This is a genomic window from Novosphingobium decolorationis (assembly GCF_018417475.1).
Lineage (GTDB): Bacteria > Pseudomonadota > Alphaproteobacteria > Sphingomonadales > Sphingomonadaceae > Novosphingobium > Novosphingobium decolorationis.
This window is the reverse complement of sequence record NZ_CP054856.1, coordinates 623592-680674: the sequence shown is the minus strand read 5'-3', so window position 1 is coordinate 680674 and position 57083 is coordinate 623592. Positions and strand designations below refer to the sequence as shown.

General features: G+C 64.4%; 52 protein-coding genes (2 of these 52 cut by a window edge). 35 read left to right on the top strand and 17 right to left on the bottom strand.

From position 1 onward, the window contains the following. Positions 1 to 1663, bottom strand: the 5' portion of a protein-coding gene (gene ettA, locus HT578_RS03075) for an energy-dependent translational throttle protein EttA (RefSeq protein ID WP_039393215.1). The gene continues 17 nt to the left of window position 1, outside the view; the window shows 1663 of its 1680 coding nt (coding positions 1-1663); its start codon is at positions 1661 to 1663; its stop codon lies off the left edge, out of view. Between the two features lie 177 nt (positions 1664 to 1840). Between ettA and HT578_RS03070 the strand changes: the two genes are divergently transcribed. Continuing rightward, positions 1841 to 3214 (top strand): M28 family peptidase, encoded by a 1374-nt coding sequence (locus HT578_RS03070; RefSeq protein ID WP_213502137.1) that lies wholly within the window; start codon positions 1841 to 1843, stop codon positions 3212 to 3214. 56 nt (positions 3215 to 3270) lie between these two features. Here the strand turns inward: HT578_RS03070 and HT578_RS03065 are convergent, their stop codons facing one another. Then, on the bottom strand, positions 3271 to 4149 hold the full coding sequence (locus HT578_RS03065) for an HpcH/HpaI aldolase/citrate lyase family protein (RefSeq protein ID WP_213502136.1): 879 nt from the start codon (positions 4147 to 4149) through the stop codon (positions 3271 to 3273). A gap of 391 nt (positions 4150 to 4540) precedes the next feature. Here HT578_RS03065 and HT578_RS03060 point away from each other — a divergent pair, with 391 nt between their 5' ends. From HT578_RS03060 to HT578_RS22360, 6 genes are all read left to right on the top strand, one after another. After that, positions 4541 to 5080 carry a peroxiredoxin gene (locus HT578_RS03060; RefSeq protein ID WP_213502135.1) on the top strand — a complete coding sequence of 180 codons (540 nt, stop codon included), beginning with the start codon at positions 4541 to 4543 and terminating at the stop codon, positions 5078 to 5080. A 189-nt stretch (positions 5081 to 5269) separates the two neighbouring features. Further along, complete coding sequence (gene prfB / locus HT578_RS03055; protein ID WP_039393220.1) at positions 5270 to 6397, top strand: peptide chain release factor 2; 1128 nt, start codon at positions 5270 to 5272, stop codon at positions 6395 to 6397. A gap of 143 nt (positions 6398 to 6540) precedes the next feature. Beyond that, entirely contained in the window at positions 6541 to 7293 is a 753-nt protein-coding gene (locus tag HT578_RS03050; RefSeq protein ID WP_213503988.1) for a class I SAM-dependent methyltransferase, read from the top strand. A gap of 106 nt (positions 7294 to 7399) precedes the next feature. Further along, on the top strand, positions 7400 to 8806 hold the full coding sequence (locus tag HT578_RS03045) for an NAD(P)H-dependent flavin oxidoreductase (protein ID WP_213502134.1): 1407 nt from the start codon (positions 7400 to 7402) through the stop codon (positions 8804 to 8806). A gap of 473 nt (positions 8807 to 9279) precedes the next feature. Beyond that, the gene (locus HT578_RS22365; protein WP_213502133.1) at positions 9280 to 9852 is read left to right on the top strand and encodes a reverse transcriptase domain-containing protein; all 573 of its coding nucleotides are present in this window, start codon (positions 9280 to 9282) and stop codon (positions 9850 to 9852) included. After that, on the top strand, positions 9825 to 10742 hold the full coding sequence (locus tag HT578_RS22360; RefSeq protein WP_213502132.1) for a reverse transcriptase domain-containing protein: 918 nt from the start codon (positions 9825 to 9827) through the stop codon (positions 10740 to 10742). The genes HT578_RS22365 and HT578_RS22360 overlap by 28 nt, the downstream gene beginning before the upstream one ends. A 35-nt stretch (positions 10743 to 10777) precedes the next feature. Here HT578_RS22360 and HT578_RS03030 read toward each other — a convergent pair whose 3' ends face one another. Together HT578_RS03030 and HT578_RS03025 are read right to left on the bottom strand one after the other, a co-directional pair. Further along, the gene (locus HT578_RS03030) at positions 10778 to 12106 is read right to left on the bottom strand and encodes an ammonium transporter (protein WP_213502131.1); all 1329 of its coding nucleotides are present in this window, start codon (positions 12104 to 12106) and stop codon (positions 10778 to 10780) included. Between the two features lie 94 nt (positions 12107 to 12200). Continuing rightward, positions 12201 to 13217 (bottom strand): 2-hydroxyacid dehydrogenase, encoded by a 1017-nt coding sequence (locus tag HT578_RS03025; RefSeq protein WP_213502130.1) that lies wholly within the window; start codon positions 13215 to 13217, stop codon positions 12201 to 12203. A gap of 82 nt (positions 13218 to 13299) precedes the next feature. Here HT578_RS03025 and HT578_RS03020 point away from each other — a divergent pair, with 82 nt between their 5' ends. Next, entirely contained in the window at positions 13300 to 13776 is a 477-nt protein-coding gene (locus HT578_RS03020; protein WP_144400990.1) for an SH3 domain-containing protein, read from the top strand. A gap of 82 nt (positions 13777 to 13858) precedes the next feature. Here HT578_RS03020 and HT578_RS03015 read toward each other — a convergent pair whose 3' ends face one another. Next, complete coding sequence (locus HT578_RS03015; RefSeq protein ID WP_213502129.1) at positions 13859 to 15052, bottom strand: acetyl-CoA C-acyltransferase; 1194 nt, start codon at positions 15050 to 15052, stop codon at positions 13859 to 13861. Between the two features lie 504 nt (positions 15053 to 15556). On the opposite strand from HT578_RS03015, the gene ndhC reads away from it, so the two are divergent. From ndhC to HT578_RS02915, 20 genes are read left to right on the top strand one after another with little or no spacing between them, the layout of a single operon-like run. Next, complete coding sequence (ndhC, locus tag HT578_RS03010) at positions 15557 to 15931, top strand: NADH-quinone oxidoreductase subunit A (RefSeq protein WP_039393231.1); 375 nt, start codon at positions 15557 to 15559, stop codon at positions 15929 to 15931. Beyond that, complete coding sequence (locus tag HT578_RS03005) at positions 15928 to 16491, top strand: NuoB/complex I 20 kDa subunit family protein (RefSeq protein WP_039393232.1); 564 nt, start codon at positions 15928 to 15930, stop codon at positions 16489 to 16491. The genes ndhC and HT578_RS03005 overlap by 4 nt, the downstream gene beginning before the upstream one ends. A 13-nt stretch (positions 16492 to 16504) precedes the next feature. After that, complete coding sequence (locus HT578_RS03000; RefSeq protein WP_213502128.1) at positions 16505 to 17254, top strand: NADH-quinone oxidoreductase subunit C; 750 nt, start codon at positions 16505 to 16507, stop codon at positions 17252 to 17254. Continuing rightward, positions 17251 to 18462, top strand: a complete 1212-nt coding sequence (locus HT578_RS02995) for an NADH-quinone oxidoreductase subunit D (protein WP_213502127.1) — start codon at positions 17251 to 17253, stop codon at positions 18460 to 18462. Before HT578_RS03000 ends, HT578_RS02995 begins: the two co-directional genes overlap by 4 nt. Further along, positions 18459 to 18809 (top strand): nuclear transport factor 2 family protein, encoded by a 351-nt coding sequence (locus tag HT578_RS02990; RefSeq protein WP_239026461.1) that lies wholly within the window; start codon positions 18459 to 18461, stop codon positions 18807 to 18809. Before HT578_RS02995 ends, HT578_RS02990 begins: the two co-directional genes overlap by 4 nt. Continuing rightward, positions 18806 to 19006: a hypothetical protein gene (locus HT578_RS02985; protein ID WP_039393239.1), complete on the top strand. Its 201-nt coding sequence runs from the start codon at positions 18806 to 18808 to the stop codon at positions 19004 to 19006. Before HT578_RS02990 ends, HT578_RS02985 begins: the two co-directional genes overlap by 4 nt. Then, on the top strand, positions 18999 to 19667 hold the full coding sequence (gene nuoE / locus HT578_RS02980; RefSeq protein WP_213502126.1) for an NADH-quinone oxidoreductase subunit NuoE: 669 nt from the start codon (positions 18999 to 19001) through the stop codon (positions 19665 to 19667). The genes HT578_RS02985 and nuoE overlap by 8 nt, the downstream gene beginning before the upstream one ends. Positions 19668 to 19670: 3 nt before the next feature. Continuing rightward, entirely contained in the window at positions 19671 to 20972 is a 1302-nt protein-coding gene (gene nuoF, locus HT578_RS02975) for an NADH-quinone oxidoreductase subunit NuoF (RefSeq protein WP_213502125.1), read from the top strand. Then, positions 20972 to 22990, top strand: coding sequence for an NADH-quinone oxidoreductase subunit NuoG (gene nuoG, locus HT578_RS02970; RefSeq protein WP_213502124.1), 2019 nt, complete (start codon positions 20972 to 20974; stop codon positions 22988 to 22990). Before nuoF ends, nuoG begins: the two co-directional genes overlap by 1 nt. Beyond that, positions 22987 to 24030: an NADH-quinone oxidoreductase subunit NuoH gene (gene nuoH, locus HT578_RS02965; protein ID WP_039393247.1), complete on the top strand. Its 1044-nt coding sequence runs from the start codon at positions 22987 to 22989 to the stop codon at positions 24028 to 24030. Before nuoG ends, nuoH begins: the two co-directional genes overlap by 4 nt. Continuing rightward, complete coding sequence (gene nuoI, locus HT578_RS02960; protein WP_039393248.1) at positions 24030 to 24515, top strand: NADH-quinone oxidoreductase subunit NuoI; 486 nt, start codon at positions 24030 to 24032, stop codon at positions 24513 to 24515. Before nuoH ends, nuoI begins: the two co-directional genes overlap by 1 nt. A gap of 15 nt (positions 24516 to 24530) precedes the next feature. Further along, positions 24531 to 25148 (top strand): NADH-quinone oxidoreductase subunit J, encoded by a 618-nt coding sequence (locus HT578_RS02955; protein ID WP_213502123.1) that lies wholly within the window; start codon positions 24531 to 24533, stop codon positions 25146 to 25148. Then, positions 25145 to 25450, top strand: coding sequence for an NADH-quinone oxidoreductase subunit NuoK (nuoK, locus tag HT578_RS02950; protein ID WP_039393252.1), 306 nt, complete (start codon positions 25145 to 25147; stop codon positions 25448 to 25450). The genes HT578_RS02955 and nuoK overlap by 4 nt, the downstream gene beginning before the upstream one ends. A 4-nt stretch (positions 25451 to 25454) precedes the next feature. Next, positions 25455 to 27482, top strand: a complete 2028-nt coding sequence (gene nuoL / locus HT578_RS02945; RefSeq protein ID WP_213502122.1) for an NADH-quinone oxidoreductase subunit L — start codon at positions 25455 to 25457, stop codon at positions 27480 to 27482. A gap of 4 nt (positions 27483 to 27486) precedes the next feature. After that, positions 27487 to 29022 carry an NADH-quinone oxidoreductase subunit M gene (locus tag HT578_RS02940; RefSeq protein WP_039395335.1) on the top strand — a complete coding sequence of 512 codons (1536 nt, stop codon included), beginning with the start codon at positions 27487 to 27489 and terminating at the stop codon, positions 29020 to 29022. Continuing rightward, the gene (nuoN, locus tag HT578_RS02935; protein WP_213502121.1) at positions 29022 to 30485 is read left to right on the top strand and encodes an NADH-quinone oxidoreductase subunit NuoN; all 1464 of its coding nucleotides are present in this window, start codon (positions 29022 to 29024) and stop codon (positions 30483 to 30485) included. Before HT578_RS02940 ends, nuoN begins: the two co-directional genes overlap by 1 nt. A 12-nt stretch (positions 30486 to 30497) precedes the next feature. Then, complete coding sequence (locus HT578_RS02930; RefSeq protein ID WP_213502120.1) at positions 30498 to 31220, top strand: biotin--[acetyl-CoA-carboxylase] ligase; 723 nt, start codon at positions 30498 to 30500, stop codon at positions 31218 to 31220. 17 nt (positions 31221 to 31237) lie between these two features. Next, on the top strand, positions 31238 to 32017 hold the full coding sequence (locus HT578_RS02925) for a type III pantothenate kinase (protein WP_039393260.1): 780 nt from the start codon (positions 31238 to 31240) through the stop codon (positions 32015 to 32017). Next, positions 32014 to 33642, top strand: a complete 1629-nt coding sequence (locus HT578_RS02920; protein ID WP_213502119.1) for a ribonuclease J — start codon at positions 32014 to 32016, stop codon at positions 33640 to 33642. The genes HT578_RS02925 and HT578_RS02920 overlap by 4 nt, the downstream gene beginning before the upstream one ends. Positions 33643 to 33702: 60 nt before the next feature. After that, the gene (locus tag HT578_RS02915) at positions 33703 to 33993 is read left to right on the top strand and encodes a DUF1467 family protein (RefSeq protein ID WP_213503984.1); all 291 of its coding nucleotides are present in this window, start codon (positions 33703 to 33705) and stop codon (positions 33991 to 33993) included. A gap of 46 nt (positions 33994 to 34039) precedes the next feature. On the opposite strand, the gene HT578_RS02910 is transcribed toward HT578_RS02915, so the two are convergent. Then, on the bottom strand, positions 34040 to 36802 hold the full coding sequence (locus HT578_RS02910; protein ID WP_213502118.1) for an ATPase: 2763 nt from the start codon (positions 36800 to 36802) through the stop codon (positions 34040 to 34042). A gap of 69 nt (positions 36803 to 36871) precedes the next feature. On the opposite strand from HT578_RS02910, the gene HT578_RS02905 reads away from it, so the two are divergent. The 4 genes from HT578_RS02905 to HT578_RS02890 are packed head-to-tail and all read left to right on the top strand — an operon-like array spanning position 36872 to position 40822. After that, positions 36872 to 37174 (top strand): hypothetical protein, encoded by a 303-nt coding sequence (locus tag HT578_RS02905; RefSeq protein WP_039393264.1) that lies wholly within the window; start codon positions 36872 to 36874, stop codon positions 37172 to 37174. A 57-nt stretch (positions 37175 to 37231) separates the two neighbouring features. Next, the gene (locus tag HT578_RS02900) at positions 37232 to 38443 is read left to right on the top strand and encodes a hypothetical protein (RefSeq protein WP_239026460.1); all 1212 of its coding nucleotides are present in this window, start codon (positions 37232 to 37234) and stop codon (positions 38441 to 38443) included. A gap of 35 nt (positions 38444 to 38478) precedes the next feature. Continuing rightward, positions 38479 to 39450: a hypothetical protein gene (locus tag HT578_RS02895; RefSeq protein ID WP_213502117.1), complete on the top strand. Its 972-nt coding sequence runs from the start codon at positions 38479 to 38481 to the stop codon at positions 39448 to 39450. Next, on the top strand, positions 39440 to 40822 hold the full coding sequence (locus tag HT578_RS02890) for a sensor histidine kinase (protein ID WP_213502116.1): 1383 nt from the start codon (positions 39440 to 39442) through the stop codon (positions 40820 to 40822). Before HT578_RS02895 ends, HT578_RS02890 begins: the two co-directional genes overlap by 11 nt. Positions 40823 to 40951: 129 nt before the next feature. Here the strand turns inward: HT578_RS02890 and HT578_RS02885 are convergent, their stop codons facing one another. Both HT578_RS02885 and gltX read right to left on the bottom strand, forming a co-directional pair. Then, positions 40952 to 42235 carry a citrate synthase gene (locus HT578_RS02885; RefSeq protein WP_039393269.1) on the bottom strand — a complete coding sequence of 428 codons (1284 nt, stop codon included), beginning with the start codon at positions 42233 to 42235 and terminating at the stop codon, positions 40952 to 40954. Between the two features lie 13 nt (positions 42236 to 42248). Beyond that, positions 42249 to 43718 carry a glutamate--tRNA ligase gene (gltX, locus tag HT578_RS02880; RefSeq protein WP_213502115.1) on the bottom strand — a complete coding sequence of 490 codons (1470 nt, stop codon included), beginning with the start codon at positions 43716 to 43718 and terminating at the stop codon, positions 42249 to 42251. Here gltX and HT578_RS02875 point away from each other — a divergent pair. Next, positions 43681 to 46026: a ComEC/Rec2 family competence protein gene (locus HT578_RS02875; RefSeq protein WP_239026459.1), complete on the top strand. Its 2346-nt coding sequence runs from the start codon at positions 43681 to 43683 to the stop codon at positions 46024 to 46026. The genes gltX and HT578_RS02875 overlap by 38 nt on opposite strands. A 27-nt stretch (positions 46027 to 46053) precedes the next feature. Here the strand turns inward: HT578_RS02875 and lexA are convergent, their stop codons facing one another. From lexA to HT578_RS02830, 9 genes are all read right to left on the bottom strand, one after another. After that, positions 46054 to 46737 (bottom strand): transcriptional repressor LexA, encoded by a 684-nt coding sequence (gene lexA, locus HT578_RS02870; protein WP_213502114.1) that lies wholly within the window; start codon positions 46735 to 46737, stop codon positions 46054 to 46056. A 122-nt stretch (positions 46738 to 46859) separates the two neighbouring features. After that, positions 46860 to 48107 carry a molybdopterin molybdotransferase MoeA gene (locus HT578_RS02865; protein WP_239026458.1) on the bottom strand — a complete coding sequence of 416 codons (1248 nt, stop codon included), beginning with the start codon at positions 48105 to 48107 and terminating at the stop codon, positions 46860 to 46862. Beyond that, entirely contained in the window at positions 48104 to 48601 is a 498-nt protein-coding gene (moaC, locus tag HT578_RS02860; RefSeq protein ID WP_213502113.1) for a cyclic pyranopterin monophosphate synthase MoaC, read from the bottom strand. Before moaC ends, HT578_RS02865 begins: the two co-directional genes overlap by 4 nt. A gap of 197 nt (positions 48602 to 48798) precedes the next feature. Next, positions 48799 to 49590 carry an indole-3-glycerol phosphate synthase TrpC gene (gene trpC, locus HT578_RS02855; protein WP_213502112.1) on the bottom strand — a complete coding sequence of 264 codons (792 nt, stop codon included), beginning with the start codon at positions 49588 to 49590 and terminating at the stop codon, positions 48799 to 48801. A 14-nt stretch (positions 49591 to 49604) separates the two neighbouring features. Further along, on the bottom strand, positions 49605 to 50615 hold the full coding sequence (gene trpD / locus HT578_RS02850) for an anthranilate phosphoribosyltransferase (protein WP_213502110.1): 1011 nt from the start codon (positions 50613 to 50615) through the stop codon (positions 49605 to 49607). Then, positions 50612 to 51208, bottom strand: a complete 597-nt coding sequence (locus HT578_RS02845; RefSeq protein WP_213502108.1) for an anthranilate synthase component II — start codon at positions 51206 to 51208, stop codon at positions 50612 to 50614. Before HT578_RS02845 ends, trpD begins: the two co-directional genes overlap by 4 nt. Continuing rightward, positions 51205 to 52041 (bottom strand): phosphodiester glycosidase family protein, encoded by an 837-nt coding sequence (locus HT578_RS02840; RefSeq protein WP_213502106.1) that lies wholly within the window; start codon positions 52039 to 52041, stop codon positions 51205 to 51207. The genes HT578_RS02845 and HT578_RS02840 overlap by 4 nt, the downstream gene beginning before the upstream one ends. Continuing rightward, positions 52038 to 53585 carry an anthranilate synthase component I gene (trpE, locus tag HT578_RS02835; protein ID WP_213502104.1) on the bottom strand — a complete coding sequence of 516 codons (1548 nt, stop codon included), beginning with the start codon at positions 53583 to 53585 and terminating at the stop codon, positions 52038 to 52040. Before trpE ends, HT578_RS02840 begins: the two co-directional genes overlap by 4 nt. A gap of 51 nt (positions 53586 to 53636) precedes the next feature. Next, on the bottom strand, positions 53637 to 55607 hold the full coding sequence (locus HT578_RS02830; RefSeq protein WP_213502103.1) for a peptidylprolyl isomerase: 1971 nt from the start codon (positions 55605 to 55607) through the stop codon (positions 53637 to 53639). 444 nt (positions 55608 to 56051) lie between these two features. On the opposite strand from HT578_RS02830, the gene tpiA reads away from it, so the two are divergent. After that, positions 56052 to 56810, top strand: coding sequence for a triose-phosphate isomerase (gene tpiA / locus HT578_RS02825; RefSeq protein WP_039393293.1), 759 nt, complete (start codon positions 56052 to 56054; stop codon positions 56808 to 56810). A gap of 227 nt (positions 56811 to 57037) precedes the next feature. Continuing rightward, on the top strand, positions 57038 to 57083 hold the start of the coding sequence (gene secG / locus HT578_RS02820; protein ID WP_039393296.1) for a preprotein translocase subunit SecG. Its footprint extends 347 nt past the window's final position; the window shows 46 of its 393 coding nt (coding positions 1-46); its start codon is at positions 57038 to 57040; its stop codon lies beyond the right edge, outside the window.

Sequence of the window (57083 nt, the reverse complement as noted above, 5' to 3'; positions counted from 1 at the left end):
TGTAGGCCAGCGCGGTCGGACGGTCGGCCGCATCGCCGAGGCGACGGCGCTTGTCCTCTTCATAGGCCTCGAAGTTGCCTTCGAACCATTCGACGTGGCTGTTGCCCTCGAAAGCGAGGATGTGGGTGGCCAGGCGGTCGAGGAAGAAGCGGTCGTGCGAGATGACCACGGCGCAACCGGCGAAGTTCTCGATCGCCTCTTCGAGCGCGCCGAGGGTTTCGACGTCGAGGTCGTTGGTCGGTTCGTCGAGCAGGAGGACGTTGCCACCCTCCTTGAGCATCTTGGCCAGGTGGACGCGGTTGCGTTCACCGCCCGAGAGTTTGCCGACGTTCTTCTGCTGGTCCTGGCCCTTGAAGTTGAAGGCGCCGACATAGGCACGCGTCGAGACGTCGTGACCGTTGACCTTCATGTAGTCGAGGCCGTCGGAGATTTCCTCCCAGACGTTGTTCTTGCCATCGAGGTGGTCGCGGTTCTGGTCGACGTAGCCCAGGTGCACGGTCTGGCCGATCTCGATCTCGCCGGTGTCGGGCTTCTCTTGGCCGGTGAGCATCTTGAAGAGGGTCGACTTACCCGCACCGTTGGGGCCGATGACACCGACGATGCCGCCGGGCGGCAGGATGAACGAGAGGTCCTCGAACAGGAGCTTGTCGCCAAACGCCTTGGAGATGCCCTTGGCCTCGATGACCTTGCCGCCAAGACGCTCGGGCACCTGGATGACGATCTGGGCCTTGCCGGGGGTACGCTGGTCCTGCGCGTTCTGCAGTTCCTCGAACTTGCGGATACGGGCCTTGGACTTGGTCTGGCGTCCCTTGACGCCGGCGCGGATCCACTCGAGCTCGTCCTTGAGCGCCTTCTGGCGGCCCGTCGCCTCGCGGTCTTCCTGCTCGAGGCGCTTGGCCTTCTTCTCGAGGTAGGTCGAGTAGTTGCCTTCGTACGGGAAGTACTTTCCGCGGTCGAGCTCGAGGATCCAGCCCACCACGTTGTCGAGGAAGTAGCGGTCGTGGGTAATCATCAGCACGGCGCCGTGGTACTCGGCGAGGTGATTTTCCAGCCAGTTGACGCTTTCGGCGTCGAGGTGGTTGGTCGGTTCGTCGAGCAGCAGGATGTCGGGCTTCTGGATCAGCAGGCGGGTCAGCGCGATGCGGCGCTTCTCACCGCCCGAGAGGCTCTTCACGTCCCAGTCGCTGGGCGGGCAGCGCAGGGCTTCCATCGCCACTTCGAGCTGGTTGTCGAGCGTCCAGCCATCGACGGCATCGATCTTGTCCTGCAGCGTGCCCATTTCCTCCATGAGCGCGTCGAAGTCGGTGTCGTCCTGGGGATCGCCCATCTCCGCCGAAATCGCGTTGAAGCGGTCGACCATGTCGGCCACTTCGCGCGCGCCGTCCTTGACGTTTTCGAGCACGGTCTTGCTCTCGTCGAGCTGGGGTTCCTGCGGGAGGTAGCCCACGGTGATGTTCTCACCCGCCCAGGCCTCGCCCGAGAAATCGGTGTCGATACCGCCCATGATCTTCATGAGGGTCGACTTGCCTGCGCCGTTCGGGCCGACGATGCCGATCTTGGCGCCCTGGTAGAACTGCAGGTTGATGTTGGAGAGCACCGGCTTGGGTGCGCCCGGGAAGGTCTTGGTCATGTCCTTCATGACGAAGGCGTATTGCGCGGCCATGCGGTCCTCGGAAGCTGTGTTGATGGGATACTTGGCTTTGGCCCTTACAGAGCCCGCCCCCGGCCTGCAAGCGGCCCGATGCGTCGGAAGGGTTCGGCAAGGCATGGATGCGGACAGCTTGCGCGCCGGCGCGTTTCGTTGCTTGGCAGGCGCCTATCGCCACGATACCTTCGTGCGATGACACGCAAGATTCCTTCAACCGCGCTCGGCGCGGTGCTCACCGCCCTAGCCCTTTGCTCCGCGCCCGCCACCGCCAAGCCCGTCGAGGGCGAAGGGGTCGCCTGGGAAATCACCGAGGGACTGACCACCGAGGTCGGCCCGCGCATGGCAGGCTCCGAAGCCGAGGATCGCGCCCGCGACTGGGGCAAGGCCAAGCTTGAGGCGCTGGGCTTCCAGAACGTGCGGATCGAGGAATTTGCAACCACGACCTGGCAGCGCGGACCTGAAGAGGCGCGCCTGACCGCGCCCTATCGCCAGCCCCTGGCCATCACCGCGCTGGGCTTCTCGGTGCCCACGCCCGAGGGCGGCCTGACCGCGCCGATGGTCTACTTCCCGACGCTCGAGGCGCTGGAGGCAGCCTCCAAAGGGTCGCTCAAGGGCAAGATCGCCTTTGTCGACCACGCCATGCGCCGTGCGCAGGACGGTTCGGGCTACGGACCTTATGGCAACGTGCGCCGGGCCGGGCCCGCGATGGCGTCCGAGCGCGGGGCTCTTGCCATCGTCATCCGTTCGGCGGGCACCGACAGCCACCGCAATCCGCATACGGGCGTGACGGCCTTTGGCAAGGCAAGCCCGATCCCAGCGGGCGCGGTGTCGAACCCTGATGCCGACCTGATCGCGCGTATCGCAGGTGGCGGCAAGCCGATGGAGATCGCCTTGCGTCTCGAAGGCAGGCCGCAGGAAAAGGCAACCTCGGGGAACGTGATTGCGGATCTGCCGGGGCGCGATCCCAGCCTGCCGATGATCCTTGTGGGCTGCCACCTCGATTCCTGGGACCTGGGTACCGGGGCCATCGACGATGCCTCGGGTTGCGGGATCGTGGCGGCGGCGGCGCTCGCCGCGCAGGATGGCGGTCAGGCGCTGCGCACGATCCGCGTGCTGTGGGCGGGCGATGAAGAGCAGGGTATCTACTACAGTGGCGGCGATCACTACATGAAGCTGCACGCAAGCGAGCCCCATGCGCTGGCCATGGAAAGCGATTTTGGCGCCGACCGTGTCTGGCAGGTCAAGACCCGCTTTGCGGCGGCCAACAGCGATCTTGCCGACAAGGTCAACGGGGCCGTCCTGCCGCTGGGTATCGTCCCGCACGAGGGCGCCGCGCATGGCGGGACCGACATCGGTCCGATCATCGCCGAGCAGGAACTGGCCGTGGTTGATCTTGGCCAGGATGGCACGCACTACTTCGACCTGCACCACACCCCCGACGACACGCTCGACAAGGTCGATCCGGCGGCGCTCCAGCAGAATGTCGAGGCGTGGACCGCGGTTCTGAAGGTCGTTGCGAACGAGCCCGGCGCGATCGGCGCCGTCCCGGCGCACGACGAACCTTGAGATATTGAGATAAAGCCGGTCGCGGCGTCTCTGGATACGCTGCGACCGGCCCGCGATCAGCCCATCGCGGCGATCTGCTGCGCGACAGCCAGAAGCTGGCGGGCCTGTTCGAGGTGGAGCAGCTCGGTCATCTTGCCTTCGACGCGGATGGCACCCTTGCCCGCGTTTTCGGGAAGGTCGAACGCTGCGATCACCGCTTCGGCCCAGGCCAGTTCCTCGGCGCTCGGGCTGAACACGGTGTTGCAGGGCTCTACCTGAGCGGGGTGGATCAGGCTCTTGCCGTCGAAGCCGAAGTCCAGGCCCTGACGTGCCTCGGCCTCGAATACGTCGAGGTCGCGGAACTCGTTGCACACCCCGTCGAGGATGGTGAGGCCGTGGAGCCGTGCGGCCGCCACCGCCTGCGCCATGAAAGGCAGGAACGGTGTGCGCTCGGGCGTCAGGCGGGCGCGCATTTCCTTGGCAAGGTCATTGGTGCCCATGATCCAGAGCGAGAGGCGCGTGGTCGCGGCCATGGCCGCGAGGGGCTCCAGGTTGAGAACCGCGCCGCAGGTCTCGATCATCGCCCACAGCTGCATTGCCTCGGGCGCGGTCTCGAGAGCTTCCTCGTAGCGGCCGATGTCGAGCGGGGTGGAAACCTTGGGCACGAGCACCGCATTGGCTTTTGATCCGGCAAGCGCAGCAAGATCGTCCACACCCCACTCGGTGTCGATCCCGTTCACGCGCACGGCAACCTCGCGCGCGCCGAACCCACCTTCTTCCAGCGCGGCAAGCGCGGCCTTGCGGGCATCCGCCTTGGCTTCGGGCGCAACAGCGTCCTCAAGGTCGAGCACGACCACGTCGCAGGGCAGGGTGCGCGCCTTGGCAATGGCCCTGGCGTTCGAGGCCGGCAGGTAGAGGGCGCTGCGGCGCGGACGGATCGGGGCGTTTGCAGACATCGGTGGCTCTCCTTGTATTGGCCTCGTCCTTGGGGTGCGGGTGCGTTCGGGTCAAGCGGTCGCGCGTTCCATCTTTGCGCGCAGGGCAAAGGTCCTCGGCCCCCTGCGGCCCCAATCTCCACCCAAAGTGCTAGTGCAATCGTTTCCGCTCGCGGCTAGTAAGAATGGCAAGCGGGGTCGCATCCTCCAGGACCGCGCTGAGATTAAAAATACCCTCGTGCCGGGCCTCTCTCACTCTCTCTCCTGTTTGGCACGGGAAAACTCCAAGGGTCGCCCCACCGCCCCGTTCACCTCGCCTACGTGCGGGGGTGAACGGGGCGGTTTCTCTTTGTGCGGTCGGTGTGCGGCGAGCAGGCTGGACAGCGCGGCCCGCGCGAGCCAGAGTGTCGCCATGCGCAAGATCATCCTCCCGCTCGCCGCTCTCGGGCTTTCCGTCCTCTCCGTGTCGGCCCAGGCCGCTCTTCCTGTCGGGGCCAAGGCGCCGGCGTTCGTGACCAAGGGCGCGAAGGCGGGCAAGGAGACCCGCTTCGATCTGTCCGCAGCGCTGCGCAAAGGTCCGGTGGTCCTGTACTTCTACCCCAAGGCGTTCACGCAAGGGTGCACCCTGGAGGCGCACGCCTTTGCCGAAGCGACCCCCGAATTCGCCAAGCTGGGCGCGACGGTTGTGGGCATGTCGGGCGATGACTTGCCCACGCTCAAGAAATTCTCGACCGAGGAATGTCGCGACAAGTTTGCCGTCGCCATCGCTTCGCCCAAGGTCATCAAGGACTACGACGTGGCTCTCAAGGTCGACGGGCTTCCCGATGGCCTGACCCAGCGCGTCAGCTATGTGATTGGTCAGGACGGCAAGGTCGTCATGGTGCACTCGGACAGTGACTACCGCGACCATGTGAAGCTGACGATGGCGGCGGTGAAGAAGCTCGCCCGCTGATCGCAAACTGCGTACGCATGTCTTGCCGCGATGATTTGCCGGTGAGGGGATTTGCAGGCGAGGGGCTTGAACACCACGCCTGTCCGCGGATATGGGGCAGCCTTTCCGGCTCGTCTCGTCGCGGGCGGCTTTGCATTCCGCGTGGCGCCCGCTAGGGCGAGCGCGCAATCTGATTTGGAGTATCGCGCCATGCGTGCCGAGGGGCAGGCCCACATTGACCGTATCGAAAAAGCACTCGCTCTCGTGCGCAAGTCGCTCGACTGGGAGCGCGCGCTGCGGCGATTCGATGAGCTGAACGCGCGCGTCGAGGATCCTACGCTCTGGGACAACCCCAAGGAGGCCGAAGCCGTCATGCGCGAGCGTCGCCGCCTTGAGGCTTCGATCGGTGCGGTCAACGAGATCACCGCTGAGATGAACGACGCGGTCGAGTTCGTGGAACTGGGCGAGATGGAAGGCGATGACGAAACCATCGCGGAGGGTCTTTCGACCCTGTCCGAACTGGCCGCACGTGCCGATCGCGACAAGATCCAGGCGCTGCTCTCGGGCGAGGCCGATGCCAACGACACCTATCTTGAAGTCCATGCCGGTGCCGGTGGGACCGAGAGCCAGGACTGGGCGCAGATGCTCCAGCGCATGTACACCCGCTGGGGTGAGCGCAAGGGCTTCAAGGTCGAGCTCGTCGAATACCACGCGGGCGAAGCGGCGGGCATCAAGAGCTGCACGCTGATGCTCAAGGGTGAGAACGCGTACGGCTGGGCCAAGACCGAAAGCGGTGTCCACCGCCTCGTGCGCATCAGCCCCTACGACAGTTCGGCGCGCCGCCACACCAGCTTCTCCTCGGTCTGGGTCTATCCCGTGATCGACGACAGCTTCGAGATCGACATCAACCCGGCCGACCTCAAGATCGACACCTACCGCGCCTCGGGTGCGGGCGGGCAGCACGTCAACACGACGGACTCGGCCGTGCGCATCACCCACCAGCCCTCGGGCATCGTGGTGGCGAGCCAGATCGACCGTTCGCAGCACAAGAACCGCGAAATCGCGATGGGCATGCTCAAGTCGCGTCTGTTCGAGGAAGAAATGCGCAAGCGTGAGGAAGCCGCCAGCGCCGAGCATGCAAGCAAGAGCGATATCGGCTGGGGTCACCAGATCCGCTCCTACGTTCTGCAGCCCTACCAGCAGGTCAAGGACCTGCGCACGGGCGTCGTCTCGACGGCACCGGACGATGTTCTCGATGGCGAACTCGATCCCTTCATGGCCGCCGCGCTTTCGCAGCGCGTGACCGGCGAGAAGGTCGAGATCGAAGACGTCGACTGAGATCGACGCGCGAGAAGGGAATGTCAGCGCAAGGTGCGGGGTGGACCGGGAGGTCGGCCCCCTTTCAGGGCTTTGCCAAGCCGAAGGGAACGCGGTACACCACCGCGATGCTGCGTTTCTCGCGTAAGTTTCGGCCTGGCCTGATGCGGTCTTGGAAGACCAGCCTGATCTCTTCCGGACTGCTGCTGTGCGCGGCCTCGGCCTTGGCAGCTTGCACGCCGGGCGAGGCCGATGCGGATCGCCCGGCCTCCTCGCGCGACTTTCCGCTGCCTGACCGCCCGGTCTCTCCGGGCGGATCGACAGCCTTTTCCAACGAAATCCAGCGCGACAGCGTCAACGAAGCAAAGGTCGTGATGGACCTTGCCCGGATTTCCGAGGGCATGACGGTTGCCGACATCGGTGCGGGCGATGGCTATTACACGGTGCGTCTGGCGCAGCGGGTGGGTTCTTCCGGACGGGTGCTGGCCGGGGATATCGACCCCGAAGTCATCCAGAAGCTGGGCCTTCGCGTGGAGCGCGAAAGACTGGAAAATGTCTCCATCAAGCTGGGGACACCCGACGATCCACGCTTGCCGGAAAACAGTTTCGACCGCATCTTCCTGGTTCACATGTACCACGAGGTGAGCGAGCCCTATGCCTTCCTGTGGCGTCTGCGACCGGCGCTGCGCGAAGGAGGCAAGGTCATCGTCGTGGATGTCGATCGCTCGACAGGCGAACACGGCATGCCGCCGGAACTTCTCTTCTGCGAATTTGCAGCGGTAGGCTTCCGTTTGAGCCAATTTGTCCGTAAGCCTGAGCTCCAGGGCTACTACGCGCAGTTCGAAGCTTCCGGAGGACGACCGGGACCGGAAGCGATCGTGCCGTGCCGTATGTCCAGTGAGGCGGACACGGAATAGCTCTGTATCAGGGTTCAGGCAGGAAAATTCCATTCACGGGCGTTGAATGGTTACACCGACTTCCTAAGTCGGAGTTTGACGCCGAGGGGGAAAGATAAGAGTTACGATGGGTTTCAAGGGTTTAAAGCCGATTAACTATGGTGGACGTGAAGTCTGGCCGCTGATCGAAGGCGGTAAGGGCGTCTCGGCCACCAACCATATGAGTTCGGGTGCCTGGGCGGCAGCGGGCGGCATTGGGACGGTCAGCGCCGTCAACGCCGACAGCTACGACGCCGAGGGCAAGATCGTTCCGCAGGTCTACAATGCACTGACCCGCAAGGAGCGCCACGAGGAACTGATCCGCTACGCCATCGATGGCGGCGTCGAGCAGGTCCAGCGGGCTTACGAGATCTCCAACGGCCAGGGCGCGATCAATATCAACGTCCTTTGGGAAATGGGCGGTGCGCAGCAGGTGCTCGAGGGTATCCTCGAAAAGACGCCGGGTCTCGTGACCGGCGTGACGTGCGGGGCGGGCATGCCTTATCGCCTGTCCGAGATCGCGGCGCGCTACAACGTCAATTATCTTCCCATCGTCAGCTCGGGCCGTGCCTTCCGCGCGCTTTGGAAGCGTGCGTACCACAAGGTGGCGGACCTGCTGGCCGCCGTGGTCTACGAGGATCCCTGGCTCGCCGGCGGTCACAACGGCCTTTCCAACGCGGAAGATCCGCTGAAGCCCGAAGATCCTTATCCGCGCGTCAAGGCGCTGCGCGATGTGATGCGCAAGGAAGGTATCTCGGACGACGTGCCGATCGTGATGGCGGGCGGCGTATGGTACTTGCGCGATTGGGACAACTGGATCGACAACCCCGAGCTGGGCAGCATTGCTTTCCAGTATGGCACACGTCCGCTCCTGACCACGGAAAGCCCGATCCCGCAGGCCTGGAAGGATGCCTTGCGCGATCTCGATCCGGGTGATGTCCTGCTGCACCGTTTCTCGCCGACCGGCTTCTACTCTTCGGCTGTGCGCAATCCGTTCCTGCGCGCGCTCGAAGCGCGTTCGGAGCGCCAGATCCCCTACTCGAAGGTTGAGGCCGGTGAGCACACCGTGCGTCTCGACGTCGGTGTGAAGGGCAAGAACTTCTGGGTCGCTCCCAAGGATCTCGAGCGTGCCCGGGGTTGGGCGCAGGAAGGGTTCACCGATGGCCTGCGGACGCCCGACGACACCATCGTTTTCGTGGCTCCGGACGAGCGCGATGAAATCCGCAAGGATCAGGCCGATTGCATGGGCTGCCTCTCGCACTGCGGTTTCTCGTCGTGGAAGGATCACGACGATTATACCACGGGCCGTCTGGCTGATCCGCGCAGCTTCTGTATTCAGAAGACGCTACAGGACATCGCCCACGGCGGACCTGTGGAAGAGAACCTGATGTTCGCAGGCCATGCGGCCTACAACTTCAAGCGCGATCCCTTCTACTCGAACGGCTTCACGCCGACAGTCAAGGAACTGGTGGATCGCATTCTGACCGGCGACTGACCGGTTCGACAGATCTGTAAGAAGGCCCTGCAAGATATAGATCTTGCAGGGCTTTTTTTGTGTGCCGGGCACGGCGTTGATGCAGGAGGTGTAAGTCCTTTGCAGGCCTGCTGGTGGGAACTGCTAGCTGAAGGCAACTGCGTCGCCGCGAGGCGGGGTGGGGAGGAAGCCGGAGGCAAAGCTCGGAGCTGACGAACAGGAATCGGATAGAAGGCCGGTGCGGCGGGATAACCCAGCAATGGATGGGGATGTCCGATAGCCAGACAGACGCGCGCATTGGTAAATCCGGCAGCGACCGAGTGAAGGATCAACGTCTTACCCCGGGAGATCTCCTGGCCTCTCCGGACGATCCGGAGAACAGCGGCAGTGATGTTGCTGGATGGGCCCGGAGAAGTCAGCAGCGGTCATAGTAGCGGGCGCAAGCCGGCGAAGGACCAAATTCGGTACCCAAGGAGCAAGACTGGGCACATTCGATGGGTGTGGAGCGGCAGCAAGGTAGCGGGAAGCAGCAGGACTTCTTCGATGAAGCCCTGAAGGCATCGCTTGGCCACGACGTCACCGGCAAAGGCGGAACTGGCGCTGGGACGATCGAGGAGCGGCAATCACCCACGGCATGGGCCGAGCCCCTCGCCTTGACGCGTTACGTGATGGAGGAGGTGGCCAGCTCGGCCAACCTGAACCAAGCCTACAAGCGGGTGAAAGCGAACAAGGGGGCGCCGGGCGTGGACGGGATGACCGTCCCCGACCTGCGTGACTGGATTGCAGGAAACCGTGAGAGGCTGATCGCCTCGTTACTCGACGGTACTTACCGTCCAAGCCTGGTGCGCGGAGTTGAAATTCCCAAACCCGGCGGGAAAGGAGTGCGCCAGCTGGGCATTCCGACGGCTGTCGACCGGCTGGTACAACAGGCGATACTGCAAGTCCTGGATCCCGTCCTTGATCCGACATTCTCGGCATCGAGTTTTGGGTTCCGCCCCGGACGCGGCGCACACGATGCGCTGCGTCAGGCCCGGACTATGTGCGGGACGGCTATGCGATCGTCGTAGACCTCGACCTGGAGAAATTCTTTGATCGGGTGAACCACGACATCGTCATGGCCCGTCTGGCCCGGCACATCGCCGACCCACGCCTGCTCGTCATCATCCGCCGGTTTCTACAGGCCGGGATGCTGTCGGGTGGTGTGCACGTCGAACGGCAGGAGGGGACCCCGCAAGGCGGCCCTCTCTCGCCGCTGATCGCTAACCTCATTCTGGATGACCTCGACAAGGAGCTCGAACGCCGGGGCCACCGGTTCTGCCGCTACGCCGACGACTGTAACATCTATGTACGGTCACAGGCAGCGGGGGAGCGCGTCATGGCTTCGGTTACCGCCTTGCTGGAAGGCAAGCTCCGACTCCGCGTCAATCAGGCCAAGAGCGCGGTTGCACACGTCCGGGAACGTACCTTCCTCGGCCACCGTCTGACAGCGGGAGGCTTTTTGAGCATAGCGAACAAAAGTCTCACGCGGCTGAAGGAGCGGCTCAGGGCGATTACGCGCCGCAACCGAGGCATCAGCCTCGCGGCGATGATCGCACAGACCAATGCCTTCACTACAGGGTGGGTCACCTACTACCGACACGCCCGGGCTCAGACGGTTTTGCGCGAGATCGACAGCTGGCTCCGGCGCAAGCTTCGCTGCGTCCGGCTCAAACAGTGCAAGCGCACCATGACGATCGCCACTTTCTTAAGGGAAAACGGCGTCCCAGAATGGCAGGCTTGGATCTTCGCGCTCTCGGGAAAGGGCTGGTGGCGCCTGTCGGGCAGCCCTCAGGCCGCCCACGGCATGCCCAACGCATGGTTCGATCAGGCAGGTCTCTCAAGCCTCGCTCTCCAACATGCCGCCTTAAACCGTACCGGAAACCGCCGTGATACGCAGTACGTACGTCCGGTGGTGTGAGAGGGGGGCGCCGTGAGGCGCCCCCCTACTCGATATCAGAATCCCTCTGGTGTAGCCACGTCGAGGCCCTGGTCGATGCGGTCTTGCGACGGGCGCATTGGCCGGACGAGGGAAACCATGGTCGCCAGAACGAGCGTGGTCCCTGCCATCCAGGCCGTGGCGATTGCGAGCGTCGCGGCTTGCCCGATCAGCTGATCCATCAGGCTGTTGCCGGAGGGGAGTCCTGTGCCGCCCAGCGCAGGCTGGATGAAGGGCACGACGAGCAGGCTGCCACAGGCTCCGCCCCCTGCAAACACGCTGGCGAGCACCCCAGCGTCCCCCAGACGGGACCGGGCTTGCAATGTCCTGGTAAGGCCGTAGCTGGCCGCCGTCCCGATTACGCTGATCATGATGGCACCTCCGGGCGATACGTAGCCGGCTGCCGGCGCAATGCAGGCAAGGCCGCAAAGAAGGCCGCGGGCCAGCGACAGAGGCCCTGGTGCACGGTTCGTGACAAGTCCCAGAAAAAGCCACGTGATCGCCCCTGCGGCGGCCCCCAGAAGGGTTGCCAGCATGGCTGCTGCGGCATCGTCGTTGCCGGTAAGCGCCTGCCCGCCACTCGCCGCGATACGCCCGACGAGGAAAAGTGCCGCGCCAAGAAGAATGAGCAGAAGGCTCAGTGGCGAGAGTGGGGAGGGGGCTGGCTCGCGCTCTGGCCCCAGGAGCGCAAGGACGAGCCCGCTTACTCCGACGGCGAGGCCGATGACGATGCCCCCGTTCCAATCAATCGGGAGAAATTTCTCCGAGATCCAGCCTCCACCCCAGATTGCGTGGGCTAGCGGAGCATAGGCGACCAGGGACCACAGGGGCGCAAAGACCATGAACCAGCCCGTATTCATGCGGCCGGATCGGAACGCGACCAGAATTGCGACTGGCACAAGGGCCGAGGTTGACTGAAAGAGAGCAAAGCCGCTTTCGGGGATGCTCGAAGCCGTGCGCAGATTGCCGAATTCACGCAGCATCCATGCGTTTCCGGCGCCAAGCCAGCCACCAGAGGCATTGCCGAAGGCAAGTGTGTAGCCCGCGACCGCCCAGGCCAGCGCGCTGGCGAGTACCGCGCCCATGCCTTGGTACAAGGTCGTGATCTGGTTGCGCCCGCGCGCCTGGCCGCACGCGAAGAGGACGAGGCCGGGAAGCGTCGCGGCGAGTGCGAGAACGCTCGCGGCCAGGACCCAGGCCGTATCGCCCGTATCGGCGAGATCCAGCGCTCCGCTCTGGGCTGAGGCAGGACGGGAAATGCTGGCAAGGAGGAGGCTGCAGGCCAAAAGGGCGAGGCGGTGTCCGGCCTTTCCTCTCTGTCCGTCTGCGCGTCCCATCCCGTTCATGCCTCTCGCTCGTGCGTCACCATTCAAGGCGTCACTTAGAGCATGGGACCGGTTAACGCCAAGCGCACACCGATCACGCGGATCAAGCCGATGGTCAGTCGCTTTCGGGTAGCACCTGATCTGGCGGGCGATGGCCGTCGACCCAGAAGCGGATATTGGCGATGATCTTGTGACCGGCGGTCTCTCGCCCTTCGAAGGTCGCGCTGCCAAGGTGGGGCAGGGCCACAAGATTGGGCGCGGCAAGAAGTCGGGGGCTCACCTCGGGCTCGTGCGCGAAGACGTCGAGGCCGGCGCCCGCGATCCGCTCCTGCTCCAGCGCTTCGACAAGCGCGTCTTCATCGATCAGGCCACCCCGGCCGGTATTGATGATGCAGGCGGTGCTCTTCATCCGCGCTATCTGTTCGGCGTCGACAAGGTGATGCGTCGCGGCGGTCAATGGGCAGTGGAGGCTCACGGCATCGGATGTGGCGAACAGCCGTTCAACATCTGGCTCGAAGGACGCCGAGAGCATGTTTTCGAGTGCTTCGGGCAGGCGGTGGCGATTGTGGTAGACGATGTTCATGCCAAAGGCCCGCGCACGGTGGGCAACGGCTTGCCCGATCCGGCCCATGCCTACGATGCCCAGTGTCTTGCGTGACAGGCTGTGGCCCAGCATGCTGGTGGGACCCCAGCCTTCCCAGGCCCCGTTCTGAAGGGTCTGCGCCCCGGCCTTGAAGCGCCGCATGGTCAGTATGAGCAGCGCGAATGTCAGGTCTGCGGTATCATCGGTGAACACGCCCGGGGTGTTTGTCACGAGAATGCCGCGCGCCCGTGCCGCCGCCAGGTCGATATGCTCGGTTCCGGCGCCGAAATTGGCGATCATACCAAGGTTCGGCCCCGCCGATTCGATAAGATCGCGGTCGATCGTGTCGGTCACCGTGGGAACGAGCACATGGCAATGCGCCATCGCCGCGCGAAGCTCCTCGCGGGAGAGGGGGGTGTCGGGCGTGTTGAGATCGGCATCGAACAGTTCGCGCATGCGCTCTTCGACCGCAGGGGCGAGCCGCCGGGTCACGACGACCGAGGGACGTGTGGGGAGTGGCGGGCGAGCGGTAATATTGGATGCAGACATGACGTCTTTAGGCTATCGCGCTGTGCAGTCGCGCGGTCAAGGCGTCTTGATGAAACCGCGTTCCGGGAAGTAAGTCAGAACCATGTTGCGCAAATACTCGATCCTGGCTGCGCTTGCGGCCCTGTGCATCTGTCCTTCGTTCGCGCAGGCCGCCAACGAGGACGAAGTCCCCTACTGGGCATCCATCGACGTTGATGAAGCCAACATGCGCGTAGGACCCGGCAACAGTTTTCGCATCGCATGGGTCTACCGACGCCTGCATCTGCCGGTGAAGGTCATTCGGCGCGAGGGGCCCTGGCGTCAGGTGGAAGATCCGGACGGTGCCCAGGGTTGGATGCGCGACCTTCTGCTCTCACGCCAGCGCGGAGCCATCGTGCGCGGCGATGACCTCATCGAGATGCACGCTGAGCGCGGGGAGGCCGCGCCTGTCCTGTGGCAGGTCGAGCCGGGTGTTGTCGGTCTTCTTGGCGAATGCGAGGCAGGGTGGTGTGAACTCGACATCCAGGGACATCGCGGCTGGGTACCTGAAAGCAGCCTCTGGGGCGCTGGTACGCCCTGAGGCGCAAGCCGGCATGGCAACGAAAAAGCCCCGCGGATGCGAACCATCCGCGGGGCTTTTTCGTAGGACGGGCCGGGGCAGATCAGGCCAGTTCGACCGCGATCGCGGTCGCTTCACCGCCGCCGATGCACAGCGAGGCGATACCCTTCTTGAGGCCGCGGCTCTTGAGGGCGTTGATGAGGGTGACGATGATGCGCGTGCCCGAAGCGCCGATGGGGTGGCCAAGTGCGGTCGCGCCGCCGTTCACGTTCACCTTGTCGTGCGGGATGCCCAGGTCCTTGATCGCGAACATGGCAACGCAGGCAAAGGCTTCGTTGACCTCGAAGAGATCGACGTCCGAGGCGCTCCATCCGGTCTTGGCAAGCAGCTTCTCGATGGCCCCGACAGGGGCGGTGGTGAAGTCCTTGGGCTCCTGCGCGTGAGCTTCCACGGCAACGACGGTCGCAACCGGCGACAGGCCCTTCGCGTCCGCAACGCTCTTGCGGGTGAGTACAATCGCGGCTGCGCCATCCGAGATCGAGCTCGACGAGGCGGCCGTGATCGTGCCGTCCTTGGCAAAGGCCGGACGCAGGGTCGGGATCTTGTCGGGCTTGCCCTTGGGCGGCTGCTCGTCCGTCTCGACGATGGTGTCGCCCTTGCGGCTCTTTACGGTCACGGGGACGACTTCATCGGCGAAGGCGCCGGTGGTGATGGCCTCGTTGGCGCGGCGCAGCGACTCGATGGAGTATTCGTCCTGCATCTCGCGCGTGAGCTGGTAGTCGTTGGCGGTGACCTGTGCGAACGAGCCCATCGACGCGCCCTCATAGGCATCTTCGAGGCCGTCGAGGAACATGTGGTCGTAGATCGTGTCGTGACCGGCGCGTGCGCCCGAACGGTGCGTCTTGGAAAGATATGGGGCGTTGGTCATCGACTCCATGCCGCCGGCGATGACCAGATCGATCGAGCCGGAGGCGAGGGCCTCAGCGCCCATGATGACGGTCTGCATACCCGAGCCGCAGACCTTGTTGACGGTCGTTGCCTGCACCGACTTGGGAAGGCCTGCCTTCAGGGCGGCCTGGCGGGCAGGGGCCTGGCCAAGACCGGCCGGCAGGACGCAGCCCATGTAGATGCGTTCGATATCTTCGCCCGCGACGCCGGCGCGCTCCACGGCGGCCTTGACGGCGGTAGCGCCGAGTTCGGTGGCATCGACCCCGGCAAGAGCGCCCTGGAGGCCGCCCATCGGGGTGCGTGCGTAGGAGAGAACGACAATGGGATCGGAAGCGGAAATCTGGGTCATGGCGTGGAGCCTTCCTGCCTGAATGCGGTTCGCGTCCTCATTCGATAATGTTGCGCTGCGCCATTTTCAACGCTGCTTCTTGCAACAACGCCCCGGTGGTGCCCGTGGTGCGGCGCGGGGGGCGCGGCGGCGGCGGTCAGGAAAACGCGCGAGATCCGATCATTCATCTCTCGCTATAGATGCGAATGCCTCGCAATAGCTTTTTAATGTCTGATTTTCAAGAAAAGAGAGGCGAATCGTGCCGCATTTGGCTTGCAAAGAGTTCACCCTGCTGTGCGCACTATTGCAGATTGTTTCCTTCAAGTGACCCGATAAGATCGCTGTGGGCCTAGAGCTCCTGCGGTTTTGCGTCTTTTTGTTGCAGTGCGATGGACGGGAAGGGAATAATCCTGACGGACACCTTGCGGTGTGCGGAGGGACGGCCTAAGGACCCGCTCAACGCCCGGAAACCACACACGGTGCCATAAGCGGCTCTGCCGCCACCCGGTAAGAGGCCAGAGACCATTGACTGATCTGTCGCAATATCTGCCGATATTCATTTTTCTCGCGATCGCGCTCGCCCTGTCCGCGATCATCGTGTTCCTGCCCATGGGCGTGGCGCACCTCACGGGGTCTGCCAAGCCGAATGCGGACAAGCTGAGCGAATACGAGTGCGGTTTCCCCGCATTTGAAGATCCGCGCAGCCAGTTCGACGTGCGCTTCTATCTCGTCGCGATCCTTTTCATCGTGTTCGACCTTGAAGCCGCGTTCCTGTTCCCCTGGGCCGTCTCGCTTGACCTCACCGGCTGGGCCGGTTGGGGCACGATGATGGTGTTCCTGGGTGAGCTGGCCATTGGCCTCGCCTATGCATGGAAGAAGGGAGCTCTGGACTGGGAATGAGCACGCTCGTCAACGCATCCGGACAGCCGCTGGCGTCGGGCCAGAGTGGTCAGGTGACCGCCCCCGACCAGGCGTTTTTCAACGATCTCAATCAGGAAGTTTCCGACAAGGGCTTCCTCGTCACCTCGACCGAGGAACTGTTCCAGTGGGCCCGTACCGGCTCGCTGTGGTGGATGACCTTCGGCCTTGCCTGCTGCGCGGTCGAGATGATCCACGTGAACATGCCGCGCTACGACATGGAGCGCTTCGGTGCCGCTCCGCGCGCCTCGCCGCGCCAGTCCGACGTGATGATCGTCGCGGGCACGCTGTGCAACAAGATGGCCCCGGCGCTGCGCAAGGTCTACGACCAGATGTCGGAGCCCAAGTACGTCATATCGATGGGTTCGTGCGCCAACGGCGGTGGTTACTACCACTACAGCTACAGCGTCGTGCGCGGCTGTGACCGCATCGTTCCGGTCGACATCTATGTCCCGGGGTGCCCGCCGACCGCAGAGGCGCTGCTCTATGGCGTGATGCAGCTGCAGCGCAAGATCCGCCGCGTCGGCACGATCGAGCGTTGAGAGGAAGCCGACCATGACCGTTCTTCACTCCGCTCCCAAGTACGCTTCCAACGACGGTGTCGTGGAAACGCTGAGCGCCGCCCTGGGCTCGATGCTGATCTCCGCCACGGAGCAGCACGGCGAAGTCGTACTGACTGTCGCGCGCCCGGAAATCGCCAATGCCCTCAAGCTGCTGCGTGACGAGCACGAATACCAGCAGATGATGGAGATGGCGGGTGTCGACTACCCCTCGCGCGTCGAGCGCTTCGAGGTGGTCTACATGCTGCTTTCGGTGACAAAGAACCACCGTCTGCTCGTCAAGTGCACGGCCTCGGAAAGCACGCCCGTGCCGACCGTGACCACGCTGTGGCCCAACGCGGGCTGGCTCGAGCGTGAGGTCTTCGACATGTACGGCGTGATCTTCGCCGGCAACAAGGACCTGCGCCGCATCCTCACCGATTACGGTTTTGAGGGTCACCCCTTCCGCAAGGACTTCCCGCTCACGGGCTATGTCGAGCTGCGCTACTCCGAAGAGGACAAGCGCGTGGTCTACGAGCCCGTCAAGCTGGCCCAGGACTTCCGCTCGTTTGACTACATGAGCCCCTGGGAAGGTTCCGACTACATCCTCCCCGGTGACGAGAAGGCCGACGCCCCGCCCGTCGCCGAGAAGAAGACGACCGAAAGCCCCAAGGACACCGGTGCCGACAAGGACACCGACGCCAAGGCTGCCGAGAAGGAAGCTCCGCCGGCGCCCGCCAAGGACGAAAAGGGAGACAAGGCATGAGCATGCAGCTTGAGCAGTCGCCCACGACCGGCGACGAGGTCATCAGCAACTACACGATCAACTTCGGTCCCCAGCACCCGGCGGCCCACGGCGTTCTGCGCATGGTCATGGAGCTGGACGGCGAGATCATCGAACGTATCGATCCGCACGTCGGTCTTCTCCACCGCGGCACCGAGAAGCTGATCGAGAACAAGACCTATCTCCAGGCGCTGCCGTACTTTGACCGGCTCGACTACTGCTCGCCGCTGGGGATGGAGTACAGCTACGTTCTCGCGATCGAGAAGATGCTCAATATCGAGGTGCCGCTGCGGGCTCAGTACCTGCGCGTGTTCTTCGCCGAGCTGACCCGTATCTCGAACCACATGATGAACATCGGTAGCCACATCATGGACGTCGGCGCGATGACGCCGAACCTGTGGCTGTTCGAGATCCGCGAGGATTGCCTCAACTTCTTCGAACGCGCTTCGGGCGCCCGCATGCACTCGGCCTGGTTCCGTCCGGGCGGCGTGCACCAGGACGTGCCGCTCAAGCTGCTCGCCGACATCGGCGACTGGCTCGACACGCGCCTGCCCGAGCTGTTCGAGGACGCGATGAGCCTCGTCGTCGACAACCGCATCTTCAAGCAGCGCAATGTCGATATCGCCAAGGTCTCGCGCGAGGATGCGCTGGCCTGGGGCTTCTCGGGTCCGATGATCCGCGGCGCCGGTATCCCGTGGGATATCCGCAAGAGCCAGCCCTACGACGTCTACGACCGCATGGAATTCGACGTTCCGGTCGCCACGGAATCGGACTGCTACGGCCGTTTCATGGTCCGCGTCGAGGAAGTGCGCCAGTCGGCGAAGATCATGAAGCAGTGCCTCGCGCAGATGCCCGAAGGCCCGATCATGACGACCGATCGCAAGGTCGGTCCGCCCAAGCGCGCCGAGATGAAGACCTCGATGGAATCGCTGATCCATCACTTCAAGCTCTACACCGAGGGCTTCCACGTCCCCGAAGGCGAAGTCTACGTCGCAACGGAAAGCCCCAAGGGTGAATTCGGCGTGTACCTGGTCTCGGACGGCTCCAATAAGCCGTACCGCTGCAAGATCCGCCCGACGGCGTTCAGCCACCTCCAGGCCATGGACTTCCTGTGCAAGGGCCACATGCTGCCCGACGCCACGGCCATCCTGGGCGCTCTCGACATCGTGTTCGGGGAGTGTGACCGGTGAGCAAGCTCGAAACAGCCAAGGCGATGATCGCGGCCTACAACGCCAAGGACGCCGATCTCTACGTCACCTACATGACCGACGAGGCCTGCGAGGCAGGTTACCGCGGTGCGGTCGTGCGCGAGGGCAAGGAAGGTACACGTACCGGCCTTGCCGCCGCCTTCGTCAAGTGGCCCGAGAACCACGCCGAGATCGTCTCGATCGAGGAAACCGAGAACTTCGTCGTCTTCCGTGAGCACGTCACGCGCGGTCCGGCAAGCGACGGTTCCGAACTCGTCGAGCCGTTCGACGTTCTCGCCGTCTACAGCTTCGAGGGCGACAAGTGCAGCCGGGTGGAGTTCATTCGATGAACCTCTCCTCGGTTGAGATGCTGCGCGTCTGGGCAGGGCTTACGGGCCTCTGCCTCGTCGCGTTTTATTTCGGCGTGATGTCGGTGGGCGGGGTTCCCTCGCAGACCGTCGCCATGCTGGCGACCGCCATCGGTGGTTTTGAAATTTTCTTTTTCGGCCAGGAACAGTGGCTGAAGCGCAGGGGTAAGCATGGCTGACCGCTATATCGAACCGGATACGCCGGAACTGCGGGCGCGCTGGGGCAATTTTGCCTGGACGCCTGAAAACGCCGAAAAGGCGAAGGACGTACTCTCGCGGTACCCGGAAGGGCGTCAGCGCTCGGCCGTGATGCCGCTGCTCGACCTCGCCCAGCGCCAGGTCGGCGCCGAAGAGAACACGCAAGGCTGGCTGCCCATCCCCGTGATGGAATACGTGGCAGCCTATCTCGAAATGCCGATCATTCGCGTTGTCGAGGTTGCCACGTTCTACACGATGTACAACATCGCGCCGATCGGTCGGTTCCACGTCCAGGTCTGCGGCACGACGCCCTGCATGCTGCGCGGCTCGGATGACCTCATCTCCGCCTGCAAGAAGCGCGGTATGAAGGCCGGGCATATTTCGGAAGACGGCCTCTGGTCGTTCACCGAGGTCGAATGCATGGGCAACTGCGCCTCGGCTCCGATGGTCCAGATCAACGACGACAACTACGAGGATCTCACCGCAGAGCGCCTCGACAAGGTGCTCGACGCACTGGCCGCGGGCGAGACGCCCAAGGCTGGTACGCAGGAACCCGGTCGTCACACGGTCGAGCCGGTCGGTGGTCCGACCACGCTCAAGGACATGGTCACCGAAAATCACGATTACCGGGGGGAGTGGTAAGTCATGGCACTCGCCGACAAGGATCGCATTTTCACCAACCTCTACGGGTTCCAGCCCTGGAACCTGAAGGAAGCCATGGCGCGCGGCGCCTGGGACGGCACCAAGGATATTCTTGGCCGTGGCAAGGAAGCCATCATTGAGGAAATGAAGGCCTCGGGCCTTCGCGGACGCGGCGGCGCAGGCTTCCCGACCGGCCTCAAGTGGTCGTTCATGCCCAAGGAGCCGCCCAAGGACGCAGCCGGCAATCCCAAGCCCAGCTTCCTCGTCATCAACGCGGACGAATCCGAGCCCGGCTCGTGCAAGGACCGCGAGATCATGCGCCACGACCCGCACCTTCTTTTCGAAGGCGCGCTGGTGGCCGGTTTCGCAATGGGTGCCCGCGCGGCCTACATCTACATTCGCGGCGAATACATCCGCGAAGCCGAAGTCCTCTTCGCCGCGCGTGAAGAAGCCTACGCGGCGGGCCTGCTCGGCAAGAATGCTTGCGGTTCGGGTTACGACTTCGACGTCTTCGTCCACCGTGGTGCGGGCGCGTACATCTGCGGTGAGGAAACCGCGATGATCGAGAGCCTGGAAGGCAAGAAGGGCCAGCCCCGTCTCAAGCCGCCGTTCCCGGCCGGTGCCGGCCTCTATGGCTGCCCGACCACCGTGAACAACGTGGAATCGATCGCGGTTGCGCCCACCATCATGCGGCGCGGCGCGGCCTGGTTCTCGAGCTTCGGCAACGAGAACAACCGCGGCACCAAGCTGTTCCAGATCTCGGGACACGTCGACAAGCCCTGCGTCGTGGAAGAGGAGATGTCGATCTCCTTCCGCGAACTGATCGAGAAGCACTGCGGTGGCATTCGCGGCGGTTGGGACAACCTCCTCGCCGTGATCCCGGGTGGTTCGTCGGTTCCGCTGGTGCCCGCCAAGGATATCATCGACTGCCCGATGGACTACGACGGCCTCAAGGCCGTGGGCTCCGGCCTCGGTACCGCGGCGATCATCGTCATGGACAAGTCCACCGACATCGTGCGCGCCATCAGCCGCATCTCGTACTTCTACAAGCACGAGAGCTGCGGCCAGTGCACGCCGTGCCGCGAAGGCACGGGCTGGATGTGGCGCGTCATGGAGCGCCTGCGCACCGGCGATGCGTCGGTTGAAGAAATCGACATGCTGTTCCAGGTGACCAAGCAGGTCGAAGGCCACACCATCTGCGCCCTTGGTGACGCCGCTGCATGGCCGATCCAGGGTCTGATCCGTCATTTCCGCCCCGAGCTGGAACGCCGGATTGCCGAAAACATGCCGGAGGCTGCTGAATAATGCCCAAGGTCAAAGTAGACGGCGTAGAAATCGAGGTACCGCAGGGCGCAACCGTCCTGCAGGCCTGCGAACTCGCCGGCAAGGAAATCCCGCGCTTCTGCTACCACGAGCGCCTGAGCATCGCCGGCAACTGCCGCATGTGCCTGGTCGAGGTGAAGCCCGGACCGCCCAAGCCGCAGGCGTCCTGTGCGCTGCCCGCCAACGAAGGCCAGGAGATCCGCACGGACTCCGAGATGGTCAAGAAGGCGCGCGAAGGCGTGATGGAGTTCCTCCTCATCAACCACCCGCTCGACTGCCCGATCTGTGACCAGGGCGGCGAGTGCGACCTTCAGGACCAGTCGGTGGCCTATGGCCGTGGCGGTTCGCGCTACGACGAAAGCAAGCGCGCCGTCACCACCAAGAACATGGGCCCGCTCATCAAGACCACGATGACGCGCTGCATTCACTGTACCCGCTGCGTGCGCTTCTCCGAGGAGATCGCCGGCGTGGACGAGATCGGCGCGATCTATCGCGGCGAGAACATGCAGATCACGACCTACCTCGAGAAGGCGGCCACGCACGAGATGTCGGCCAATGTGATCGACCTGTGCCCGGTCGGCGCGCTGACTTCGCGTCCCTACGCGTTCGAGGCCCGTCCCTGGGAGCTCAAGAAGACGATCGGCATCGACGTCTCCGACGCTGTGGGTTCGAACATCCGCATCGACAGCCGTGGCCGTGAAGTGCTTCGCGTGCTTCCGCGCGTCAACGATGACGTCAACGAGGAATGGATCTCGGACAAGGCGCGCTACCAGGTCGATGGCCTGACCAAGCGCCGTCTCGACAAGCCGTTCCTGCGCAAGGACGGCAAGCTGGTCGCGGTGAGCTGGCAGGAGGCCTTCTCGGCCATCGCTTCGCTCAATCCGGGCAACTCGATTGCGGCCGTCGCGGGTGACATGCTCGACTGCGAGACAATGTTTGCGGCCAAGAAGCTGCTCGGCGCGCTCGGTTCGTCGCTCCTGGAAGGTCGTCAGACCGGCATGGACTACGACTGCTCGAACCTGGCCGCGGTGAACTTCAATACCGGCTTCAACGACATCGAGACGGCTGACGCGATCCTGATCGTGGGCAGTCAGGTCCGCACCGAGGCTCCGCTCGTCAACGTCCGTCTGCGCAAGGCGGTCAAGCGCGGTGCCAAGGTCTTCCTGATCGGTCCGGAGTGGGAAACCACGTTCGGTGGCGAGTTCCTCGGCGAAGACCTCTCGGTTCTGAACCAGCTTCCCCAGCACGCGTGGGATGCCCTTTCGGCTGCCAAGCGTCCGGCGATGATCGTCGGCGGGGCAGGGCTGGGCCGTGGCGGCCTCGAAGCATCGCTTTCGATCGCCAGCCAGCTCAAGCTCGTGCGTGAACTGGAAGACGGTTCGACCTGGAACGGCTTCAACGTCCTGCACCTCTCGGCGGCCCGCATGGGCGGCCTGATGCTGGGCTACGCACAGAAGGGCGGTATCGCCGATCTCGTCGCTGCCGCTCCCAAGGTGCTGCTGGCGCTGGGGTCGGACGAAGTGGACTTCACGAAGTTCGCGAACTCCATGGTCGTCTACATCGGCCACCACGGGGACAAGGGCGCGCACGCGGCCGACGTCATCCTGCCGGCTGCGGCCTACACCGAGAAGAACGGCACGTACGTCAACACGGAAGGCCGCGTTCAGCTTTCGGACAAGGCGGTCTTTGCTCCGGGCGATGCCCGTGAGGACTGGACGATCCTGCGGGCCATGGCCGATGCCTTCGGGGTCTCGGTCGGCTTCGACAGCTTCGAGGAACTGCGTGCCGCAATGGCCGCTGAGGTTCCTGCACTTGGCAGCGAAGGTCTGGCCGACTACGGCCAGGACCTGCCTGTCGGTGGCGGCTCCGCTTCCGGTGTGATCGCTTATCCGATCAAGGACTTCTATCTGACCAACCCCATCGCGCGCGCCAGCGCGGTGATGCAGCAGTGTTCGGCTGAACTGCTTCACGGGGAAGAGATCGCGGAGGCCGCGGAATGACCGCTTTCTTCCAATCGCTTGGAATGACCTATGACTGGGCGTGGTTTGTCGCGACCATCTGCGGCATTCTGCTCATCGCCCTGCCGCTCATGCTGGCCGTTGCGATGATCATCTACGTCGACCGCAAGATCTGGGCTGCCATGGCGCTTCGCCGTGGCCCCAACGTGGTCGGCCCGTTCGGCCTCCTCCAGTCGTTCGCAGACGGTCTGAAGGTTTTCCTCCAGGAAACCATCGTTCCCTCGGCCGCGAACAAGGGCATCTTCCTCATCGCACCGGTGGTGACCTTCACCATCGCGCTGATGGCCTGGGCGGTGATCCCCTTCAACTCGGGCGCGATGCTCGCCGACATCAACGTCGGCCTGCTCTACATCCTCGCGATCAGCTCGCTGGGTGTCTACGGCACGATCATGGCGGGCTGGGCTTCGAACTCGAAGTATCCCTTCTTCTCGGCGATGCGCGCATCGGCCCAGATGATCTCGTATGAAGTCTCCATTGGCTTCATCATCATCTGCGTCGTCCTGTGGTCGGGTACGTTCAACATGAACGACATCGTCAAGGCGCAGCAGGGCCATGTCTTCGGCATCTTCAACGGCTTCGTGTTCAATCCGCTGCTGTTCCCGATGTGGGTGATGTTCCTCATCTCCTCGCTGGCGGAAACCCAGCGCGCGCCCTTCGACCTTACCGAGGCGGAATCGGAACTCGTGGCCGGTTACCAGACCGAGTACTCGTCGATGGCGTTCGCCGCCTACTGGCTGGGTGAATACGCGAACGTTCTTCTGATGTGCGCGCTCAACACCACGCTGTTCTTCGGTGGCTGGCTACCGCCGCTGGACTGGGCGCCGCTGTACCTTGTCCCGGGCTTCATCTGGTTCCTGCTCAAGGTCTTCTTCTTCTTCTTCGTCTTCTCCTGGGTGAAGGCGACCGTCCCGCGCTACCGCTACGACCAGCTGATGCGTCTTGGCTGGAAGGTCTTCCTGCCGGTTTCGCTCCTCTTCGTGGTCCTGGTCTCGGGCTACCTGATGCTGACGAGGTATTCCTGATGAGCGTCGCTCAACTCGTAAAGTCCTTCACGCTCTATGAGTTCGTGAAGGCCCACACCCTGACGCTGAAGTACTTCTTCAAGCCGAAGGCGACGATCAACTACCCCTTCGAGAAGAACCCGCTTTCGCCTCGCTTCCGTGGTGAGCATGCCCTTCGCCGTTATCCCAACGGCGAGGAGCGCTGTATCGCGTGCAAGCTGTGCGAGGCAATCTGTCCGGCACAGGCGATCACGATCGAAGCCGCGCCGCGTGACGACGGTTCGCGCCGTACCACGCGCTACGACATCGACATGACGAAGTGCATCTACTGCGGCTTCTGCCAGGAAGCGTGTCCGGTGGATGCGATCGTCGAGGGGCCGAACTTCGAATACGCGACCGAAACGCGCGAGGAACTGCTCTATGACAAGGCTAAGCTTTTGGCGAACGGCGATAAGTGGGAGCGGGCAATTGCCGCGAACCTTGAAGCCGATGCGCCGTATCGCTAGGGGGCTCGCGGGGTCATGATTCACGTTATTGCCTTCTATCTCTTCGCGGTGATGACCGTTGCCTCGGGCGCGATCACCATCCTTTCGCGCAACCCGGTGCATTCGGTCCTCTGGCTGATCCTGGCGTTCTTCAATGCGGCCGGCCTGATGGTCCTGGTCGGTGCCGAATTCATCGCGATGCTGCTTGTCATCGTTTACGTGGGCGCGGTCGCCGTCCTGTTCCTGTTCGTCGTCATGATGCTCGACATCGACTTCGCCGAACTGCGTGCAGGCTTCGTTCGCTACTTCCCGCTGGGTGCGCTCGTGGCGCTCGTACTTCTGGCTGAAATCGTCCTCGGGATTGGTGCCTACCGCGCCGGTTCGCTCGAGCTCGGCACGCCGGACGGTACCGCAGCCGTCGCCGAGGGTGTCTCGAACACCACCGCGATCGGTGCGCTCCTCTACAGCCGCTACCTGTTCCTCTTCGAGGCAGCCGGTATCATCCTGCTTGTCGCCATGATCGGCGCCATCGTCCTGACCCATCGTCAGCGCGGCGAGGCTCTCGTTCAGAACATCTCCAAGCAGAACGCGCGTCGTCCCGACGAGGCGACCGTCAACGTGAAGCCCGAAGTGGGCAAGGGGGTTACGCTGTGATCGGCGTCGAACACTATGTCGTGGTGAGCTCGATCCTGTTCGTGCTTGGTGTCCTCGGCATTTTCCTCAACCGCAAGAACGTGATCATCGTCCTCATGGCGATCGAACTCATCCTGCTTGCGGTGAACATCAATCTCGTTGCGTTCAGCGCCTTCCTGGGTGACCTGACCGGCCAGATTTTCGCCATGTTCGTTCTGACCGTTGCCGCAGGTGAAGCCGCGGTGGGTCTGGCGATCCTCGTTATCTACTTCCGTGGCCGCGGCACCATCGCCGTCGACGACGTCAACCGGATGAAGGGATAAGGCCTTGCACCCGATCCTGATCATCGTATTCCTGCCGCTTCTGGCAGCGATCATCACTGGCCTTGGGAACAAGGATCTCGGTGGAATGCCGGCCAAGGTCATCACGACCGTGGGCCTGTTCATCTCCGCTGCCCTGTCCTGGTCGGTCTTCATCCCCTACCTTACCGGCTCGGCCGAGCCGACGGTGGTTCCGGTCCTGCACTGGGTTGCCTCGGGTAGCTTCGTCTTCGACTGGGCGCTGCGCGTCGATACGCTGACCGCGGTCATGTTGGTCGTCGTGACGTCGGTCTCCTCGCTCGTGCACCTCTACTCGTGGGGGTACATGGACGACGAGCCGGACAAGCCGCGCTTCTTCGCCTACCTCTCGCTCTTCACCTTCATGATGCTCATGCTGGTGACGGCCGACAACCTGGTGCAGATGTTCTTCGGTTGGGAAGGCGTGGGCCTCGCCTCGTACCTTCTCATCGGCTTCTACCTGCGCAAGCCTTCGGCAGGGGCCGCCGCTATCAAGGCCTTCGTTGTCAACCGTGTTGGTGACCTTGGCTTCATGCTCGGCATCTTTGCGACCTACATCGTCTTCGGCACCGTCTCGATCCCCGAGATCCTTGATGCGGTTCCGGGCATGGCGGGCTCGACCATCGGCTTCCTCGGCATGCGTGCCGACACGATGACGGTGATCACGCTGCTGCTGTTCGTGGGCGCGATGGGCAAGTCGGCACAGCTGGGCCTCCACACCTGGCTCCCGGACGCGATGGAAGGCCCGACCCCGGTCTCGGCCCTCATCCACGCGGCGACCATGGTCACCGCCGGTGTCTTCATGTGCTGCCGTCTCTCGCCCATGTTCGAAGCCAGCGCGACGACGATGACGGTGATCACCTTCATCGGTGCGGCCACCTGCTTCTTCGCGGCTACCGTTGGCTGCACGCAGTGGGACATCAAGCGCGTGATCGCGTACTCGACCTGTTCGCAGCTCGGCTACATGTTCTTCGCCATCGGTGTCGGCGCGTTCGGCTCGGCGATGTTCCACCTCTTCACGCACGCCTTTTTCAAGGCCCTGCTGTTCCTCTGCGCCGGTTCGGTCATCCACGCGATGCACCACGAGCAGGACATGCGGTTCTACGGGGACCTTCGCAAGAAGATCCCGGTAACCTTCTGGGCCATGACGATGGGCACGCTGGCCATCACGGGCGTGGGTCTTTTCGGTGTCGGCTTTGCCGGGTACTACTCGAAGGACTCGATCATCGAAGCCGCTTTCGCAAGCGGCACCTCGATGGGCCTCTTCGCCTACTGGATGGGTATCGCCGCGGCGCTCATGACGAGCTTCTACTCGTGGCGCCTGGTGTTCCTCACCTTCTTCGGCAAGCCCCGTTGGGCCGGTTCGGAGCACATCCAGCACGCCGTTCATGATGCGCACGGCCACGGTCATGACGACCATGGCCACGGCGATCACGGCCACGCACTCGAAGGCACCGGTGGTTACCACCCGCACGAGAGCCCGCTGGTCATGCTTCTGCCGCTGATCATCCTCTCGGTTGGTGCTGTGGTTGCCGGCTTCGCGTTCCAGCACTGGTTCGTCAGTGAGGGCACGGGTGAGTTCTGGAAGGGCGGTCTCGTCTTCCACGAACACCTGATCCACGCGATGCACGGTGTCTCGGGTATCTATAAGTACATGCCCTTTATCGTGATGCTGATCGGCCTGGTCATTGCCTGGTACGGTTACATCAAGAACACGTCGTTCCCCGCCAAGGTCGTGGAGCAGATCGGTCCGGTCTACACCTTCGTCTACCGCAAGTGGATGTTCGACGAACTTTACAATCTCGTGTTCATCAAGGGCGCCTTCGCTTTCGGCAAGCTGTTCTGGAAGGTGCTCGATATCGGGATTATCGACCGGTTCGGTCCGGACGGCGCGGCCTGGGTCGTGTCCAAGGGTTCGACCTACGCGCAGAAGGTCCAGTCGGGCTACCTGTACAGCTACGCTCTTGTCATGCTGCTGGGCCTTGTTGGCGCCATCAGCTGGGTGATCGCGGGATAAGATGATGAGTGGTTTTCCGATCCTCAGTCTGATGCTCCTGGTGCCGCTCGCGGCGGCACTGGTGTGTCTTTACCTTGATGCCAAGTCAGCGCGTGTCCTCGCGCTGGCGGCAACCCTGGCCAATCTGGCTCTTGGTGTTGTCCTTTGGCTTAACTTCGATGTGGGCGGTGCCCAGTGGCAGTTCCAGGAGAGCCACGAGCTCTTCGCGGGCTTCAAGTATGCCTTGGGTATCGATGGCATTGCTCTGCTCCTGATCATGCTTTCCGTCTTCCTCATGCCGGTCTGCATCGGCGCGAGCTGGAAGTCGGTCGAAAAGCGTGTGGGCGAGTACATGGCCGCCTTCCTGCTGGTCGAGATGCTCATGATCGGCGTGTTTGCCGCTCAGGATCTCTTCCTGTTCTACATCTTCTTCGAAGCTGGCCTGATCCCGATGTACCTGATCATCGGCATCTGGGGCGGTGCGGACCGTATCTACGCGTCCTACAAGTTCTTCCTCTACACGCTTCTCGGCTCGGTGCTGATGCTGATCGCGATGCTGTGGATGGTGAACGTGTCGGGCACGACCGACATCCCGACCCTGATGGCCTACGATTTCGATCCGCAGGCGCAGACCTGGCTGTGGCTGGCCTTCTTCGCGAGCTTTGCCGTGAAGATGCCGATGTGGCCGGTGCACACCTGGCTTCCCGCAGCGCACGTTCAGGCGCCGACGGCAGGCTCGGTCATCCTGGCCGGTGTCCTTCTGAAGATGGGTGGTTACGGTTTCATCCGCTTCTCGCTTCCGATGTTCCCTGAAGCGTCGGCGCAGTTTGCGCCGCTGATCTGGGGCCTCTCGATGACCGCGGTTGTCGTCACCTCGCTCATCGCGCTGGTGCAGGACGACATGAAGAAGCTGATCGCCTACTCGTCGGTTGCGCATATGGCGATCGTCACCGTCGGTCTCTTCGCGTTCAACGCGCAGGGTCTTGAAGGTTCGATGCTGGTCATGCTGAGCCACGGCCTCGTGTCGGGTGCGCTGTTCCTGTGCGTGGGCATCATCTACGATCGTCTCCACACCCGTGAGATCGCCCGCTACGGCGGTCTTGCCATCAACATGCCGCGTTACGCGCTGTTCTTCCTGCTGTTCACGATGGCTTCCATCGGTCTGCCGGGGACCAGCGGGTTCGTTGGCGAATTCCTGAGCCTTGCAGGCGCCTACCAGGTCTCGAGCTGGGTTGGCCTTATCTCCACCACCAGCATCATCCTGGGTGCGGCCTACATGCTCTACCTTTACCGCCGGGTGGTCTTTGGCCCCCAGAAGAACGCCGATGCCGCCGCCATGCCGGACCTGGACGCGCGTGAGATCCTGATGGTTGTCGCGCTTGGTATCCCGGTCCTGTGGATGGGCATCTACCCTGAGAGCTTCATGGCTCCGATGCGCGCCGATATTGCTGCGCTGGAAGCCCGGATCGCCCGTGCGGCGCCGGAGGGTGATGCCAAGCCGACGGCAGGCAATCCTAAGCCTGCGCACGAAGAAGTCTCTGCGCATGGGGGGGCACACTGATGGACTGGTCGCAGTCGCTGCGCCTGATCGCGCCTGAAGAAACAATCACCGTCGCAGGCCTGGTTCTGCTCCTTGTCGCCGCCTGGGGTGGGGACAAGGCGAGCCGCCTCATCTCGATCGTGTCGGTCGCCACGCTCGTCGCGGCCATGGCTCTTGTCGCTCCTGCCCTTTGCGGCGGGGCGATGGGGCCGGAAACCTCGGCCTTCTTCGGCCAGTTCCGCGCGGACGCCTTTGCCAGCTACGCCAAGATCCTGATCTATGGTTCGGCCGCGGTGACGCTGGTTCTCGCGCCGAGCTACTTCGAACGCTACGATTCGATGCGTGCCGAATTCCCGCTGCTCGTGCTTTTCGCGAGTGTGGGCATGGGCATGATGGTCTCGGCCGCCGATCTGCTGACGCTCTACATCGGCCTCGAGATGATGTCGCTCTCCTCCTATGTCCTGGCTGCCATCCTGCGCAGCGACGGACGTTCGGCTGAAGCGGGCCTGAAGTACTTCGTGCTGGGCGCTCTGGCTTCGGGCATCCTGCTCTTCGGCATGAGCCTGACTTACGGTTTCGCGGGGACCACCTCGTTCGCCGGGATTAATTCCAGCGTTTCGGAAGGTCTCTCGAACGGCGCGCTGTTCGGCATCGTCTTCATGCTGGCCGGTCTCGCCTTCAAGATCAGTGCAGTGCCGTTCCACATGTGGACGCCGGATGTCTATGAAGGTGCGCCCACGCCGGTGACGACCTTCTTCGCCACGGCGCCCAAGGTGGCGGGTCTTGGCCTCATCATGCGCGTTCTTCTGGATGCCTTTGGCGAGCAGGCGGCGGCCTGGCAGCAGATCATCCTGTTTGTCGCGCTGGCCTCGATCGTCGTGGGTGCCCTTGGCGCCATCGGCCAGAGCAACATCAAGCGCCTGATGGCGTACTCGTCGATCAACAACGTGGGCTTCATCCTCGTGGGTCTTGCCACGGCGACCCAAGCAGGTGCCTCGGGCATGCTGATCTACGTGACCATCTACGTTGCGATGTCGATTGCCGGTTTTACCGCGATCCTCATGCTCAAGGACGAGAACGGCAACTACGTCGAGGACATCCCCAAGCTGGCCGGTCTTTCGCGCACGCGTCCGGGCCTCGCCCTGGCGCTGGCAACCGTGATGTTCAGCCTTGCCGGTATCCCGCCGCTGTTCGGCTTCTGGGGCAAGTTCGTGGTCTTCCAGGCGGCGGTCCAGGCTGACATGCTCGCGCTAGCCTTTATCGGTATCGCAGCTTCGGTGATCGGTGCCTTCTATTACCTCAAGGTCGTCAAGGTCATGTACTTCGACGAGCCCGCCGACGTTGTGAAGGGTGAGAGTGACATCTGGCACAAGCTCATCCTCGTGGTGGCCTGTGCGTTCATCTCGCCGTTGGGTTACCTGCTGACCTCGTGGCTGGGTGAGACCGCCAACACGGCAACGACCGCTCTTTTCGCTGCTCTCTGATCTGGATCTGTCTTGATCCGGTATATTGAGGAAACCGGTTCGACCAACTTCGACTTGGTCGACCGGTTGAAGCGGGGCGATTACCTTCCCGAAGGCGACTGGCTGGTCGCAGACCGCCAGTCGCAGGGAAGGGGGCGCCTGGGCCGTGACTGGTTCGATGGCTCAGGCAATTTCATGGGTTCGACGGTGGTCCATTGGGGCCCCAGCCAGCCCGCTCCGTCAACACTGGCGTTTGTCGTTGCGTTAGCCGTTCACGAGGCCGTGGGCGGCTTTCTGCCTTCCCGTGATGACCTTGTCATCAAGTGGCCTAATGACCTTCTGCTCAATGGCGCGAAGCTGGCGGGCGTTCTCCTGGAGATGATCCAGGGACGTGTCGTTGTCGGTGTGGGGGTCAACCTGTGTTCGGCCCCGGATTTGCCCGACCGGCCCGCAACGAGCTTGTGTGCCTACGGTGTGACGGTTGATCGGGACACTTTTGCCGAGCGCCTTCACGAGGTTTTCACCCTGGAGCTGGAACGCTGGCGCGGGGCAGGGCTTGCTCCGGTGCTGCGGCGCTGGCAGACTGTGGCCCATCCAGAGGGGACGGTCCTTCGCGTTCATCCTCCCGGTGAAGAGCCAGTTTCGGGGCGTTTTGCCGGGCTGTCGCCGGAAGGGAGCCTGCGGCTGCGTTGCGCGGATGAGACTGTTCGCGAGATCCATGCCGGCGATGTGTTTCTACCCGATAGTCCGGGTTGAGTTAGAGGTTGCCTTTCATGCTGCTTGCGATTGATGCCGGGAACACGAATGTCGTGTTTGCGCTGTTCGAGGGTCCCGAGGTGCGTGCGCGCTGGCGGATTGCTTCGGATGCGCGCCGGACGGGCGATGAATACGCCGTGTGGCTGATGCAGTTGCTCGACATCCACAAGGTGGACCGCGGCGCCATCGACAGCATCATCATCTCGACCGTGGTGCCGCGCGCGTTGCACAATCTCGAAGTGCTGTGCCGCCACTATTTCGATGTCGAACCACTCGTGGCGGGCGTTGGCAAGGCCACCTACGACATCGAGATCGACGTGGATGAGCCCCGCACTCTGGGTGCCGACCGCGCGGTCAACGCGATTGGCGCGCATGCCAAATACGAAGGAGACCTCATCGTCGTTGACTTCGGGACGGCGACAACCTTCGATGCGGTCGATTTCAATGGCGCCTACAAGGGCGGTATCATCGCGCCTGGCATCAACCTGTCCCTTGACGCGCTTGTGGGCAATACCGCCAAGCTGCCGCGCATCGGCATTGCTGTTCCGAGTTCGACGTCGGTCATCGGGCGCAATACGGAAGATCAGATGCTGATTGGTGTGTTCTGGGGTTATGTTGCGATGATGGAAGGCCTGATCGCGCGTATGCAGCGCCAGATCGGCCGTCCGGCGAAGGTGATCGCGACCGGAGGTCTCGCGGTGCTGTTCGACAAGGCAACCGACATTTTTGACGCCGTCGAAGCGAATCTGACGCTCGAGGGGCTGGCCATTCTTGCAGAGAGAGCATCGACCAAGTGATACCGGGTAAGGAACTGATCTTTTGTGCTCTTGGCGGCTCGGGGGAGATTGGCATGAACGTCAATCTTTACGGGTGCCAGGGCAAGTGGCTGATGGTCGATCTGGGCATGACCTTTGGCATGAACGAATATCCCGGTGTCGATCTGGTCTTTGCGGATCTGGAGTTCATCGAGTCCGAGCGGGAGAACCTGCTGGGCATCGTGCTTACCCACGCGCACGAAGATCACATTGGCGCAGTTCCCTATTTCGCACAGGATCTTGGTGTTCCCATCTACGCCACGCCGTTCACGGCCAAACTGGTCGCAGCGAAGCTGGAAGAGGCCGGGATCGCAGGCCAAGTCGAACTGATCGTGGTCCAGGACGAGGAACCCTTCGACCTGGGGCCGTTCGGCATCCGCTATGTGCCGCTTGCCCACTCGATTGCCGAAGGCAACGCGCTCGTCATCGACACGCCCTATGGCCGCATCTTCCACACGGGTGACTGGAAGCTGGACGAAGCTCCTCAGGTCGGAGTGCCTGCGACCGAGGAAGAACTGCGCGCGATTGGTGACGAGGGCGTGCTTGCCCTCGTTTGCGATTCCACCAACGTGTTCAATCCCAAGGCTTCCGGTTCCGAAGGCGCGGTCTACGAGGGCCTTCTCCAGGAAATCTCGCGCCATGAAGGGCGACGGGTCCTGGTGACGACGTTCGCTTCCAATGTGGCGCGCCTCCAGACCTTGGGCGCGATTGCCGTCAAGACGGGGCGCCAGCTCTGCGTCGCGGGGCGCTCGCTCGACCGGATCATCGGGGTTGCCAAGTCCTGTGGCTATCTGCCTGATTTTCCTGAGGTCATCGATGCGGATGAAGCCATGGATCTACCGCGTGACGATGTGCTGATCGTGGCGACCGGCGGGCAGGGCGAGGCGCGCGCTGCTCTGGCTCGCATTGCCGATGGCAACCATGCGATCAAGCTGGACAAGGGCGACGTGGTCCTCTTCTCAAGCCGCCAGATTCCGGGCAACGAGATCCCCATCGGACGCATCCAGAACCGTCTGGCGGAGGCCGGCGTCAAGGTCGTCACCGATCGCCAGAGCATGATCCACGTGTCGGGACATCCGGGCCGTCCGGAACTTGAAGCCTTGTACAGTTGGATCCGTCCCGAGGTCCTCATGCCGGTGCACGGCGAAGTGCGCCACATGAAGGAGCAGGCGGCCTTTGGCCGTTCGTGCGGAATTCCCAAGGCGGTGTTTCAGAAGAACGGAGACCTCGTCCGACTGGCTCCCGGGCATCCGGGCAAGTTCGGTGAGGTGCATTCCGGACGCCTGATCCTTGATGGCGACATTATTGCGCCGGCGGATGGCGAAGCGATGGTGATGCGGCGGCGCATTTCCTACCAGGGGGTGGTCTCGGTGGCTGCGACGCCGGATGGTAAGGTCAAGGTCAGTGCCGTTGGCTTGCCGCTCGATGAAGACTACGCCGATTTCGTGGCCGAGGCGGAGGAAGACGTCGCCAAGGCCCTGCAGCGCACGCGCAAGGCCACACCAGAGGACCGCCATGAGGCGGTGCGCCTTGCGACCCGCCGCGCTGCGACGCGCTGGTCGGGCAAGAAGCCCCAGGTCCAGGTGCTGATCCTGGGGAACGACTGAACACCTCCGGCCGACCCGCCGTCATAGGGCGGGCGGCCGGGAGAGGAGATGATGACGCCGATGCAATGGACGTCCCTGATCGCGATTTTTGGGCTATTCTGGGTTTTGAGTGCCTTCATTGTCCTGCCGATCGGCTTGCGCACGCCCGATGAGGTCGAAGGCCATGAGGTCCAGACAGGCCATGCCGATTCCGCGCCGGTGAATTTTCGTCCCGGCAAGGTGGCCTTGCGGGCCACGATCCTTGCTGCGGTCCTCAGCGCCCTGTTCACTCTGAACTGGTCCTATGGGTGGGTCACGCGCGAGGATCTCAACTTCTACGGCGAGATGCCGAGCGAAGACCTGGGCTACTGAGGTCTCTGCAAGCCGCGGCCCGATTACGGCCGCGGCTTTGCTTGTCTCAATTGCGTAGGCGTTCGATGGCCTGGGCGAGGGCCACGTAGAGCTTGCCCATGTCCGAGGAGAGCAAGGTCACCCCCATCGCATTGCCATCGCGGGTCGAGAGGACCTGGCGAAGGAGCGATTCGAAGTCGTGGATGTAGCGGCTCACGTGTTCGCGGAAGGCGTCATCGCTTTCGAAAGTCTGCTGGATAGCCTTGGCTTCGCTCGAATCGATAAGGGTGACGGCGCGTCGGGTGAAGATCCCGCGATCACCGCGCAGATAGGAGGCCCAGGCCGTGTCGGAGACCTCGCTCGACATGGCGGCGGCGATGTCGATGGCGTTGGAGTTGAGAGACTCCGTAATGAGCGCGGCCCGGCGGGCAAAATCATTGTTGACCTGTTCGCTTGCCCGTTCACGGGCTTCGTCGAGCCGCGCTTCCAGATTGCCGACCAGTTCCGTGACCTTTTCCATCTGCTCGCGCAGCTGGACCGTGGCCTCGCGGCTGACACCCGTTGCATGGGCAACGGCCTGCTCGAGCTGTCCCGAGATTTCGGCCGCCGTGGTCCGCATGGCCTTGTCGATGGCCTTGCCGCTTTCGTCCCCCAGCATCTGGGTCACGCTATCGATGCGAGCGGGCGCACTCGCTTCAATATCGGAGATCGCTTCGTCGAGGTTCTGGCGCAGATCGGCAATGGCTTGCGTCAGTTCGCCGCGCGCATGATCGGCGTTCTGAAGCAACGTGCCTTCGATCTCCGTCAGGCTGCGCTGCAGTTGCTCAAGGCGCTGGGCGTGATCGTTGGTGCCCTCGGAGATGGCGGCCTGCGCTTCGACAAGGTGTTGGTGCAGCCGGTCCAGTGACGTTCCGGATTGCAGGATCGTCTCGGAGAGTGCCTGACCGCTCGTCGACGAGTCCGCAAGCTTGCCACGGACTTCATCTATCGCGCTGTTGATCCGGCCGAGTTGCTCCTCGGAATGGCTAAGTGCCTGGGGCAGTTCGTGCTGCGCCTGACCGGAGCTGGCGCGCAGCAGGTCGAGCAGGCGCAGGCTGTCGTCCGTGAGCTTGGCAACATCGCCATCGGCCGCCGATAGCGAGGCGCGGCTCGCGGCCAGGTTCTCAGCCAGGCCGTGCAGCGACGCCGAAAGACGCCCTTCGGCATCGGCGCTTTGCGTTGCGATGGAGCGCAGCCGCGCGTCGAACTGTTCGAGCTGCGAGGTCACGCTGCGCGCGCGCTCGCTCAGCGCCTCGGCCTGGTGACGATGCCCTTCGAGCCGTTCGGCCACGGCGTTGTCGAGTTCGACCAGCATGTGCTCGATATGGGCCAGTGCATGGCGCTCCTGTTCGAGCTGGCGCTGGTGGCGTTCGCTCGCTTCGCTGGCGAACTGGCCGTCGCGGTCCTTCAGACGTGCAAAGGCGGCGTCGGCCTGCGCGCAGACTTCGGAGAGACGATCGGAGAAGGTGGCGAGCACGGTCTGCTGGGCGGAGGAAATCCGGTCTTCGGTGCGAGCCGCATCTGTTCCGAGGGCCTCGATGCGCTGGGAGAGCTGATCGAGCGTGGTTTCATGCGCCGCGACGAGCAGGTCGTGCGCGGTCTCATGCTCGGCCTTGAGTGTCTCGAAGCTGTCCTGAACGCTGCGGGTGGCCTGGCCTTGGGCATCCGTGAGGCTGCGACCGACCACGCCGCATTCCTCGCGCAGCGCGGAAAGACGTGCGCGCAGCGAGGTGAGGGTGGCTGCCTCGCTCTCGTCCAGTTGTTCGCGGGTCTGGTGGAGCTCGCTTTGGAGGGCGGCCGAGCGGGTGCGGATTGCTGCGAGCGCGTCGGTTTCGTGGCGCTCAAGCTCGCTCCGGAATTCCTGGCCCTTTTCGGCCAGGGCTTCGAAGCGCTGGCGGGCAAGGACTTCCAGATCCTCGCACTGGCCGGCGAACTGGGCGAGCGCCGCATCGACCGCGGTGCGCACGGAGGCAATCTGGCGTTCGTTCGCCTGCCCGAATTCGTTCAGGCGATGGAAGCCGGCGATCATGTCCTCGATCTGGGAGCGGGCTGTCCGCCCCGCGTTACCGATGTTGCTGGTCACATCCTTGGCCGAGCTGGCGATCACGGGAAGCTGGCCGCGCAGCTTCTCCATGTTGTCCAAGGCCGTGGTGCTGACCGTGCCGATGGTTTCGAGGCGTTCGCCGTTCTCTTCGATGAGTTCCTGCAGCTTGCGGGCGTTGCCCGAGAGCCGCTCTGATGCCAAGCGGCCCAGTGCTTCGAGATCACGCGACTGTGCCGCGACGAATTCGCGGGCAAGACTGAGTTCCCGATTGACGCTGAGAAGGCGGCGTTCGAGGCGCTCGCTTTCGAGCGAGAGAGTGCTCGCAATGTCCCCGAAGCGCTTGCCCTCACGCGTGGAATGGCGAAGGGCGAGCAGCCAGACGATGCCGATCAACAGCGGGGGAACACACCACTGGCTGATGAGGGCGGGAACTGCCGCGAGGGTGAAGTCCGCCTGGAAATAGGTCCAGTGGGCGGCGAGGAAGAGGCCGCTCCACGCCAGGAGGCCGAGACCCGACAGGGCCGGGGCGATCCAGCTTCTGGAGCTTCGCGCGTCGCTGCTTTCGAGCGTCGCCGTGTCGTCGCCGATCCAGGCATCGTCCCAATCCGAAGCGGGGGCGGCGTCCTCCGCTTCGCTGGAGGGCGCAAGCGCATCGCGCAGCCGGGTGGGGTCGTCGGCCTTGGCCTGCGTGGCGCTATCCTCGGTGGAGGCACCGCCGAACGATATGATCCTGCTATCTCCAGACATCGCTCTACGATACCACGCCGGGGGTCTCAGGAAACCCCGGATTAAGACTTGGTTCGGTAATCTGGGGATATGGCGTATGAGACCGGAGCCTTGGAAGCAACGTTCGCAGCCGCGGCGGGAGGCGATCCCGAGCTGCTGGCACAGCTGCGCCAGTCCTATCGCGAAAGTGTTTCACGTCAGGTGGATCTCTTGGCGCGGTCCCGGTGCGACGGGAACTGGACGCTCGCGGCCACGCGTTTGCAGGGTCTCGCGGCAAGTTTCCATTCCGGCGATCTGCACGTTCTTGCGCTCGAGGCGCTGGACGCGGCTCCGGGCGAGCCGGCAGTCCTGCGGCGTCTACGTGACTATTTGGAGCGTTTTCCCGATTCGTGAGGCCACCTGGCGCTTGGCACCCGGCGGCACGGGGCCTAGAAGGACGCCCTCGGTGGAGTGAGTGTTCTGCGCATAGCCTTGTTATCGATGACGGACCCAACCGGTGCCGGCCAGACCCCGCCGCGCGCCGGTCTGCGGGTGGCTGGAGCAAGTCTTGCCAGGCACCAGTTGGGTCTTGTCCTTGCCTTGAAGTGCCATCGCATCGTGTGCCTGGCCGCCGGCGGCTCGTCGGATGTTCAGGATCTGGAGCGCGCAGCCCAGGATGCGGGCGTGCAGTTCAGGATCGTTTCCGGCCCGCATGATGTCCCCGCCCAGGTGGGAGAAGCCGACGAACTGTTCGTCATTACCGACGGCTTGTTCGTTGATCCGGACGTGGCTCTCCCGCTTCTGGAAGACATTCGCAGCTGCGTCCTGGTGCAGCCCGTGGAAGGTGCCCGGACCGCTGGATACGAACGGATCGACCTCAATCGCTGCGCCGCGGGCCTGATGCGATTGCCGGGAAGCGTGGTGGACAGACTGCGCGAGGTGCCCGAGGAAAGTGACACGATCTCGATCCTGACACGCCTTGCCCTGCAAGCTGGTACGCCCATGCGCGATGTGCCGGCCGCTGTGTGCGGAGGCGCGAACTGGCGGCTTGTCACCTGCGAAGCCGACGCGATCGGCTTGGAGGAGGAGTGGCTGCACCGGCATTTCACGGCCGGTCGCGGACAGTCTCCGGGCAGGCTCCTGGCCCAGTATGGTGCCGTCGCGTTCGGAGCGACCCTTCTTCAGGTCGGCCGTGCGAGCAATGTCGTCAGTGCGGCGGCGCTGGTTCTTCTCGCTCTGGCGGGTCTGCTGGGCTGGTTCGGCTTGCCGGGAGCTGGCTTTTTCGTGGCCGGCCTGGCCTGGATCCTCATCGAGGGCGGGCGCAAGGTGCGGGCTGCCGAGCGCAGGCCGCTGGGCGAAGCTGTCCCGGCGATCGAACGGGCGGACGCGATGGTATGGCTGGTCGATGTTGTTCTGGCCGGTCTCGTCCTGCTTGCGGCCGAGCGTCTGCCCGGTCAGGACATCCTGCACTGGCTCTATGTGCCAGCGTCGCTTTTTCTCGTCATCGCGGTGGCTCCACGGATCCTGGAAGGATGGGCCGGGGCTCTCATCAGTGACCGCGCCGTGCTGGCCTTGCTTCTCGCTCTGGGCGCGACCTTCGGGCAAGTTCTCGGCGTTGCGCAGGTGCTCGCCCTGTCGATTCTCGTGGCCGAACTTGTCCTGGCGAAACGAGCGGGAGTATAACTTCGATTTAACCAAGGCCGGGTTAGGCACATGGCATGAACGACCAGGCAGCCTTCAGGGATGGAGCCCGTCAGCTGGAAAGCATGATGGGAGAGGAACTTGCGCGAGGCGATGCCTCGGCGCAAACGATGCTGCCCATTCTCAGGCACCTCATAAGCGCCCAGGACAACTCGGTTTTCAGCGATGAGATCCTTGCGCGCGTTCGCGGCATGGTGGGCGATCTGGCGGGCCAGCTCATGGCTGCACTCACGTCCTGCCGAAGCGATCCTGACTCGCTGGCAGATCAGGGGACGCAGACGGCCCTTCTGGGGCAGGCTCTTATCGACAATCCGCAGCTGCTTACGCACCTGCACGGGCTCGCGCTTGAATGGCAGCTGACCGAGCGGCTCCAGGCACGCCATGCTCTCGACCCGGTCGTACCACCCTTGCTGCAGGCCCTGATCTCCTCGAACGACCCGGAAACCCAGGACACCGCCATGCGCTTCCTCGCCGCGCAGGCGCGGTGGGGGCAGGCGCAGCGTCGCATGCGCCTGCCACTTGTCGAACTGCCGGGGGAACTGCTTCATGCCGTGCTGATGGCCCTGGTCCAGCTGGACGGCGCGAATCCGCGCTGGACAGCGGATTGTGAGCGCGCGGCAGCCGAAGTGCGCGCACGCTTCGATGAAGGGGCCTCCCGCATCGGGCTGGCCGCGCAGCTTATCCTGGCCCTTGGCGGGGGCGCACACGCGGCCCTGTCCGTCTGCAGCGCGGGACTGGCCCTTTTCCTGAGTGCGCTTGGTCTCGCATCGGGGCAGGAGCGCGATCACGTTATCTTCTCGACACACGAGGGGCAGATGGCCCGACTGGCCCTCTCGCTTCGGGCTGCCGGTCTGAAAACCGGGGCAATCGAGCAGGAGTTTCTGGCTTTGCATCCCGATGTCCTGCTTCCCGAAGGCTTTGGCAGTATTGGTGCGGACCGTGCGGCGGCCATTCTCAATTCGGTTGGGGGGCACGCCGATGCGTTCTGACGGCACCATTCTCGCGCGCGGACAAAGCGATGCCCAGGACTGCCTGCTGAGCGCCGATGAGCCGCTGGCCGGTCTGCACCTTCGTTGCGGCGGACAGCTGCCGGGGCCCATCGCCGTTCCCGAATTGATGGAGCTGGTGCGCAAGGCCAGGCGCTATGGCTTTCGCCTGGCCCGCGCCGTGTCCGCGCATGATGGCGGCGAGATCGTTACGGCCTGGGTGGAAGCCGAGCCGCGCGATGGTGGGCAGGGCTGCGATATCCGCATTCGCAATTGGCGCAGCGCGCCCCAGCCTTCCGAGGATTCCACGGCGAGCGAGGCGCGGAGAGCCGCGACCGACCGTCATCTGGCCGAGCTGACGGCCCGCCTGGACGCGGGGCAGCGTATCCTTGCCGTTGAGACGGAAAGCGCGGAATTGCGCGAACTCGCCGCGGCCATGGAGAACGGCATCGGACGGCTCTGGACCGATTTCCTGCCCCCTGAGAATGTGACCCACCATCAACCGCTTCACTGGCGGCTGCTCGATGGCAGCCGGGTGATCGTGCCCGCCTCTTCGCGCCCATTCCAGGTGCGCCTGCTTCCGGCGATGCAACCGGGTTTCGATCCGGCGGGCTTCGAACTCCTGCTGCTTTCGGATGTTCCGGCTCCCACGGCAGCGGCTTCGGTGGGAGGCGCGGCCCTGCCGAGCAATCGGCGGGGTCTGGTCGGGCAGGAACTGGCCCCGGTCCTGCGCCAGCCCATTGCCCGAATCATTGCGAATGCGGAGACCATTCGCACGCGCATGGCGGGTCCCTTGCCCGATGCGTACGCGGGCTATGCCAGTGAGATCTCGAGCGCGGGGCAGCTTCTGCTCGACCTGCTCGACGACCTTTCGGATCTGGAAGTTGTCGAATCCCGCGACTTCCAGACCGCGCCGGACCAGATCGACCTGGGCGAGGTTTCGCGCCAGGCCGCGGGTATCCTCAATGTACGGGCGCGGGAAAAGAGCATCGCCCTGATCGCGCCCGAACCCGGCGAGACACTGCCTGCCATCGCGGAATTTCGGCGCGTTCTGCAGGTGCTTTTGAACCTGATCGGCAATGCGATCCGCTATTCCCCGGAAGGCTCGCAGATCTGGATACGTCTGGAAGGCGACGGGGCGAACGCCCAGGTTATCGTGGCCGACGAGGGGCCGGGTATCTCGCCCGAGCAGCAGGCCCGCGTGTTCGACAAGTTCGAGCGTCTGGGGCGCGTGGGCGATGGGGGGTCGGGCCTTGGCCTGTTCATCTCACGCCGCCTCGCCCGGGCCATGGGTGGCGATCTCACGGTCGAGAGCGAACCTGGGCGCGGGGCGCGCTTCATTCTGACCGTGCCCGCAGATCCCGACGCGCCCTGACGGCACTGCCGCACGGGGTGGGGCTGACCGGAACCGCGCGCTCTTCCACAAAAAGCATGAAAGCAACGAAAAAGGCCCCCGCTATCGCGGAGGCCTCTTCGTTCAGATGGTCAGTTCCTGACCGTCTGCTCAACGCTGGCTGAGCGGCACGTAGTCGCGCTGCGTCGGACCGGTGTAGAGCTGACGCGGACGGCCGATGCGCTGGCCGGGATCCGAGATCATTTCGTTCCACTGCGCAACCCAGCCCACGGTGCGGGCAAGGGCGAAGAGCACGGTGAACATGTCGGTCGGGAAGCCGATCGCCGAAAGCACGACGCCCGAGTAGAAGTCGACGTTCGGGAAGAGCTTCTTCTCGATGAAGTACGGGTCGTTGAGGGCGATTTCCTCGAGGCGCATGGCGGTCTCGAAGAGCGGGTCCTGAACGTTGAGCGCTTCGAAGACTTCGCGTACGGTCGACTGCATGACCGTCGCACGCGGGTCGTAGTTCTTGTAGACGCGGTGACCGAAGCCCATGAGACGGAACGGATCGTTCTTGTCCTTGGCGCGCTCGATGTAGTGCGGAATACGGTCGGGAGTGCCGATTTCGCGCAGCATGTTGAGGCACGCTTCGTTCGCGCCGCCGTGGGCCGGGCCCCAGAGGCAGGCGATGCCGGCCGCGATGCACGCGAACGGGTTGGCGCCCGACGAACCGGCGAGACGCACGGTCGAGGTCGAGGCGTTCTGCTCGTGGTCGGCGTGCAGGATGAAGATGCGGTCCATCGCCTTTTCAACGGCGGGGATCACTTCATATTCCTCGGCGGGAACGCCGAAGGTCATGCGCAGGAAGTTGCCCGTGTAGGACAGGTTGTTGTCCGGGTAGAGCATCGGCTGACCGACCGAGTACTTGTAGGCAGCGGCCGCAATCGTCGGCATCTTCGCGATCAGGCGATGGCTGGCGATCTTGCGCTGTTCGGGGTCGGTGATGTCGGTCGAGTCGTGGTAGAACGCCGACAGGGCGCCGACGATACCGCACATGATGGCCATCGGGTGCGCGTCACGGCGGAAGCCCTGGTAGAAGTGACGCAGCTGCTCGTGGATCATCGTGTGACGGCTGATCGTGTACTCGAAGTTCGAGAGCTCGTCCTGGCTCGGCAGTTCGCCGTTCAGCAGCAGGTAGCTGACTTCCATGAACGAGGAGCTCTCGGCGAGCTGGCCGATCGGGTAGCCGCGGTGCAGCAGGACGCCCTCGCCACCGTCGATGTAGGTCAGCGCGGATTCGCAGCTTGCCGTCGACGTGAAGCCGGGGTCGAAGGTGAACTTACCGGTCTGGCCGTAGAGCTTGCGGATGTCGATGACTTCCGGGCCCACGCTGCCCTTGAGGACGGGGTATTCCAAATCCGCGCCGTCCGCGCTCAGTTTAACCTGATCACCCACCAGTTCTTACTCCTTATGCTTGTGTCTCGGTATGCTCCCCGGCCTGCGCTGTGATGCGCGCGAGACTTTCGTCCCGGCCAAGAAGTACCAATACGTCAAAAATCCCTGGCGACGTTGTCTGACCCGTCAGGGCCGCCCGCAGGGGTTGTGCGAGCTTGCCGAGGCCCAGTTCGAGCTCTGCGGCCATTGCCTTCAGGTTGGCTTCCAAAGCCTCAAGGGTCCATTCGGGCTCCCCGCTCAGACGCTCGTGGATCGCGGCCAGACGCTCACGCGCCTCGTCGGTCAGGAGCTTCTGCGCCTTCTCGGTCATAGTGAGAGGACGTTTGGCAAAAAGGAAAACAGCGCCTTCTGCAAGATCGTTGAGGTCCTTCGCGCGGACCTTCAGTTCGGCCATGGCGCGTGCCAGCAGGGCCTTGTCGGCGTCCGGGTATCCGGCAGCGACAAGCCGCGGCAGAACGAGATCGGCGAGATATTCGTCGCTCGCTTCGCGCAGGTAGTGACCGTTGAGATTTTGCAGCTTCGCGAGGTCGAACCGCGAGGCGCCCTTGTTGACATTGGTGATGTCGAACCATTCGACCGCCTGCTCGCGGCTGATGATTTCTTCATCGCCATGGCCCCACCCGAGGCGCAGCAGGTAGTTGAAGACCGCGTCGGGCAGGAGGCCCATCTCGTCGCGGTAGGCATCGACACCGAGCGCACCATGGCGCTTGGAAAGCTTGGCGCCATCAGCGCCGTGGATGAGTGGAATGTGGGCGTAGAGAGGGTCTTCCCAGCCACCCTCGATCTCGTTCATCGCGCGCAGGATCACCAGCTGGCGAAACGCGTTGTTGATATGATCATCGCCGCGAATGACGTGGGTAACGCCCATGTCGCGGTCATCGACAACCACGGCCAGCATGTAGGTCGGCGTGCCGTCCGAACGCAGGATGATGAAGTCGTCGAGCTCGCGGTTCTGAACCGTGATCGGGCCCTGGACCTGGTCATCGATGGTGGTCTCGCCATCGCGCGGAGCCTTGACGCGCACCACGTAGGGTTGATCATCCGGCCACTGCGCAGCGTCGGCATCGCGCCACTCGCTGTCGAGGCGGAAAGGACGTCGCTCATCCTGCGCCTTCTGGCGGCGTTCCGCGAGCTGTTCGCTGGTCAGGTAGCAGCGATAGGCCTGTCCGGCCTCCAGCAGCTTCGCGGCGACTTCGGCGTGACGCTCGGAACGGGCGAACTGGAACACGGGTTCCTCATCACCATTCAGTCCCAGCCAGGAGAGGCCGTCGAAGATGGCTTCGATCGCGGCATCGGTCGAGCGGGCACGGTCGGTGTCCTCGATGCGCAGAAGATACTTGCCACCGTGGTGGCGGGCAAAGAGCCAGTTGAACAGCGCGGTGCGGGCACCGCCGATATGCAGAAAGCCGGTCGGCGAGGGAGCAAAGCGCGTAACGACGGCCTTGGTGCCGCTCGATCCGCTCGTTGCACTTCCACTTGCCATTCCAATCACCTTCTGTCCTATTCCGGGCATGGCGATCGAGGTCACCCGACCCGGTAAAATTGTGGGCCCGGACATCATGTCCGGAGACGCTGCATTGCGGGGTCGGCAATGGAACAGCGAACGCAACTTGTCGAGTGCTTTGGCGGCAATCGAAGGATTTCTTTCGCAATCGTGTCGTGATCGTGTCCCGTGGCTTTCCGTGGCTTTCGGGACCGGCATCGCGGCATGGTTTGCGCTTCCGAAGCCGTCCCAATGGGCAGGCCTCATTGCGTTGTGCTGTGCAGCAAGCTTGGCGACCCGAGTTTGCTGGCGGCGATGTGGTGCGTTTCAAACTGTCTCGCAAGCTTTTTTTTGGGTGCCCCTGACGGTCGCGGCGGGCTGCGTCCTGATCTGGGGCCGCTCCATGATGGTGGGAACACCTCCCATCGAGCGGCCTTTGTATGGAGCATTCACGGGGAGGGTGCTCGCGGTGGAGTCGCAATCGGCCCAATCGCGCCGCCGGTTGGTGGTCGCCACGCGCGACCAGGCAAGCGGGCGGGCTCTCAAGATCCGGCTCAACCTGCCGGATGAGCTGTCCGAGGGCGAATCTGTCCGATCGGCTGAGATCAGCGAGGGCAGTCTCATCGAGTTTGAGGCGAGGATCATGCCGCCGGCAGCGCCGCTGCTCCCGGGTGGTTATAATTTTGCAAGAACGGCCTGGTTTGCCGGACTTGCCGGTTCGGGAACGATCCTGAAGCCCGTCACCGTCCTGGAGCCAGCGGAAGGAGGGGAAGCGCCGTTGGCACGCGTTCGGCGCCGACTGGCCGCGCATGTTCGTGAGCAGGTTGATGAGCGGGCGAATGGCATTGCGGTGGCGCTCGTCACCGGGGATCGGGGAGGCATCACGGCCGACGATGCGCAGGCCATGCGCGATTCCGGCCTCGCGCATCTGTTGGCCATAAGCGGGCTCCACGAGACGGCCGTGATTGGCCTTATTTATTTCCTGTCCGTGCGCACGCTCGCCTTGTGGCCGGCCTTGGCACTGCGAGTACGGTTGCCGGTATTGGCCTCCGGGCTCGCTGCGCTGGGGGGGATTGGCTATACGCTGCTGACCGGCGCGCAGGTGCCGACGGTTCGTTCGTGTATCGCGGCGCTGCTCGTGCTTGGTGCCCTGGCGCTGGGGCGCGAAGCACTGTCCTTGCGAATTCTGGCAGTGGCGGCATTCGCCGTCATGCTTCTATGGCCTGAAGCCGTGGTGGGACCAAGCTTCCAGATGAGCTTTGCCGCTGTCCTTGCCATCGTGGCTTTGTCGACCTCTGCACCCGTGCGCAATTTCCTCGGTCCCCGCGAGGAGCCGGCCTGGATGCGCGGCGTGCGCTGGTTCGGCATGCTCATGCTGACCGGGCTGGTGATCGAGCTCGCCCTGATGCCGATTGCGCTGTTCCACTTTCACAAGGCCGGTCTCTACGGCTCCTTGGCCAATCTCGTCGCAATTCCGTTGACGACCTTTGTGATCATGCCCGGAGTGGTTCTGGCCCTGGCGGCCGATATCGTGTCCCTTGGTGCGCCGCTCTGGGCCGTCGTGGGATGGACCATCAATGCGGTGCTGGGACTGGCGCATTGGGTCTCGGCGCAGCCGGGGGCGGTGACGCTGGTGCCGGGCATGGGCGAGGTGGCCTTCACGTTGTTCCTTGCCGGAGGATTCTGGCTGGCCCTATTGGTCGGAAAGGCGCGTCTGCTGGGCGCTCTCCCCTGCGTCGCGGGCTCTCTTGTCCTCTATAATCAGGCACCGCCTGATCTGCTGATCGCCGGGGATGGCCGCAACGTAGGCGTTGTGGAGCGGACGGCCGGGCGTGATGCGCCAAGGCTGCTGCTGCTGCGCGACACGCGCAGTGACTATGTGCGTGACAATTTCCAGGAGAATGCGGGGCTGCGCGGGGAGGCGATCTACCTCCCCGATCATCCGGGCGCGCGCTGTAACGCCGATTTCTGTTCGATCACCTTGCAGATGCGGGAGCGTGCAGCGACCGTGTTGTTGTCGAGGAGCCGGGACATCGTACCCGAAAGAGAGCTCGCCGCCGCCTGCGACCGGGCTGACATCGTGATTTCGGATCGCTGGCTGCCGCGGGCATGCCGGCCGCGCTGGTTCAAGGCTGACCGGGGGACGCTCAGCCAGACGGGAGGCCTGAGCGTTGATCTGTCGCGCGGCGCGGTGCGCAATGTCGCGCAGGGGCAGGGCATGCATGGATGGTGGCGTGGACGGACAGGAGAGATGTCCTTGCAGGACCTCATCCCGCCCATGCCATCACCGTCGTCTCCGGATCGTTAGCGCGCGTGGCGCTGCGATCCGGTCGGCTCAGTGGAAGTAGCGACGCAGGAGGCCTGCGAGCTTGCCCTGCACCTTGATCTCGTCGGCCGCATAGATCTGCGGTTCATAGGCCGCGTTGGCCGGGTCGAGACGGATCATGCCGTTTTCACGGCGCAGGTACTTGAGCGTCGCTTCCTCGCCGCGCACGAGGGCGACCACGATTTCGCCATCGTTGGCGATCTCGGTGCGCTTCACGAGGGCAAAGTCGCCGTCGAGAATGCCCGCTTCGATCATCGAATCGCCGGAGACCTCCAGCGCATAGTGTTCACCCGCGCCCAGAAGCGCGGCGGGAACGGGCAGGATCGCCTGGTCCTCCAGCGCTTCGATCGGGACGCCCGCGGCGATGCGTCCGTGCAAGGGGATCTCGATCACATCGGGTGCCGATGCGGGAGTGGCGGCCTCGGGCTTTGTGAAAGGAATGACATTCGAGCCGGCCGCAGGGGCCGCCTGGCCGCCTTCGTCGGCGCGGCGCAGCACTTCGAGCGCGCGGGCGCGGTTGGGCAGGCGGCGAATGAAGCCGCGTTCCTCCAGCGCTGAAATCAGTCGGTGCACGCCCGACTTGGACTTGAGGTCCAGCGCGTCCTTCATTTCTTCGAAGCTGGGCGAAATGCCGGTTTCGTCAAGCCGGGTCTGGATGAACCGGAGCAATTCGTGCTGCTTGCGGGTCAACATGTTCGCTGCCTCTTTCCTGCGCGTGCCGCACACGGAAATTCGGCTTCCCGCGCATCAGCTGTTCTTCTGGATGTTCCACTTGTGAACATTTTGAGAACAATTAAGCAACAGAATTTCCCACGTCAAGCGATACCGCCGTTCTGGAGTATGTAGATGCGCACGTTTGCGCCAGACGGTGTTTCCGGTCCGTTCGCAGGACGCTCGATGAGCACGTTACTGCCCGCAAGAGCGCCCAGGGCCCCGCTGTCCTGAACCCGCACGGCGCGCACGCATTCCCCGTCCCAGGTGCCGCGCAGGAATTCGCGGCGTGCGCCGGTGGCCGGGAGGTCCCCGTCGAGGCGGGTGGTGACGACCATAGGAGCAGGATCGAGCGCGCCCATCAGCCGGCGCAGCAGCGGGAGCAGGAAATGGTAGCCCGTAACGAGTGCAGACACCGGATTTCCGGGCAGCCCGATGATGATCTGGCGGCGCTGCGAGCGGGGGCGGGTGGCGACGAGGAGCGGCTTGCCCGGCTTGATCGCGATGCGCCAGAAGTCGAGCTTCGCGCCCCAGGCTTCGAGCGCGGGGCGGATGAGGTCGTGGTCGCCAACGGACGCGCCGCCGCTGGTGACGATGACGTCGGCATGGGCGGCTTCGTCGAAGGCCCCCAGGAGCGCGTCGAGCGTATCTCCGACCGGGCCGATGCGGCGTGTCTGGACCGCGAGCCCGGCGACCATTGCCTCCAGCATGGCGCCATTGCTCGCCGGAATCTGGTGCGTGGCGCAGTTCTCCGGGTCGGAGGAGAGCTCATCGCCGCTGTCGATGATCGCGACTTCGGGCGCGCGGAAGACGGGTAGGTGCCTGTGCCCGGCCGAGACGGCGAGCGCGATCTGCGCAGGGCCGATGCGGGTTCCGGCGGGAAGGACTTCCTTTCCGGTCACGAAGTCCGAGCCGAGGCGGCGCACGTGGCGATCCTGCGGGCTGGGGCCTGAGCCGGTGAGCGCGAGTGCATCGTCGCTGCGCGTGAGATCTTCCTGCACGATCACGGCGGCGGCGTCGCAAGGCAGCAGCGCGCCGGTCGAGATGCGCACCGCGTCACCGCGCGCCATGGTGCCGGTGAAGGGGTGCCCGGCGGCACTCTCGCCCACGATGGTCCAGGGGCCGGCAAGATCGCCATCGGTGACCGCGTAGCCGTCCATGGCGGAAAGGTGCCCGGCGGGCTGGGTGCGGCGGGCGAGCAGCGGTTCTGCAAGATAGCGGCCGATGGCGCCTGTCATGTCGACATGCTCGCGGCGCATCGGATCGGCGAGAGCAAGGAGGCGGCGCTGTGCCTCTTCGAGCGGGATCGGGGGCGTCATGACGGGCGTGTCGGGAGAAGGCGCGGTGCTCATACCCAGCCTTCGGCCTTCCAGTGGCCCGACTTGCCGCCCTGCTTCTCGACGAGGCGGATATCCGAGATGACCATGCCCTTATCGAGCGCCTTGGCCATGTCGTAGATCGTGACAAGCGCGATCGAGACGGCGGTGATGGCCTCCATCTCGATGCCGGTCTTGCCGGTTATCGAGGCGGTCGCGGTGGCGCGGATGGAGCCGGTGAACTCTTCCTCTTTCTCGAAGGTGAAATCGAGGTTCACCGCATCGAGGGGGAGGGGGTGGCACATCGGGATGAGATCGGCGGTCTTCTTGGCCGCGAGGATGCCTGCGATGCGCGCCGTTCCCAGCACGTCGCCCTTGGGCGCATCGCCGGCGCGCACGGCGTCGAGCGCCTCGCGGGTCATGGTGATCGTGCCGCTGGCCACCGCGAGGCGGCGGGTTTCGGCCTTGGCGCCGACATCGACCATGCGCGCGGTGCCGTCCGTGTCGATATGGCTAAGCGATGAGCTCACGAGAGGGGTCCTTGGCGCAAGGGTAAATGACAGGGAGGGGACATCAGGTTGACACAGTTGACACAGTCCAGGGGGCCAACTGTCCGGCCCCCTTCCTGCGGCATCTCGGCAAGGGTCGGGAAGGAGGCGCGAAGGGGCGTCATTGCGTGAGATCCTTGCAGATCGCGGCGGTGTAGGACAGCCCCTTTTCGCGCTCTTCAGGCGCCGGTGAGAAGGCGCCGGGTCGCGGCCTCGACATCGGCCTCGCGCATCAGGCTTTCGCCGACCAGGAAGGTGCGCGCGCCGCAGGCCGAGAGGCGCACGAGGTCCTCGTGCCGGTTGATGCCGCTCTCGCTGACCAGGAGCGCGCCCTCGGGCGCAAGCGGGGCGAGCCGCTCGGTGATGCCGATGTCGGTGACAAAGCGCTTGAGGTCACGGTTGTTGACGCCAATAAGCCTTGATTTCAAACGACTTGCACGTTCCATCTCGGCTTCGTTGTGAACTTCGACAAGGCAGTCCATGCCGCGTTCGTGCGCGGCGGCCTCGATCTCGGCCATCTGCGTATCGTCCAGCGCGGCGACGATGATGAGGATCGCGTCGGCCCCGATCGCGCGGGCTTCGGCGACCTGCCAGGGGTCGATCATGAAGTCCTTGCGGATCACCGGCAGCGAAACCGCGGCGCGGGCCTCGACAAGGAAATCCTCATGCCCCTGAAAGTAGGGCGCGTCGGTCAGGATCGAGAGGCAGGCCGCGCCGCCCGCTTCATAGGCCTTCGCGTGTTCGGCGGGCCGGAAGTCGGGGCGGATGAGACCCTTGGAAGGGCTTGCCTTCTTGATCTCGGCGATGAGCGCGAAGCCACCTTGGGCCTTGGTACGCAGCGCGGCCTCGAAGCCGCGCGGCGCGCTCTGGAAGGAGGCCTGCGCGTCGAGTTCGTCCAGCGTCGAGAGGGTCTTGCGCACGGTCACTTCGCCGCGCTTGGTCTCGCAGATTTCGGTCAGCTTGTCGGACATGGGATTCCCTGTTGTCAGCCGCGCGGTTTGGTCGCGGCGATCCAGCAGTTGAGGAGGGCGTTGGCAAGGCCCTTGTCGATGGCCTCGGCGGCTTCCTCGACGCCTTCGGCCCAGCTCTCGACTTCGCCCGCGACCATCAGCGCGCCTGCTGCGTTGAGCAGCACGGCGTCGCGGTAGGCGCCGGGTTCACCCTGGAGCAGGTTCCGCAGGGCCTGCGCGTTGAAGGCCGGGTCTCCGCCGCGGATGGCTTCGACCGGGGCGCTCGACAGGCCAAGCTCGGCGGCGGTCACGCGCTTCATCGCGACGTCGCGGCCCGCAACGTCGGCGACTTCGTTGCCACCTGCCAGGCTGAGCTCGTCGAGGCCCTCGTCGCCCGAGACGACCATTGAGTGGACCGTGCCGAGCCGGGCCAGCGCCTCGGCGTAAATGGGGACATAGGCCGGACGGGCGATGCCGACCAGCTGGCGCGAGACGTTGGCCGGGTTGGCAAGCGGGCCCATCAGGTTGAAGATCGTGCGGCGCGCGATGGCCTTGCGGATCGGCATGATGCGGCCCATCGCGGGGTGGTGCTTGGCCGCAAAGAGAAAGCCGATGCCGATGTCCCGGAGGGTGTCCTCGGCGGTTTCCGCGGCGCGGTCGAGGTCGATGCCGAGTGCTTCGAGCGTGTCGGCCGCGCCCGCCTTGGAGCTGGCCGCCCGGTTGCCGTGCTTGGCGACCGGCACGTCGCAGGCCGCGACCACCAGGCTGACCGCGGTCGAGACATTGAGCGTGTGGTGCCCGTCGCCGCCCGTCCCGCACACATCGATGGCGTTCTCGGGCGCGTCGATGGGGATCATGCGTTCGCGCATGGCGCGCGCCGCGCCCGCGATCTCGCTCGCCGTCTCGCCGCGCTCGGAAAGGGCGATGAGGAAGTCCTTGACCACCTCATCGTCGACCTTGCCGTCGAGAATTGCGCCGAAGGCGTCGTGCGCCTCGTCCTCGGCAATGGCCCTGGCGGTATCGGGAAGCTGGGTGAGGGCGTTCACGCGCTCAGCCTTTCGGGAAGCTTTGCCTCGATCCCGCAGATCGTAAGGAAGTTCGCCAGCATCGCGTGGCCGTGCTCGGTGGCGATGGACTCGGGGTGGAACTGCACGCCGTGGATGGGCAGGCTTTCGTGCGCGAAGCCCATGACGTGGCCGTCCTCGGAGCGGCAGTTGACCTTGAGGCAGGCGGGAATGTCCTCGACGATCAGCGAGTGGTAGCGCGTCGCCGTGAAGGGCGAAGGGAGCCCCGCAAAGACGCCGGTGCCATCGTGCGTCATGGTCGAGGTCTTGCCGTGCATCAGACCGCCGCGCACGACCTTCCCGCCGAAGAACTGGCCGATCGACTGGTGGCCCAGGCACACGCCCAGCAGCGGCAGGCCCTTCTCGGCCGCCGCGCCGACGAGGTCGAGGCTGATGCCCGCCTCGTTCGGGGTGCAGGGGCCGGGCGAGACGAGGAAGCCCTTTGCGCCCGAGGCCAGCGCCTCTTCGACGGTGAGGCTGTCGTTGCGCACCACCTTCACCTCGGCACCCAGTTCCATGACGTAGTGGACCAGGTTCCAGGTGAAGCTGTCGTAATTGTCGATGACGAGGATCATGGGTTTGCCTTCTGGCCTTGCGCCGGTGCGCCTTGCATCTGTGTGTCTTGCGCCTTCGCGCGTTTCTCGACGACGATCAAGGGGCCAAGCTCGGGTCCGGTGTCGAGCCGGCCATGCTCGGGGTCCCACAAGGAGGAGACCGAGCCGTCGAGGAAGAGCGCGTTGGCGCAGTGCAGGTCGTCGCGGAAATAGCGGGCGAGCTTGCCGAAGGAGACGGGCTCCTCGGCGATCACGAAGTGCGCGCGGCCCGTCGCATCGACGCCCACGCCGTTGCGCAGCTTGTGCGAGGTGCCGTCGGGATCGATGGCCGGGTGCAGCTTGCCGTCGATCACCAGCATTGGCCCCGACTGCGTGCCGAAGGCGGGGCGGTGCGTGACTTTCGCGGCGAAGTCGCCGGACGTCATCACCCGCCAGTGCCCCTGGGCATCGCCAAAGAAGACGCCGTTGGGCAGCAGGTGAAAGTTGCCCGGGCCCTCGTTGGTGTTGAGCGCGTGGACGCGCTCGCCCTCCTCGACGTAGTAGCCGATGGGCTGGCCTGCGCTGTCGTACATGCCCGCATTCATCGCGAAGGCGACAGGCGCGCTGCCCTCGGGTCGGCTGACGGCGAGCTGGCTCAGCGTGCGGTAGGGCGCGCCGTTCTCGGGCGCGAGCACGGTGTGGATCGCGTGGCGGCCGGGCACGGCCGTGCAGTGCACGAAGGCCGTGCCTTCGAAGCGTGCGCTTTCGCAGGCCGGGGACGGCGGGACCTCGGCGGCGTTCTCGGTGGAGGAACAGGCGCCGAGCAGCAGCAGGGCCAGCGCAGCGGGGGCGAGAGCCGCCCGTGCGCGGTTCACTGTCCGAAGCCCGGTTCCCCGGCGATGCGGATCGCCTCGCGTGCGGCGGCGAAGAGCGCGCCCGACTTGTGGAGGCACTCGTTCTGTTCCGAGGTCGGGTCGCTGTCGGCGACGATGCCTGCGCCCGCCTGAACGTGGAGCACCCCGTCCTTGAGGACGCCGGTGCGCAGGACAATGCACGAATCGAGCGAGCCGTCGGGTGAGAAGTACCCGACGCCGCCCGCGTAGGCGCCGCGCGTTTCGGGTTCGAGCTCGGCGATGATCTGGCAGGCGCGGACCTTGGGCGCGCCCGAGACGGTGCCCGCCGGGAAACCGGCAAAGACCGCGTCGATGGCATCGTGGGTCCTGGTGTCGAGCGTTCCGACCACGTTCGAGACGATGTGCATGACGTGGCTGTAGCGCTCGATGGTGTAGCTGTCGGTCACCTCGACCGAGCCCGCCGTGGAGACGCGACCGACATCGTTGCGGCCAAGGTCGAGCAGCATGAGGTGCTCGGCGCGTTCCTTCTGGTCGTCGAGCAGGCTGATCTCGTTGGCCTTGTCCTCGGCCTCGGTCTTGCCGCGCGGGCGGGTGCCCGCGATCGGGCGGATGGTGACCTGCGGCTGGCCGTCCTCATCCTTGCGTACGCGCACGAGGATCTCCGGGCTCGAGCCGACGACGGCAAAGCCAGGCAAGTCGAGGAAGTAGAGGAAGGGCGAGGGGTTCACGCGGCGCAGCGCGCGGTAGAGCGCGAGCGGGGGCAGCGGGAACTCGCAGGTGAAGCGCTGCGCAAGCACGATCTGGAAGATGTCGCCCGCCGTGATGTAGTCCTTGGCGCGCGTGACCATCGCCTCGTATTCACCGGGCTTGAGGACCGGGGTCTGGACCGGCTCGGGAAGGTCCGTGAGGACGGGGCTGGCGGGCACCGGCTCGTTGAGGCGGCGCAGCGTCTCGGCGATGCGGTCTTCGGCGGCCTCGATGGCGCGGGCCGGGTCGGCCGCGCTCTCGGGCCAGAGCGGGGCGATGCAGAAGAGCTCGTCGCCCAGGCTGTCGAAGACGAGCAGGATCGAGGGGCGCACGAAGAGCATGTCGGGCACGTCGAGTTCGCTCTGCGGCGCGCGCGGCAGCTTCTCGACAAGGCCGATGGTCTCGTAGCCGAAGTACCCGACCACGCAGGCGAGCGCAGGCGGGAGTTCGGCGGGAACGTCGATGCGGCAGCTTTCGACCAGCGTGCGCAGTTCGACCAGGCTGTCGCCCGGAAGAGGGGTGAAGGCGTCGGTGTCGCTCTTCCAGGTGCGGTTGATCTGGGCCTCGTGGCCCTGCGCGCGGAAGACCAGGTCGGGGTCGAGGCCGAGAAGGCTGTAGCGCCCGCGCTGGGCGCCGCCTTCCACCGATTCGAGCAGGAAGTCGCCGCGGCCGTCCTCGAACAGCTTGAGCGCGGCGCCCACCGGCGTCTGGGTATCGGCCACGAGACGGCGCCAGACCAGCGCGGGCTTTCCGTTCGAGAGCCGCGTCTGGGCGTCGGTACGGATGGCATCGCTGCTGGTCTGGCGCTGTGTCGTCATGGTCCTGCTGGTTTCGTTATCGGATGGTGTGTGGAAGGTGGTGGAGGGCGATCAGGCGCCGGGCTGGGCGGTGCCGCCCAGGCGCTCGCGCACGGCCTTGATGGTCGCGGCGTTCTTCTCGACCTTCATTTCCCCGGCGACGGCATGGCCGAGCGAGGTGACGAAGGCGTTGCCCATCTGGGCGCCCAGTTCCTGGCGGGCCTGCGCGATCATCTCGTCGGACTGAACCTTGCCGGCCTTGATGTCCTTGAGCTGGACCACGAACCATCCGCGCTCGCCGTCGGCCGACTGCACCTTCACGCTGTCCTTGGTCATGTGGAACATGAGCGAGACGGGCGGGGGCACCTGGCGGCCTTCCTGGAGCGCGCGGCTGAGCGTCGCGCGCGACATGCCCAGCTCCTCGATCGGGGGCAGGCGCTTGCCCAGGTCCTTCATGGCCTGGGCCATGGTCTTGCCCCCGGCCATGGCCTTGCGCACCTTGAGCGCGGCGGCCTTGGCCGCCTTCGAACCGGCGTCGAGCGCCCAGGCCGACTTCACGTCGTCCTGGATGTCGTCGAACGGCGCGGGCGCGGAGGGAGTGATCTCGGTCACGTCGTAGATCACGAAGGGACGGTTCGCCTCGAAGTTCTGGCCCTGGCCCATCTGGGTGAGCTGGGGCTGCTCCTGCTGCATCTTGAAGACGGTGGCGAGAAGCGGCTGGAGGCCCTCATCGACGCTCTTGTCGATTTCGCCGTAGATGCGGCCATCGGCGGTGACGGGGCCGGTGGTCTCGACCTCGACACCCAGCGACTTGGCAACTTCGGGCAGGCTCGCACCGTCGGCGAACTGGTCCTCGATGCCTTCGAGCTTGGCGGCGAACGCCTTGCGCTTCGCATCGGCTTCGAGCTCGGTAACGAGTTCGTCGCGTGCGTCCGCGAGGGTGCGCGCAGGCTTGGTGCTTTCTTCCTCGACGCGCACGACGTGCCAGCCCAGCGCCGACTTGGCGGGAGCGGCAAGCTCGCCCACCTTGGCGGCGAAGACCGCATCGGAGACGGGCTTGGCGAACTGGTCGGTGAGGTCCTTGCGGCTGAAGAATTCCAGCTTGGCCGCGGAGAGACCCTTTTCGGTGGCGGCCGCTTCGAGCGTCTTGCCGCCCTTGACGGCCGTGACGATGGCCTTGGCCGCGTCCTCGGTCGGCGCGATCACCTGGGTGATGCGGCGGTCGTCCTTGGCGGCGTAGCGCGCGGCGTTGGCCTTGTAGGCCGCTTCGATCTGCGCGTCGGTGGGGGCGGCGGGCGCCGACATCGAATCGATGGTGAACTGCGCGTAGCGCATCATGCGGCGCTCGGGCCGGATGAAGTTCTGGGTGTGGCTGTCGTAGAAGGCCTTGAGCGTCTTCGTGTCGGGCTCATCCTCGGGCACGAACAGCATCGAGGGCAGGGCCAGGACCGAGCCGCTGCGGGTCTCGTCGATCATCGCGGCGTAGCGCTTGGCCATGTAGGCGGGCATCTTCGCGCCGAACTGCGCCGGGCTGGCGAGCTGCTGGCCGACAAGGCCTTGCGCGATGTCCTCGCGCAGCGCCTTCTCGGAGAGGCCCTGCTGGGCGAGCGCCTGGCGGAAGGTGTTCTGGTCGAACTTGCCGTCGACGCCCTGGAACGCGGCGATCTGCGCGATCTCGCTGTCGACCAGGCGGTCCCCGGCGACGATCCCGTGCTCCTTGCCGAAGGCGAAGAAGGCGGTGCGCTGGACCAGCTCGTCGAGGATCGTGTCGAGCCCGCCCTGCGCGAGCAGCTGGCTCATCGAGGCCTGCGGGTTGTTCTGCTGAACGCGGCGCAGCGCGGAGTTCGCGCCCTGTGCCAGTTCATTGGCGTCGATGGTCTCGTCGCCGACGCTGGCCACGGTGTTGGCATCGCCTGCGCTGCCCGCACCCTGGATGCCGGCGATGTCGCCGCTGGCGAAGGCGAGGGCGATGACGCCGAGCACGACCAGCGCGATGGCCGCGCCGATCTTGGACTTGATGAACGATCTGAAGAAGCTGAGCATGTCCTGTCCGGCCGTTGACTGAGCGGTCTGTGAAGCGCTCCTGCCCGGGACCACCTGCCGGGGCAGGGGCCTTCATGCAGGAGGCGGGAAATGGCGCAGGCTTTAGGGGGGCTTTCGCCGTCCTGCAATGGCATCGCATCGCTTTGCGCCCGATTTCTGTGGTTTCGGACACGCGGGTGCGGTGCGACAGAGCCCCGTGGTGGCGCGGCCTCGATGAATGGAGGCTTGCTTGCTCCTTCGTGCGAATATTCCGGGGGCTCGTTTCCGGCGCGTGCAGTCGTCGCTCCTGGGCGGTCCCGAATTGGGCGCAGTGGAAAGAGAAGTCTCCCCCGGCTTTGACAAATCCGCTAGTGCTGGCCTAGCAGCGCCCCGCTACAACGGCGTTCCGATTCCCCTATCTGCGGGATTCGCTCGGTGTGTCGTCGATTTGATCAAGGGACCAAGATGGCCGGATTGCCTTACATCGTCGGAAACTGGAAAATGAACGGCACGCGCGCGATGCTGAACGAAGTGCGCGCGATCGACCGTGCCGCGGGACGTTTCCCCAGGGTTCAGGTGGCCGTCGCGCCGCCCGCGACGCTTATCTACCGTACACGTGATGCCGCTGAAATCATTGGCGTTGGTGGTCAGGACTGCCACATTCAGGAGAGCGGCGCCTTCACCGGTGACATCTCCGCCCCGATGCTCAAGGACGCCGGTGCCGACTTCACCATCGTCGGCCACTCCGAACGCCGCACGCTGCATGGCGAAAGCGACGCGGACGTACAGGCCAAGGCGGACGCGGCCATCGCCGCGGGCCTGGGCGTCATCCTGTGCGTGGGCGAAAGCGAAGCGCAGCGCGATGCAGGCGAGGCGGAAAGCGTCGTCGCGGCCCAGGTCGCCGCTTCGTGCCCGCAGGGCGAACAGGCGCCCGAAAAGTTTTCCGTGGCCTACGAGCCGATCTGGGCGATCGGCACGGGCCGCGTTCCTTCGGTCGAGGATGTCGCGGCGATGCACCGCGCGATCCGCGCCAAGCTGGTCGAGCTCTACGGCGAGAGCGGTACGGGCGTGCGCATCCTCTACGGCGGTTCGGTCAAGGCCGAGAACGCCGCCGAGCTGCTTTCGGTCCCCGAGGTGGGCGGTGCGCTCGTCGGTGGGGCGAGCCTGAGCGCGGAGAGCTTCCTCTCCATCGTCGGCGCGGCCGCGACGCTGGCCGCCGACTGAGCTGTAGGTGACGAAGTAAGCGCCTGATCTTCCGGTACTTGCTCGCGCCCGCGCGCGGACAAGGCTGGGTGAGGGCGGCAGGGTTGTCGTGTCTGCGCGGCCGTGCATGTCGAATCCCGTGTCCGGGCCGGGTTGCGTTCGGGGGGCGTTGCGCTTATCTGCGCCGCTTGTGATTGCGGTCTGTGATCTTGTTTGCAGGCCCGTTGAGAAGAGCTGAGATCGAGCTGATGTTTGTTTTCCTGACCGTCGTCCAGGCGCTGGTAGCTGCCGCCC

Excerpts from the sequence above, each read along its gene's own strand:
- HT578_RS02955 (WP_213502123.1), top strand. The coding sequence starts at position 24,531 with ATGATTCACGTTATTGCCTTCTATCTCTTCGCGGTGATGACCGTTGCC.
- trpC (WP_213502112.1), bottom strand. The coding sequence starts at position 49,590 with ATGTCCGACAAGCTGACCGAAATCTGCGAGACCAAGCGCGGCGAAGTG.
- nuoI (WP_039393248.1), top strand. The coding sequence starts at position 24,030 with ATGAGCGTCGCTCAACTCGTAAAGTCCTTCACGCTCTATGAGTTCGTG.
- HT578_RS02830 (WP_213502103.1), bottom strand. The coding sequence starts at position 55,607 with ATGCTCAGCTTCTTCAGATCGTTCATCAAGTCCAAGATCGGCGCGGCC.
- nuoN (WP_213502121.1), top strand. The coding sequence starts at position 29,022 with ATGGACTGGTCGCAGTCGCTGCGCCTGATCGCGCCTGAAGAAACAATC.
- HT578_RS03050 (WP_213503988.1), top strand. The coding sequence starts at position 6,541 with ATGCGGTCTTGGAAGACCAGCCTGATCTCTTCCGGACTGCTGCTGTGC.
- HT578_RS02995 (WP_213502127.1), top strand. The coding sequence starts at position 17,251 with ATGAGCATGCAGCTTGAGCAGTCGCCCACGACCGGCGACGAGGTCATC.
- nuoH (WP_039393247.1), top strand. The coding sequence starts at position 22,987 with ATGACCGCTTTCTTCCAATCGCTTGGAATGACCTATGACTGGGCGTGG.
- HT578_RS02895 (WP_213502117.1), top strand. The coding sequence starts at position 38,479 with ATGAACGACCAGGCAGCCTTCAGGGATGGAGCCCGTCAGCTGGAAAGC.
- HT578_RS03000 (WP_213502128.1), top strand. The coding sequence starts at position 16,505 with ATGACCGTTCTTCACTCCGCTCCCAAGTACGCTTCCAACGACGGTGTC.
- HT578_RS03030 (WP_213502131.1), bottom strand. The coding sequence starts at position 12,106 with ATGAACGGGATGGGACGCGCAGACGGACAGAGAGGAAAGGCCGGACAC.
- nuoG (WP_213502124.1), top strand. The coding sequence starts at position 20,972 with ATGCCCAAGGTCAAAGTAGACGGCGTAGAAATCGAGGTACCGCAGGGC.
- HT578_RS03015 (WP_213502129.1), bottom strand. The coding sequence starts at position 15,052 with ATGACCCAGATTTCCGCTTCCGATCCCATTGTCGTTCTCTCCTACGCA.
- HT578_RS02985 (WP_039393239.1), top strand. The coding sequence starts at position 18,806 with ATGAACCTCTCCTCGGTTGAGATGCTGCGCGTCTGGGCAGGGCTTACG.
- HT578_RS03005 (WP_039393232.1), top strand. The coding sequence starts at position 15,928 with ATGAGCACGCTCGTCAACGCATCCGGACAGCCGCTGGCGTCGGGCCAG.
- HT578_RS02925 (WP_039393260.1), top strand. The coding sequence starts at position 31,238 with ATGCTGCTTGCGATTGATGCCGGGAACACGAATGTCGTGTTTGCGCTG.
- tpiA (WP_039393293.1), top strand. The coding sequence starts at position 56,052 with ATGGCCGGATTGCCTTACATCGTCGGAAACTGGAAAATGAACGGCACG.
- nuoE (WP_213502126.1), top strand. The coding sequence starts at position 18,999 with ATGGCTGACCGCTATATCGAACCGGATACGCCGGAACTGCGGGCGCGC.
- HT578_RS03065 (WP_213502136.1), bottom strand. The coding sequence starts at position 4,149 with ATGTCTGCAAACGCCCCGATCCGTCCGCGCCGCAGCGCCCTCTACCTG.
- HT578_RS03045 (WP_213502134.1), top strand. The coding sequence starts at position 7,400 with ATGGGTTTCAAGGGTTTAAAGCCGATTAACTATGGTGGACGTGAAGTC.
- HT578_RS02845 (WP_213502108.1), bottom strand. The coding sequence starts at position 51,208 with ATGATCCTCGTCATCGACAATTACGACAGCTTCACCTGGAACCTGGTC.
- HT578_RS03060 (WP_213502135.1), top strand. The coding sequence starts at position 4,541 with ATGCGCAAGATCATCCTCCCGCTCGCCGCTCTCGGGCTTTCCGTCCTC.
- HT578_RS03070 (WP_213502137.1), top strand. The coding sequence starts at position 1,841 with ATGACACGCAAGATTCCTTCAACCGCGCTCGGCGCGGTGCTCACCGCC.
- trpE (WP_213502104.1), bottom strand. The coding sequence starts at position 53,585 with ATGACGACACAGCGCCAGACCAGCAGCGATGCCATCCGTACCGACGCC.
- HT578_RS02865 (WP_239026458.1), bottom strand. The coding sequence starts at position 48,107 with ATGAGCACCGCGCCTTCTCCCGACACGCCCGTCATGACGCCCCCGATC.
- gltX (WP_213502115.1), bottom strand. The coding sequence starts at position 43,718 with ATGGCAAGTGGAAGTGCAACGAGCGGATCGAGCGGCACCAAGGCCGTC.
- HT578_RS03020 (WP_144400990.1), top strand. The coding sequence starts at position 13,300 with ATGTTGCGCAAATACTCGATCCTGGCTGCGCTTGCGGCCCTGTGCATC.
- lexA (WP_213502114.1), bottom strand. The coding sequence starts at position 46,737 with ATGTTGACCCGCAAGCAGCACGAATTGCTCCGGTTCATCCAGACCCGG.
- HT578_RS03025 (WP_213502130.1), bottom strand. The coding sequence starts at position 13,217 with ATGTCTGCATCCAATATTACCGCTCGCCCGCCACTCCCCACACGTCCC.
- prfB (WP_039393220.1), top strand. The coding sequence starts at position 5,270 with ATGCGTGCCGAGGGGCAGGCCCACATTGACCGTATCGAAAAAGCACTC.
- nuoF (WP_213502125.1), top strand. The coding sequence starts at position 19,671 with ATGGCACTCGCCGACAAGGATCGCATTTTCACCAACCTCTACGGGTTC.
- HT578_RS22365 (WP_213502133.1), top strand. The coding sequence starts at position 9,280 with ATGGGTGTGGAGCGGCAGCAAGGTAGCGGGAAGCAGCAGGACTTCTTC.
- HT578_RS02905 (WP_039393264.1), top strand. The coding sequence starts at position 36,872 with ATGGCGTATGAGACCGGAGCCTTGGAAGCAACGTTCGCAGCCGCGGCG.
- HT578_RS02910 (WP_213502118.1), bottom strand. The coding sequence starts at position 36,802 with ATGTCTGGAGATAGCAGGATCATATCGTTCGGCGGTGCCTCCACCGAG.
- HT578_RS02915 (WP_213503984.1), top strand. The coding sequence starts at position 33,703 with ATGCAATGGACGTCCCTGATCGCGATTTTTGGGCTATTCTGGGTTTTG.
- HT578_RS02890 (WP_213502116.1), top strand. The coding sequence starts at position 39,440 with ATGCGTTCTGACGGCACCATTCTCGCGCGCGGACAAAGCGATGCCCAG.
- HT578_RS02940 (WP_039395335.1), top strand. The coding sequence starts at position 27,487 with ATGAGTGGTTTTCCGATCCTCAGTCTGATGCTCCTGGTGCCGCTCGCG.